This is a genomic window from Rhodococcus opacus, assembly GCF_012396235.1.
GTDB lineage: Bacteria > Actinomycetota > Actinomycetes > Mycobacteriales > Mycobacteriaceae > Rhodococcus_F > Rhodococcus_F opacus.
Window position 1 is genome coordinate 1 of sequence record NZ_JAAXPA010000022.1, and the last position, 57,671, is coordinate 57,671.

The 57,671-nt window shown below is 67.2% G+C and carries 50 protein-coding genes, 4 pseudogenes and 1 riboswitch (1 of these 55 running past the window's edge); of the genes and pseudogenes, 22 read left to right on the plus strand and 32 right to left on the minus strand.

The annotated features are described in order from the left end of the window. Positions 1-354: 354 nt before the first annotated feature. Entirely contained in the window at positions 355-1,296 is a 942-nt protein-coding gene (gene ligD, locus HGB39_RS25665; protein WP_043793681.1) for a non-homologous end-joining DNA ligase, read from the minus strand. 896 nt (positions 1,297-2,192) lie between these two features. Here ligD and HGB39_RS25675 point away from each other — a divergent pair. After that, positions 2,193-2,733, plus strand: a pseudogene (locus HGB39_RS25675) (ferritin-like domain-containing protein); the annotation flags it as partial. Between the two features lie 399 nt (positions 2,734-3,132). On the opposite strand, the gene HGB39_RS25680 reads toward HGB39_RS25675, so the two are convergent. Beyond that, positions 3,133-3,597: a SixA phosphatase family protein gene (locus tag HGB39_RS25680; protein ID WP_039950975.1), complete on the minus strand. Its 465-nt coding sequence runs from the start codon at positions 3,595-3,597 to the stop codon at positions 3,133-3,135. A 365-nt stretch (positions 3,598-3,962) separates the two neighbouring features. Here HGB39_RS25680 and HGB39_RS25685 point away from each other — a divergent pair, with 365 nt between their 5' ends. Together HGB39_RS25685 and HGB39_RS40285 are read left to right on the plus strand one after the other, a co-directional pair. Next, entirely contained in the window at positions 3,963-4,187 is a 225-nt protein-coding gene (locus HGB39_RS25685; RefSeq protein WP_242323009.1) for a hypothetical protein, read from the plus strand. A 92-nt stretch (positions 4,188-4,279) separates the two neighbouring features. After that, a complete protein-coding gene (locus tag HGB39_RS40285; RefSeq protein WP_005561429.1) occupies positions 4,280-5,167 on the plus strand; it encodes a zeta toxin family protein in 888 nt (295 codons plus the stop codon). Here HGB39_RS40285 and HGB39_RS40610 read toward each other — a convergent pair. The 3 genes and pseudogenes from HGB39_RS40610 to HGB39_RS25705 form a co-directional block, all read right to left on the minus strand. Then, positions 5,157-5,635, minus strand: a pseudogene (locus HGB39_RS40610) (Clp protease N-terminal domain-containing protein); the annotation flags it as partial. The gene HGB39_RS40285 and the pseudogene HGB39_RS40610 sit on opposite strands and share 11 nt — an antisense overlap. Before the next feature lie 41 nt (positions 5,636-5,676). Continuing rightward, the gene (locus HGB39_RS25700; RefSeq protein ID WP_168442955.1) at positions 5,677-6,555 is read right to left on the minus strand and encodes a universal stress protein; all 879 of its coding nucleotides are present in this window, start codon (positions 6,553-6,555) and stop codon (positions 5,677-5,679) included. A gap of 801 nt (positions 6,556-7,356) precedes the next feature. Next, a complete protein-coding gene (locus HGB39_RS25705) occupies positions 7,357-8,268 on the minus strand; it encodes a cytidylate kinase family protein (RefSeq protein ID WP_005564675.1) in 912 nt (303 codons plus the stop codon). Positions 8,269-8,423: 155 nt separating this feature from the next. Between HGB39_RS25705 and HGB39_RS25710 the strand changes: the two genes are divergently transcribed. Beyond that, the gene (locus HGB39_RS25710; protein WP_005564672.1) at positions 8,424-8,744 is read left to right on the plus strand and encodes an acyl carrier protein; all 321 of its coding nucleotides are present in this window, start codon (positions 8,424-8,426) and stop codon (positions 8,742-8,744) included. A 12-nt stretch (positions 8,745-8,756) separates the two neighbouring features. Here HGB39_RS25710 and HGB39_RS25715 read toward each other — a convergent pair whose 3' ends face one another. Both HGB39_RS25715 and HGB39_RS25720 read right to left on the minus strand, forming a co-directional pair. Beyond that, positions 8,757-9,104: a dsRBD fold-containing protein gene (locus HGB39_RS25715; RefSeq protein WP_242323010.1), complete on the minus strand. Its 348-nt coding sequence runs from the start codon at positions 9,102-9,104 to the stop codon at positions 8,757-8,759. 232 nt (positions 9,105-9,336) lie between these two features. Beyond that, positions 9,337-9,821, minus strand: a pseudogene (locus HGB39_RS25720) (response regulator); the annotation flags it as partial. A gap of 95 nt (positions 9,822-9,916) precedes the next feature. On the opposite strand from HGB39_RS25720, the gene HGB39_RS25725 reads away from it, so the two are divergent. Beyond that, a complete protein-coding gene (locus HGB39_RS25725; RefSeq protein ID WP_005564669.1) occupies positions 9,917-10,105 on the plus strand; it encodes a hypothetical protein in 189 nt (62 codons plus the stop codon). A gap of 643 nt (positions 10,106-10,748) precedes the next feature. Here HGB39_RS25725 and HGB39_RS25730 read toward each other — a convergent pair. Then, complete coding sequence (locus tag HGB39_RS25730) at positions 10,749-12,227, minus strand: APC family permease (RefSeq protein ID WP_043788770.1); 1,479 nt, start codon at positions 12,225-12,227, stop codon at positions 10,749-10,751. Positions 12,228-12,842: 615 nt separating this feature from the next. Then, a complete protein-coding gene (locus HGB39_RS25735) occupies positions 12,843-12,983 on the minus strand; it encodes a hypothetical protein (protein WP_168442956.1) in 141 nt (46 codons plus the stop codon). A 322-nt stretch (positions 12,984-13,305) separates the two neighbouring features. On the opposite strand from HGB39_RS25735, the pseudogene HGB39_RS25740 reads away from it, so the two are divergent. Beyond that, a pseudogene (locus HGB39_RS25740) lies at positions 13,306-14,599 on the plus strand (KUP/HAK/KT family potassium transporter). 184 nt (positions 14,600-14,783) lie between these two features. On the opposite strand, the gene HGB39_RS40290 reads toward HGB39_RS25740, so the two are convergent. From HGB39_RS40290 to HGB39_RS25755, 3 genes are all read right to left on the minus strand, one after another. Then, a complete protein-coding gene (locus HGB39_RS40290) occupies positions 14,784-14,936 on the minus strand; it encodes a hypothetical protein (RefSeq protein WP_376744848.1) in 153 nt (50 codons plus the stop codon). Positions 14,937-15,572: 636 nt separating this feature from the next. After that, positions 15,573-16,289 carry a LysR substrate-binding domain-containing protein gene (locus tag HGB39_RS25750; protein WP_005562000.1) on the minus strand — a complete coding sequence of 239 codons (717 nt, stop codon included), beginning with the start codon at positions 16,287-16,289 and terminating at the stop codon, positions 15,573-15,575. A gap of 8 nt (positions 16,290-16,297) precedes the next feature. Then, positions 16,298-16,507 (minus strand): LysR family transcriptional regulator, encoded by a 210-nt coding sequence (locus HGB39_RS25755; RefSeq protein ID WP_162276272.1) that lies wholly within the window; start codon positions 16,505-16,507, stop codon positions 16,298-16,300. A 251-nt stretch (positions 16,508-16,758) separates the two neighbouring features. Between HGB39_RS25755 and HGB39_RS25760 the strand changes: the two genes are divergently transcribed. Together HGB39_RS25760 and HGB39_RS25765 are read left to right on the plus strand one after the other, a co-directional pair. Continuing rightward, a complete protein-coding gene (locus HGB39_RS25760) occupies positions 16,759-17,802 on the plus strand; it encodes a maleylacetate reductase (protein WP_005562005.1) in 1,044 nt (347 codons plus the stop codon). A gap of 52 nt (positions 17,803-17,854) precedes the next feature. Beyond that, entirely contained in the window at positions 17,855-18,259 is a 405-nt protein-coding gene (locus tag HGB39_RS25765) for an ester cyclase (protein ID WP_005562007.1), read from the plus strand. Positions 18,260-18,274: 15 nt separating this feature from the next. Here the strand turns inward: HGB39_RS25765 and HGB39_RS39645 are convergent, their stop codons facing one another. Further along, positions 18,275-18,397, minus strand: a complete 123-nt coding sequence (locus HGB39_RS39645) for a hypothetical protein (protein ID WP_005260704.1) — start codon at positions 18,395-18,397, stop codon at positions 18,275-18,277. Between the two features lie 217 nt (positions 18,398-18,614). Between HGB39_RS39645 and HGB39_RS25770 the strand changes: the two genes are divergently transcribed. Beyond that, positions 18,615-18,935, plus strand: coding sequence for a hypothetical protein (locus HGB39_RS25770; RefSeq protein WP_054246461.1), 321 nt, complete (start codon positions 18,615-18,617; stop codon positions 18,933-18,935). A gap of 122 nt (positions 18,936-19,057) precedes the next feature. Here the strand turns inward: HGB39_RS25770 and bla are convergent, their stop codons facing one another. After that, a complete protein-coding gene (bla, locus tag HGB39_RS25775; protein WP_005562009.1) occupies positions 19,058-20,011 on the minus strand; it encodes a class A beta-lactamase in 954 nt (317 codons plus the stop codon). A 147-nt stretch (positions 20,012-20,158) separates the two neighbouring features. Here bla and HGB39_RS25780 point away from each other — a divergent pair, with 147 nt between their 5' ends. Together HGB39_RS25780 and HGB39_RS25785 are read left to right on the plus strand one after the other, a co-directional pair. Further along, positions 20,159-21,052: a LysR family transcriptional regulator gene (locus HGB39_RS25780; protein ID WP_005562010.1), complete on the plus strand. Its 894-nt coding sequence runs from the start codon at positions 20,159-20,161 to the stop codon at positions 21,050-21,052. Next, the gene (locus tag HGB39_RS25785) at positions 21,049-21,957 is read left to right on the plus strand and encodes a serine hydrolase (protein ID WP_005562012.1); all 909 of its coding nucleotides are present in this window, start codon (positions 21,049-21,051) and stop codon (positions 21,955-21,957) included. Before HGB39_RS25780 ends, HGB39_RS25785 begins: the two co-directional genes overlap by 4 nt. 5 nt (positions 21,958-21,962) lie before the next feature. Here the strand turns inward: HGB39_RS25785 and HGB39_RS25790 are convergent, their stop codons facing one another. From HGB39_RS25790 to cobG, 3 genes are read right to left on the minus strand one after another with little or no spacing between them, the layout of a single operon-like run. Beyond that, the gene (locus tag HGB39_RS25790) at positions 21,963-23,465 is read right to left on the minus strand and encodes a precorrin-2 C(20)-methyltransferase (protein WP_064080970.1); all 1,503 of its coding nucleotides are present in this window, start codon (positions 23,463-23,465) and stop codon (positions 21,963-21,965) included. Further along, the gene (locus HGB39_RS25795) at positions 23,462-24,088 is read right to left on the minus strand and encodes a precorrin-8X methylmutase (protein WP_064080971.1); all 627 of its coding nucleotides are present in this window, start codon (positions 24,086-24,088) and stop codon (positions 23,462-23,464) included. The genes HGB39_RS25790 and HGB39_RS25795 overlap by 4 nt, the downstream gene beginning before the upstream one ends. A gap of 24 nt (positions 24,089-24,112) precedes the next feature. Beyond that, a complete protein-coding gene (gene cobG / locus HGB39_RS25800) occupies positions 24,113-25,246 on the minus strand; it encodes a precorrin-3B synthase (protein WP_168442957.1) in 1,134 nt (377 codons plus the stop codon). 6 nt (positions 25,247-25,252) lie between these two features. After that, positions 25,253-25,395, plus strand: a riboswitch (cobalamin riboswitch). A 56-nt stretch (positions 25,396-25,451) separates the two neighbouring features. Here cobG and cobN point away from each other — a divergent pair. Together cobN and HGB39_RS25810 are read left to right on the plus strand one after the other, a co-directional pair. Then, on the plus strand, positions 25,452-29,054 hold the full coding sequence (gene cobN, locus HGB39_RS25805; protein ID WP_005573626.1) for a cobaltochelatase subunit CobN: 3,603 nt from the start codon (positions 25,452-25,454) through the stop codon (positions 29,052-29,054). Between the two features lie 31 nt (positions 29,055-29,085). Continuing rightward, positions 29,086-29,481 (plus strand): PPOX class F420-dependent oxidoreductase, encoded by a 396-nt coding sequence (locus HGB39_RS25810; RefSeq protein ID WP_005260695.1) that lies wholly within the window; start codon positions 29,086-29,088, stop codon positions 29,479-29,481. 83 nt (positions 29,482-29,564) lie between these two features. Here HGB39_RS25810 and HGB39_RS25815 read toward each other — a convergent pair whose 3' ends face one another. Further along, complete coding sequence (locus HGB39_RS25815) at positions 29,565-30,149, minus strand: TetR/AcrR family transcriptional regulator (protein WP_005573628.1); 585 nt, start codon at positions 30,147-30,149, stop codon at positions 29,565-29,567. Positions 30,150-30,230: 81 nt separating this feature from the next. Here HGB39_RS25815 and HGB39_RS25820 point away from each other — a divergent pair, with 81 nt between their 5' ends. Further along, positions 30,231-31,418, plus strand: coding sequence for a DUF418 domain-containing protein (locus tag HGB39_RS25820; RefSeq protein WP_005573630.1), 1,188 nt, complete (start codon positions 30,231-30,233; stop codon positions 31,416-31,418). On the opposite strand, the gene HGB39_RS25825 is transcribed toward HGB39_RS25820, so the two are convergent. The 5 genes from HGB39_RS25825 to HGB39_RS25845 all read right to left on the minus strand — a co-directional run bounded on the left by HGB39_RS25825 (position 31,387) and on the right by HGB39_RS25845 (position 35,824). Then, on the minus strand, positions 31,387-31,734 hold the full coding sequence (locus HGB39_RS25825) for an ANTAR domain-containing protein (RefSeq protein ID WP_005573632.1): 348 nt from the start codon (positions 31,732-31,734) through the stop codon (positions 31,387-31,389). The genes HGB39_RS25820 and HGB39_RS25825 overlap by 32 nt on opposite strands. Then, complete coding sequence (locus HGB39_RS25830) at positions 31,731-31,937, minus strand: hypothetical protein (protein ID WP_005246380.1); 207 nt, start codon at positions 31,935-31,937, stop codon at positions 31,731-31,733. The genes HGB39_RS25825 and HGB39_RS25830 overlap by 4 nt, the downstream gene beginning before the upstream one ends. A 218-nt stretch (positions 31,938-32,155) precedes the next feature. Then, positions 32,156-33,517 carry a metallopeptidase TldD-related protein gene (locus HGB39_RS25835; RefSeq protein ID WP_005573634.1) on the minus strand — a complete coding sequence of 454 codons (1,362 nt, stop codon included), beginning with the start codon at positions 33,515-33,517 and terminating at the stop codon, positions 32,156-32,158. Next, positions 33,514-35,034, minus strand: coding sequence for a TldD/PmbA family protein (locus HGB39_RS25840; protein WP_005573636.1), 1,521 nt, complete (start codon positions 35,032-35,034; stop codon positions 33,514-33,516). Before HGB39_RS25840 ends, HGB39_RS25835 begins: the two co-directional genes overlap by 4 nt. Positions 35,035-35,056: 22 nt before the next feature. Beyond that, entirely contained in the window at positions 35,057-35,824 is a 768-nt protein-coding gene (locus HGB39_RS25845; RefSeq protein ID WP_005573638.1) for a TSUP family transporter, read from the minus strand. Between the two features lie 46 nt (positions 35,825-35,870). Between HGB39_RS25845 and HGB39_RS25850 the strand changes: the two genes are divergently transcribed. Continuing rightward, entirely contained in the window at positions 35,871-37,034 is a 1,164-nt protein-coding gene (locus HGB39_RS25850) for a sensor histidine kinase (protein ID WP_037205116.1), read from the plus strand. Positions 37,035-37,044: 10 nt separating this feature from the next. Here the strand turns inward: HGB39_RS25850 and HGB39_RS25855 are convergent, their stop codons facing one another. From HGB39_RS25855 to HGB39_RS25865, 3 genes are all read right to left on the minus strand, one after another. Beyond that, complete coding sequence (locus HGB39_RS25855) at positions 37,045-37,449, minus strand: Rv0313 family protein (protein WP_037205128.1); 405 nt, start codon at positions 37,447-37,449, stop codon at positions 37,045-37,047. Positions 37,450-37,565: 116 nt separating this feature from the next. Then, positions 37,566-39,221 (minus strand): amidohydrolase, encoded by a 1,656-nt coding sequence (locus HGB39_RS25860; protein WP_005575314.1) that lies wholly within the window; start codon positions 39,219-39,221, stop codon positions 37,566-37,568. A gap of 64 nt (positions 39,222-39,285) precedes the next feature. Continuing rightward, positions 39,286-40,812, minus strand: a complete 1,527-nt coding sequence (locus HGB39_RS25865) for an APC family permease (protein ID WP_005575313.1) — start codon at positions 40,810-40,812, stop codon at positions 39,286-39,288. A gap of 166 nt (positions 40,813-40,978) precedes the next feature. Between HGB39_RS25865 and HGB39_RS25870 the strand changes: the two genes are divergently transcribed. Next, positions 40,979-41,707 (plus strand): TetR/AcrR family transcriptional regulator, encoded by a 729-nt coding sequence (locus tag HGB39_RS25870; protein ID WP_005575312.1) that lies wholly within the window; start codon positions 40,979-40,981, stop codon positions 41,705-41,707. 49 nt (positions 41,708-41,756) lie between these two features. Here HGB39_RS25870 and HGB39_RS25875 read toward each other — a convergent pair whose 3' ends face one another. The 5 genes from HGB39_RS25875 to HGB39_RS25895 form a co-directional block, all read right to left on the minus strand. Then, on the minus strand, positions 41,757-42,050 hold the full coding sequence (locus tag HGB39_RS25875; RefSeq protein ID WP_005575311.1) for a nitroreductase/quinone reductase family protein: 294 nt from the start codon (positions 42,048-42,050) through the stop codon (positions 41,757-41,759). 73 nt (positions 42,051-42,123) lie between these two features. Continuing rightward, a complete protein-coding gene (locus HGB39_RS25880; protein ID WP_005575309.1) occupies positions 42,124-43,677 on the minus strand; it encodes a glycosyltransferase family protein in 1,554 nt (517 codons plus the stop codon). 237 nt (positions 43,678-43,914) lie between these two features. Further along, positions 43,915-44,586 (minus strand): PAS and ANTAR domain-containing protein, encoded by a 672-nt coding sequence (locus HGB39_RS25885; RefSeq protein WP_005575307.1) that lies wholly within the window; start codon positions 44,584-44,586, stop codon positions 43,915-43,917. Positions 44,587-44,709: 123 nt separating this feature from the next. Further along, on the minus strand, positions 44,710-44,994 hold the full coding sequence (locus HGB39_RS25890; protein ID WP_005575305.1) for a YciI family protein: 285 nt from the start codon (positions 44,992-44,994) through the stop codon (positions 44,710-44,712). An 11-nt stretch (positions 44,995-45,005) separates the two neighbouring features. After that, positions 45,006-45,434 (minus strand): CBS domain-containing protein, encoded by a 429-nt coding sequence (locus HGB39_RS25895; RefSeq protein WP_005246355.1) that lies wholly within the window; start codon positions 45,432-45,434, stop codon positions 45,006-45,008. A gap of 177 nt (positions 45,435-45,611) precedes the next feature. Here HGB39_RS25895 and HGB39_RS25900 point away from each other — a divergent pair, with 177 nt between their 5' ends. Then, a complete protein-coding gene (locus HGB39_RS25900; RefSeq protein ID WP_005260679.1) occupies positions 45,612-46,271 on the plus strand; it encodes a response regulator in 660 nt (219 codons plus the stop codon). Positions 46,272-46,298: 27 nt separating this feature from the next. Here the strand turns inward: HGB39_RS25900 and HGB39_RS25905 are convergent, their stop codons facing one another. After that, entirely contained in the window at positions 46,299-46,916 is a 618-nt protein-coding gene (locus tag HGB39_RS25905; protein ID WP_005260678.1) for a hypothetical protein, read from the minus strand. A 202-nt stretch (positions 46,917-47,118) separates the two neighbouring features. Here HGB39_RS25905 and HGB39_RS25910 point away from each other — a divergent pair, with 202 nt between their 5' ends. The 5 genes from HGB39_RS25910 to HGB39_RS25930 all read left to right on the plus strand — a co-directional run. Then, positions 47,119-47,625: an FxsA family protein gene (locus HGB39_RS25910; protein WP_005575303.1), complete on the plus strand. Its 507-nt coding sequence runs from the start codon at positions 47,119-47,121 to the stop codon at positions 47,623-47,625. Positions 47,626-47,637: 12 nt separating this feature from the next. Beyond that, positions 47,638-49,242, plus strand: a complete 1,605-nt coding sequence (locus HGB39_RS25915) for an amidohydrolase (protein ID WP_064080336.1) — start codon at positions 47,638-47,640, stop codon at positions 49,240-49,242. After that, complete coding sequence (lnt, locus tag HGB39_RS25920) at positions 49,232-50,935, plus strand: apolipoprotein N-acyltransferase (protein ID WP_064080337.1); 1,704 nt, start codon at positions 49,232-49,234, stop codon at positions 50,933-50,935. Before HGB39_RS25915 ends, lnt begins: the two co-directional genes overlap by 11 nt. Further along, positions 50,862-51,644, plus strand: coding sequence for a polyprenol monophosphomannose synthase (locus HGB39_RS25925; protein WP_005575297.1), 783 nt, complete (start codon positions 50,862-50,864; stop codon positions 51,642-51,644). The genes lnt and HGB39_RS25925 overlap by 74 nt, the downstream gene beginning before the upstream one ends. A gap of 272 nt (positions 51,645-51,916) precedes the next feature. Next, positions 51,917-57,671, plus strand: partial view of a non-ribosomal peptide synthetase gene (locus tag HGB39_RS25930; protein ID WP_168442958.1) — the 5' portion only. It continues 25,295 nt past the right edge of the window; 5,755 of the gene's 31,050 nt are visible here — the first part of the coding sequence; its start codon is at positions 51,917-51,919; its stop codon lies off the right edge, out of view.

A 57,671-nucleotide genomic window follows, 5' to 3' on the forward strand; every position in this document is an offset into this window, starting at 1 on the left:
GCTCACGCTGGTGAACACCGATCGGCTCGGCTCGCCGCCACCGCTCCCGGCGTCCGCGCGGGGGTGGACTCCGCTCCCGGCCCCGCCGCCGGCGACCCGCGCCAAGCAGCGCTCCCCTCCGTAACAATGAGGGGAGCGGGGTCGAGGCAAGTTCCTGAAACAGGACGTTCAGGTCGATGCTGTTCGGTCAAAATGCCCCGTGTGCCACATCGGAGTCGCTTCGAGCGACCATTAGCCGAGGGGCGCACTGGCGGCACCGGACCCTGCCAGGGTGTAGATGCATGTTCCAAGCGCGCCTGGAGGGTGGGAGCCGCTGACACCGGGCGGTGCCGGCGGCTTTCCCGTTCCCCCTGATCAATGGCGGCCGGGGAGACCCACCTCGTCGGCTGATTTGTCGTTGCGCAGTCCTTTCCAGCTGGGATGCCGGAGCCCTTCACCGGTGTATTCGCGGTATTCGACGTCGCCGACGAGGAGCGGTTCGACCCAGTGCGCGCCGCGTGCGATGGATCGCGGTGGGGGAACGTCGAAGGAACTGGTGGGGCGTTCGAGTTCTGCGAGTTGGTCTCGGAGCTTGCGGCGCATGGATGCCGTGAAGCCGGTTCCAACATGCCCGATGTAGACGAGGGCGCCGGTGTCGTCGTGTGCGCCGAGGATCAGTGAGCCGACGGCGTTGTGGTGCATGCCGGTGCCGGGCACCCAGCCTGCGATGATGGCCTCGGTGTTCTTGCGCAGAGGCGTTTTCACCCAGGACGGTGAACGGATCCCCGGGCGGTACGTCGACTCCACCCGTTTGGCCACGACACCCTCGAGGGATTGTTCTCTCGCGACATCGAGCATGGTCTGTCCGTCGACGTCGACCCAGTGCGGCGGGACCTGAATACGAGGTCCATCCAGTTCGAGATCTGTGAGAGCTGTGCGGCGGTCGAGGTAGGGAAGGGACATGATTTCCGCGCCGTCGAGGACCAGGAGGTCGAAGACGTAGTAGGTGGCAGGCGTTGTCCTGCGAAGTTCCGCAGTCGGTTTCACCACATGCATTCGATGCTGCAGACGGCGGAAGGACGGTTTGCCGGTGGCGTCGAGGGCCACTATCTCGCCGTCCACGACTGCCGGTCTACCGGCGAGCGCCGTGCTCAGTGCCTCGACCAGCTCCGGATAGGATTCGCTGACATCGTGGCCGTTCCGGCTCCACAAGATCGGAGCATTCCCTCTGGTAGAGGCCACCATTCGTTGGCCATCCCATTTCATTTCGAACGCCCAACCATCGCCGACCGGCGGGGAACCGAGGGTCGCCAACATCGGTGCTATCGGTCGTTCGTGCGCGGGGCCCACTCACTCATTGTGCGCAAACAGGCCGCGTGGGGGGCCAATCCGTGTCCCCGAAAACCTTCGATTGCCGGTCACCCTACACACGCGTACAGGAAGTAGGGAGTCCACCTTCAATCAGTTGCAGGACTCGAGGCGCCACGTGTCCACCTACTCCCTGATCTCGCCGAAGTCTGGACTGATCGCACTCGAGGCACGAGGACGACATGAGCCGGATCGGTCCTCCGCCAACGATCAGCAACGAGAACTGGGGTCCGAGTTCGGTGTTCTATTTGGCGCCCGCCTCGGTGACCTCGATCTTCCTGGTTTGTGCGCGTTCCGCTTTGCACCCGCACGGTCAGAACTCCACTGGACAACGAAGCCCGGCAGCGTGACGCGATACTCGAACTCTCCGACCCGACCCGACGGGTACGGCGACGAAGCAGGCCTTTGCGCTCGCGCTCCTTCAGCTCCCGGTCACCACCAGTTCGGTTCCATGAGCTCGACGTCGATGTCCTCGCGTTTCACCCCGGACCGAGGCCCAGTTCGAGTCCTGGGGATGGCGTATTGCCTTCCTTCTGTCCGCCCTCCTGGTCGGCTTCGGACTCTGGATTCGCCTGAAGCTCGAAGACACCCCCGTCTTCAAGGCCCTGCAGGAATCCGGCGACCGCGCCGAGGCCCCGATCCGCGAGGTGTTCACGACGCAGACCCGGCCGCTGGTCGCCGCCATCCTGTCGCGCATCGCGCCGGACGTGATCTACGCCCTGTTTGCATCTTCCGTCGACCCGATGCCGTCAACGCCTAAGGGGCGAATCCGCATGAGCACACCCGATACCACCAGGCTGCTGGCGCAGTTGCGTGCAGTCCTCGATCTGACCCACACTGAAATCTGGCTCACCACCGTCCTCGCCGAGGAGGCTCTGGGCGGTCCGGGCGCGCTGCGCCGCACCCCGCTGCAGGCGGCCGCCGGGACCACGGTGCGGCTGTTCAACGTGCCGGTGTCCTGGTCGGCCCGCGGACTGGACCGGGCCGTCGATACTGTCCGCGCCACCCCGCTGGCGTTCAGCGGACTTGTCAGCCGCGGCGCCCATGCCGGGGACGTCGCCGTCAAAACCCTGGCCGCGACCCGGGATGCGGCTCTCGAGACCGCGGAGAAGGTCGCCGGCCGCGAAGACGCCGCCGGGCCGGCCCCGCCGAGTTGCTGCATTCGGCCCGCACCGCTACTGGAGTCCTCGAACCCGGCGAGTGGCCCATCGAAGATTTCGACGGCCTGGACGTCTCCGAGGCGGCGGCGGTGAAGGAACTTTCGGCCTTGCGGATGTGTGGGCGATCGTCGCGTAGGAGGAGGCGCACAAGAATCGGCACGGGGTGGTCTCGGCCGCCCAAACCCGGCTCGCCGCCATCGACAAGGAAGCCGCAGGCCTGAACTGACTCGGGCCTGTCCGTCAGCGCATTCACCCATAACGGGAAGACCCCCGCCGCCGTCAAAGGGTCTGCGGGAAATACGCCGGTGTAAGTAGCAAGCCGGCCCTTGTCTGCAGGCGATGGGCGGGCCAGCTTGGCGAGGGCCTACGCCCACAGGAAGAGGTTTGTCGGTACCTGAGTCGGCCACCATTGTGATGTTGAAGACGGCCTTGAGGTGTTCGAGCGTCGGTCTCGCTGGGCGAAGCCCGAGGCCGTGCCTGCTGTCCGATCTGCGTCGAGTTCGAGCCGATCCCGTTGCCCGGATACATCATGGTTGAGCAGCTGATGCTGCGTTCCCGTACCGGCGGGTGCTTCCGCGGGGGCGCGATGGCCCGCGACTATTCGATGAGGCCGTGCTGCCGCGACCTAGCCATCGGCGGGCGCGATATAGCGCAGCGTTTCGGCCGGATCGGCGGTGCGGTCGACGACCCAGGCTCCGCCTTTCGCGGTAGTCGCCGCCCGCGGCACGCATGTCGATCCTTGCGCCCGCGCGAACTCTGCCAGGGCGTCGAGCACCTCCCGATGGGTGCAGAAAACGGCCCCGTCGACATCCGGCGCACTGAGCAGGGCGAAGAGTTCGTTGGTCGGTGCGCCTATTGCCAGTAGCGGGTGATTGTCGATACGCAGCCCGCGCGCCGCGGCGAGAGGCATCAGGGTCTGACGGCACCGTAGCGCTGGACTGGACCTCAGTGCCCGTACCTCGATGCCGCTCAGCGCAGCGACAAGGCCGCGTGCCTGCCGATGACCGAGCGTGCTCAGTGGGCGGTCGGCATCGGGGCCGCGCCACCTCTGCTTCTTACCTGCGTGCGCATGACGTACCAGGACGAACATCGACACCCTCTCCGGCCGCCCGGCCGGCGAACGCTCCCGGGGTGCAGGTCACATCCTCGTCGAAGTTCGCTCGTTATGGGACCTTCCTGAGCGCTGATCGCTGATGCCGAAGCTATACCCCTGATCGACCGTGTGTGGGCGTGAACACGTTACGGATCCCCTGCGGTGGGTGAATCAGAGGAGGTGTTGATGATGGACACGATCGATCGAGACCGAGCGGTTGCCGCGCGCTCGACGTTGCTGTTGCACGTCGCAGGATCGCGGGACTCGATCTCCTCCGAGCAATAGTCGAGGCGGACACTGCCCACATTGCGCAGCGCGTGATCCGTGAGCACATCGGGATCTCGCAGCCCACGATCCATCGCATGCTGCGCACTGTTTTGCAGAACCCGGCGCTCCTCGATCGGACACCGACTGAAGTCATCGATCGCCGTACTGCTGGAGACATCACCGACGACGAGATGATGGACACTCTCCTCAACTGGGATTACACGTTCGATCGTGTTCCCGTGAGCGGTGGAATATCGACTGATGCATATGGGCCGGGTAGCTGGGATGAGGTTGAACGCGCTACTGCCGCGGACATCTGACCGAGGATGAGCTCGGCCGGCTCATGGAGCGGAACAAGGACGCACTCGAGCGAGCGGCGTTGTCTGCGTGATCAAATCAGATTCACTGCGCGGTGAGGTCGCCGCGCAGCTCGCCGGCATGTCGGCAAGCGGGGGCCCGCTGGACACGAAGTCTCGACGAACACCAATATCCGCTATGCGGATCGCATTCGCGTCGGTCGTTCCGCAAGAACGTCGTTGAGCAGTATCGGTCTCGTGAGACACCGCCGCGTGAAGCGCGTTCTGCGGTTCTCACGGCAGGTGCACCTGGCGCCGGCAAGAGCGCTTTGCTACGCGAACATGTCGCCGAACTATACGACTACCGTCCTCTGGACGCGGACGTCGTGAAAGACTTTCTGATCGAACAGGCACTAACCGACGGCATCTACGACGACCTCCTCGACACCGTGCTGGCGGACGGCGCCCGGTTGGCTCCCCGAGAGTTGGCGGCGCTGGTACATGACGAATCCACCGCCCTCATCGACCAGATTCGTAGGGAGTGCCTGGACCGGGGCGAGAACGTACTGATCGAAGGGACCTTGAGATGGCCCGATCATGGTCCCAGGGTGTTCGCCGAGCTCGTCGACAAGAACTACACTTCGCTACGCATAATTGGGGTCGAAGTTCCCCGCGCCACCGCGCATGAGCAGGCGCTGTCTCGGTGGTGGGAGGGCAGACGCGCATGGTGCGCCGACACAGCGCCGCTCGGGGGACGATTCACTCCACCTGCGGCGATTGACGATTGCTACGACGGAGGGGCGCGAAGTGCGCCCGCAACGCCGAGTCGCTCTTGCTGGGGGTGCGTCGCCGGTTCTATTCGGTATCGGTTTGCCGGGTGGGGCGTCGGGTGCGTGCGGCGTCGAGGATGCGGTCGCGCATCCATCTGTCGAGGCGTTGGCCCGCCTCGGCGGCCGCGTCTGCGCACAGGGTGTGCTCGGCGTCGGTCAACCGCACGGTGGTGATGTGGGTCGGGCCCGGCCCAGCGGGTTCGCGGCGGTCTTCGGCGACCTGACGAAGAACGTGTTCCCGCAGCCTGTCCAAACTCGCGGGCCCGGCTTCGTCGAGGATCTGTGCACCGGCCGATGACCTGTTGTCGATGAGAGCGAGCAGGAGGTGTTCGGTGCCGATGCCATCGTGGCCGAGCAACGATGTTTCGTGCAGACTCTGTTCGAGCACCTTCTTGGCGTGTGGGGTGAAGGGGATGTGCCCGGCCGGGTCGGGCACGCGTGGGCCGATGTCGGCGAGCTTGCTGCTGATGACGTCGGTGGACACGAGGTCAGTGATGTCGCCGCGACACCGTCGGCTTCGAGGACCCCGAGCAGCAGGTGCTCGGTGCCGAGATAATCGTGGTGGTGTGTCCGGGCTGCGTCGGAGGCCAAGACCACTGCTCTGCGTGCCTGCTCGGTGAACTTTTCGAACACCACCACCACTCCCTCGAAACTCGTCCGGCAATCGGCCGCGGCCGGGGCGGCTACCGGACGATGAGGAGTGGGCGGTTGACCGAGTTCATCAACGTCCTGGTGGTCGATCCCAACAGCATGCTCGCGAACCCGCCCCGCCCGCGGCTGCCGACGACGAGAAGCTGCGCATTTTCGGCTTGCTCGCGCAGACTGTGTGCGGGTTGGTCCATGACGACGACTGGGCGGATCGTCACGCCAGGGCATTTCTCGGCGTGGCCGACGAGGGACTCCGACAACTGGGCTGTTTCGTCCTTGACGATCTGCATCCACACGGGGTCGCCGTCCTCGAAGGCGAAGGGAATGTTGACGTCGGACCAGGCGTGGACGGCCACGAGTTCGGTGTGCCGCAGTTCGGCTTCCTCGAATGCCATGGCGATGGCGGGTTCGGTGTGCGCGGATCCGTCGACGCCGACGACGACGGGTCCTGCGAGGGCGGTGATGTCGGTGTCGGGCAGGCCGTGGATGACGGCGACGGGGCAGTGTGCGTGGGTGGCGACGGCGGAGCTGACCGAGCCCAGGAACATCCTTTCGATGATTCCTTGCCGGTTCGCACCGACGACGACCATGCGCGCAGTTTTCGACCGCTCGACGAGTTCACCGGCGGGTGTCTCGGTGCCGAGGACGGTGTGGATCTCGAGCGAGTGACCGGGTACCGCGTCGGCTGCGACCTCGGCGGCCCTGGCCAACCTCTTCTTGGCTTCGAGTTCCTCTTCTTCGAAGAAGTTGGCGGGCAGGCCGACGGGGGCGCCGTAGACGCCCGGACGGAGCATCGTGGTGAGCACCGTCAACGGAGCGTTCCGCAGTGCCGCTTCCTTCGCGGCCCACGATACTGCCTGCAGCGCCGACGGTGATCCGTCTGTTCCGACGACGATGGGACGGTCGGCAGCCATGTTGTTCCCTACCTTCTTGGCGGATGGTGGCACGGTGGGGGCTTGTCCTGAGATCCATGGTCGTCGCCTTTGGGGCGGAGGTCCACCCGCGGCCTTGCCGGTCCCTACACTTCCGCCGATGTCAACGGTGACCGTTGTGCGCATTCACCGTCGTGCGGGTCGCCGTTTGATGGAGCTGGTCGTGGACCCGCGGGGCCGCGTTCGTGAGGTTCTCGCGTGCCTTCGTTCGGGGCTGAGGCCGAGGTAGTCCAGGTCCCGTTGCTGGGACGTTGCGCTGCTCGCCGCCCTACGGGTCGTACGGCGGCGCGGGGAGGGGGTATGTTCCTGCTCCGGGTGTCTCCGGGTGTCTCCGGGTGTCTCCGGGTGTCTCCGGGTCGCCAGGCCTGGCTGAGGGGAGGGGCGGACCACCGGAGAGCGGTTCCGCGCCCGGAATATGGCCAATGATCTTCTGCCCTTTTGATTCTCGTGTGTGTTCCGCCGGGTTGTGGAGTTCACTGGTAGTGCAGCCAAGGATATGGATAACCTGCCAACCCAGCAGGAATGCCTCTCGAGATTTCGAGTATGGTCTGTCCGTCGACGTCGACCCTGTGCGGCGGGACCTGAATTCGAGGCCCGTCCAGCCCGAGATCTGCGCGTCGTTCTGTTTGTCGCACGCGGTGGGCTCCGCGGGGTGGAAGCAAGGCCAGGGCCTGCGCCCGCAGATGTATGGCTGAAAAAAATAGCTGACAGATGAAGTGGCGGGTGCCGGGGCGGGGTGGGTGGATCATTCGCTGCCCGATGTTTTCCAATGACACAACCTGCTTATTTACGCCCTACCTGGTCAGCCGTGTCTGGATATAAGGGAAAACGAAATCCGTGAATATGCTCCCAATCGTACATCCACTTTCGCTGTGCTTCCGTGAATAAAAACTCATCCGCAGTAATCCCGGCGGTGACCTCTTCTCCGCCTTCGCTCTCAAGCAAAGCTGGCACCAACACCTGCTTTGCGATCAGCGCTCTGCTAAGAGCATCGTGCCCCCGCAGCGCAAATACTTCCGGCGAGCTGTATCCGACAACAGGTTGCTCCCACGCCGGTGCGGCGCCTGACTCAATCGCAGCCAATTCCCGGACTGGTTCGATTGTTGGGATAACACGACGTGGGCTCGCCCGCAGCTGGAGGCCATCCGTCGGCGGGCCGTTCACTACCTGAAGAACTTCGGATACGACCATGTCCAACGGTGCGTCAGAAGTGTCAATCACCAGGTCGTAGTTCCTCAGCCTGAAGATATCGACGCCGTACTTATCCCTAAAACGCGAACGTTCACTCGAACTTCTAGTACGCGCATCCTGCGCAGCATGTTCCACGGACGTGTAACTTTCGACATTTGATTCACGAGTCCGGTGCAATCTCTCAGCGGCCACAGTCGGGTCTATGATGAGATGTAGTTTGAATGCATTTGGAACAAAATGCCAAGCCAGTCGAGAATCGAATATCAATGCAGTAGTCTGCGCGCCCTTCCTCTGCAGAATGCTATCTATACGCAAATCAATCGACTGATCAAGTTCAGCTCTCTTGTTGACATCCACAATTGATACGCCCAGCGAAGCTGCCAATTCTCGCTGTAGTGCGCCAGTGCTGACAATATCCATGCCGCAAATCCGCGCAAGCTCTCGCCCGACGGAACTCTTCCCGCTTCCCGGTTCACCACTGATAGTGATGTTCCGGAAGTGCATAATATGTCCGATCTGGCCGACACGGATCAACAACGAGGCTGACAATTTTACGGTCTGGGCATGCGGTTCGTGGCCAGTGTCGGCCAAAATGCTTACAGACCATGCGGCGAGCCCGGCCTGTCACCTTCAGGCAGGGGGCGCCCGAGCAACGATCGTTGCGTCTCGAGCTGACTCGCCATCACCTGCTCGCACTCGACGGGATCCAAACCCTGCGCACCACCGTAAGCGCCCTCGACCTCGACCCGCCGCCGCGGTCGACGCGTGCACCGCAGGACGTCGCACCCGAAGTCGAGGGCGGCGACGTGGTCGCGGACCATCCGGTTCGGGATCAGGTGGATCTCGATTCGCTGGATTGGCTGGACTTCCTCGTCAGCCGGCATTCGGCCGTCGGGATCGACATACCGGAGGCCGACTACGGAAAACTCGTCACCCTCACCGACGTGACAGACTACGTCGCCGCCCGGGTGACGCCGTGAGTCGGCCGAGGATCACATGCGAGGGGGAGCCGGGGACGTTCGATGTCGAAGCCGCAGAGCACTGCGGGTGATCGCCTCGCACTCGGAGGCCGATTCGAACAACTGGTGTGACAGGTCGGCCAGTGCGCGGGCGACGGCGAGCTGCTTGCCGATCGTCACCACGTCGAAATGGGAGGAATGGAGGCGCGCAGATCCCGTGCCCTCGAGTGCGGTGTCGTCCGGTCTCGGTAGGCGGGCCCGCGCCGACACCGACATGTCCGCGTCGTCCGGTTTGTGCTCATCGATGACGATGCTCACCGACCACTGCTCCCCGTTCACATCCACTCCCGTCCTCGCCGGACTCTGCGATCTCTTCTTCACGCGCGTCTCGTACGTCTCCATCGAACCTCGGCCGGGAGTGCCGGAGAAGGGCCGCAAGTCCTCGGCCGCAGTGACATCCGACGCTCATCGTGGAGGCCGCGGACCTCGGGTCCCCGCTGCGGGTTATCACCCGCCATCGCTGGCGCTGTCACGGATGTACTGCGCGAACTCGCGCACTACAGCAACAACCGGGTGCGGCGCCGAGCCTATTAGCGGACGATGAGCAGCGGGCAAGAGTAAGGAGTGCCCGTTGCTGGTCGGCGAGCCCCGCGAAAGGGCCGGCCTCCGCGTGGTGCGCCCCAGCGGAGCTTCGCCATCAACGCGGCGGCGGCACGACTGTCGAGCAGCGACTTGCCGCACCCACCTCGTGGACTGCCTCGGTCAGTTCCATCCCGCGGATGTCCTTGCCGACATATCCGCTGGCCCCGGCGAGGATGGCGTCGAGCATCGCCTGGTCGTCGGTGTAGGACGTCAGCACCAGACAATGCAAGCCGGGCATCCGGGATAGCAGCTCACGACACAACTCGATGCCGCTACCGTCGGGCAGCCGGACATCGAGCACGGCAACGTCGGGTTTGAGTGCCGGGATCCGAGCCAGCGCGCCCGCGAATACGTTGCCGGCTCCCCGTTCACGGTCAGTTCGGGGTCCGCGGTGAGAAGATCCGCTATCCCACGGCGGACCACCTCAGGATAATCGACCAGAAAAACGGTGAGCACAGCCAACTGTCGGGAATGGCAGTGGAGGGCTACGCCGCCCCCGGGGGAGGGTTAGTTAGAGCGTGCCGGCCGCGTCGATCGGTTCGAGGAACTCGATGGCAGGCGGGCCCTGGGCCCCTGCGCGCTCGGTGACCTCGGCGATCTTCGTATTGCCTTCGAAGAATTTCCTGGAAGGGCTCGATGCTGTTCCACTCGTCGGTGACGACGAGCTTACCAATGACCTCGGTGAACCGATGATGGTGTATATCAGCCTGTTTCGTACCGTCGGTGATCTCGTCGAGTAACGCAGCGTCCATCTCTGATGGACTGTTTGGCCGCTTCCAGATCTGAAACGGTGAACCGGCCAACTTCGATCAACTCATCGTCGGCCGCCTTCGAGTCGACAGTGGTTGCACCGTCTGCGAGTCTATCGCGAAGATCGCCTTGATCGAGGATCGCAGGCGTCTACCGGTCGCCACCGCCATTGTGACTGCGACCAGCACAGCAATGGGCCCCCGGTGGCCGGAGCCTGGCAGGCGATGTGACTGAGTGTCGCCGGGAGACCAGGCGTGGTCGACAGTTGTTCCCGGGCGGGAATCTCGAGACCGACAAGATCGACGCCACGTACGACGCCGGGTACCGCGGTTGACCCGTCCCGTCGCGGAGAAGGCCCCACCGTACACGAAATCAGCAGCAGTAGAGGGAGGAAGGCGATCCATGCCTGACCCCGACACACGCGGGGACGGGAGTGAGTGGGACAGCACGGTGGCCCTTGGTGAACATCAGCCCCCGGGTTTCGGAGCCGACGAATTGCGAGGTGCGGCGGTCGCAGGAGTAAGAGTACGACCTGCTCGCACGATTCGGACGGCACGGTCGCGACCGGCGACGAAACGACGGAGGGGACGAATGGATCGGACTTCGTTCTACCGGTCGTAGCGATGGGCGGGATCAGGCGCCCTCGTCCGCGGCCAGGTGGTCGATGTCGGAGAATTTCGTGTCAAGCCCGCTGCGCTTGTTGATCACGAACGTGATCGCCCACAGCACGATGCCGACGACCAGCATCACTCCGGCGATCCGGTATTGGATCATCTGCTCCTCGGTACGTGCCCACGGTCCGGCGAGGAAAAGACACAGCACCGCCGCGATAACCGGCACCCAGACGGGAGCGCGGAAGAACGTTTTGTCCGCCCGCCGTTTGAGCACAAGGCACGCTATGTTCACGACCGCGAATACGAACAATAACAACAGCCCGGTCGTCCCTGACAGGGCGCCGACCACCGAATTCCCGGACATCTGGTTGACCACGACGATGAGCACAAGAGTCATGCTTGTCGTGAACACGATGGCCGCCCAGGGCGAGCGGCGCGCCGGCAGGACGAACCCGAGTACACCCGGGAGCACCTGCTGCTTCGCCAGCCCGTAGATCAGTCGACTCGCCATCAGCATGTTGATGAGTGCGGTGTTCGCGACCGCGAACACCGTCAGATAGGGAAAGAACTCATCGATCGGCAGCCCGGGTGCCCCGAGCCGGACCACGTGCAACAGGATCCCCTCACTTCCGGAGTCGTAGTCCAATGGGAGCACAGCGATGACCGCAACAACGACCAGGATGTAGATCAAACAGGTGACTCCGAGACCGGTGAGCATCATCTTGGGAAAGATGCGTTCGGGGTTCTTTGTCTCCTCGACCATGTTCACCGAGTCCTCGAATCCGACCATGGCGAAGAAGGCGATGGCGGTCGCAACCGTGACCGCGAGGAACCATCCCTTCTCGTTCGGGTCCTCGAATACCACCAGATTCCCGATGTCGCCTTCGGCGCTGCCGCTGCCGGCCGCGACGAGGCCGATGACGATGACGACTGCGAGCGCGGTCATCTCGATGAGGGTCAATACCACGTTCAACTTCACAGATTCGCCGACGCCACGGAGGTTGATCACAGCGAGCAGGCTCATGAAGAGCAGCGCGACGACGAGTTGTGCGGTATCCCCGGTCGGAATGTCGAACCAGCCCACTCCCTCTGCATCACTGAATGTTTCGTGCAGCCCGGCTAGTAGGTTACCTGCGACCACGTTCGATGACGTCGACGCACTCGTAATGCCCGAGCAGATGACGGCGAACGCAACAATGAACGTGACGATATGGATGCCGAAAGCCTTGTGCGCGTACAGGGCGGCGCCGGCGGCCTGGGGGTATTTCGTGACAAGTTCGAGGTAGGAGAAGGCCGTCAGCGTTGCAATGATGAACGCGAGAATAAACGGAAGCCAGGCCATCCCGCCAACGTTCTCGATCATGCTTCCGGTGACCGCGTAGACCCCCGCACCGAGAATGTCGCCGACAATGAAGAAGAGTAGCAACCCGGGCCCCAGAACCCGTTTGAGTTCACCGCGCTTACCGGCGGCGCCCGGGTCGCCAGTAGCATGTGCCATGCAAGAAATCCTAGACCCGCAGGTGATCACGCAGGTAGTGCTCGGCAGCACCTACCCGCCTGGCTGTGACCGGCCCGGATGTTTGGGCGGGATCTCCACCCTGACCGCGTTCTGGCCGGCCGTGGAGATCGGGGATTGGCAGCGGCTGACCGGGTGCGCCATCGGTACTTTACTGGGATTGCCCAACACTCTTTCGGTACTATGCGTGTCCCGGAGTCGATCACCAAGACCGTTAGCCTCCGGCTGCTGATCGAGGCTGCATGGCGTCACCGCCCGTCCTACCACCGAATTGCGGAGCTGCGCAGACGGTGGGCAAGGCTACCCCGCCGCCAGCGGTCAGCAGGACAACCGGCGACTGCACTTTCCTTGGCTTCGCTTTGAGCGCGCACGGAACGTCCCTCCCTCGCGAACACCGCGGTAGCCCGTGAAACTTGCCGGCTGGTGCTGGTCATTGGCAGTCCTGGACGAGCCGCGAGCCGCAAATGCCCGGACGTGGCTCACGGTGGTGGCGGTGGCACCTGGAGTGACTCGCGACCGATCTCTGAGCACGCATCAATCTCGCGTTGAAAAAACGTTCGCAGTCATCAGCTTGGATGCAGTGCCCCGGTAGCGGGCTCACGACCGGCTCCCGGGGAGCGTCCCCTCGCGGCGCTGTTCGACCGCACCCGAGATCGGGCCGCCGGCGATCCGCGCGTCGAGGACGTGCTTGCCGCGTATACGCGCGGCAAGGGATCGGTTTGCCGGCGTCATGGTCATGTTCGAGGCCGCCCCCGGCGGTGACCGCGTGGTGGTCGATGTCAGCGACCGTGAAGACGAGGCGCTGTCCTAAATGCCCCGCGTTCGGGCAAACCGGTGTCGAAGGCGGTGATCGCCTGGGCGGCCGAGGTGAGCTGAGTGGGACTGTGTGCCGGACAACTCCACCAGCTCGCGCTGTGCGCGTGCCTGGCTTCCGCGACACGCAGGGAGAGGTGCTCGATATTCCGCGGTTAGCGCCTCCAGGACGACAATGGGAGCCGGACCTGCAGACGAGGAGCGCACCGTGGCCACTGAGTCCGGAGGTAGTCCGCCGGTTCGTGCGGTGGACGGTCGGGAAACGTTTCGGGCCGCCGCGGTGGTTGGGGCACTCGGTGTCGTGTTCGGTGACATCGGGACCAGCCCGATCTACACCATCCAGACGGTCTTCAACCCGAAGGACCCGCACCCGGTGCCGATCAGCACGAACAACGTCTACGGCGTCGTGTCGCTGATCTTCTGGTCGGTGATGATCATCGTCACCGTGACCTACGTTCTGTTGGTGATGCGCGTCGACAACGACGGCGAGGGCGGGATCATGCCCCCGATCACGCTGCTGCGGCGCCGCGGTGGCGCGGGGGGGCCGTCGCGTGACCGCGGTGCTGGCCGGGCTCGGTGTCTTCGGCGCCGCGCTGGTCTTCGGCGACAGCGTGATCGCACCCGCGATTTCCGTGCTGTCCGCGGTGGAAGGCCTGAAGGTCGTCCAGCCGGGGTTGGAGGAGCTGATCGTGCCGATCACGGCGGTGATCATCGTGGGATTGTTCTCCGTGCAGCGGCGCGGCACGGCGGCGGTCGGTCGGTTGTTCGGGCCGGTGATGTTCGTCTGGTTCGTGTCGATCGGTGCGTGCGGTGTGGCCGGCATTGCCCGACATCCGGAAATCCTGCGGGCGCTCTCGACGACGTATGCGCTGAACTTCATGTTCGGGCACTTCGGCATCGCGTTCTTCGCGTTAACCGCGGTCGTGCTCGCGGTCACCGGTGCCGAGGCGCTGTATGCCGATATGGGCCATTTCGGACGGCCGGCGATCACCCGGGGCTGGCTGCTGCTGGTTTTGCCGGCGTGCGTGCTGAGCTACCTCGGCCAGGGTGCGCTGCTTCTCGGTGACCAGGGCGCTGTGGGTAGCCCGTTCTTCCTGCTCGCCCCGGGCTGGGCGCGGTTGCCGATGGTGCTACTGGCCACCGCTGCGACGGTGATCGACTCTCAGGCGGTGATCACCGGCGCCTACTCGGCGCTGCCGGTGCCGCGCGTACCGGACACGGAACGGACGGAGGTCGATCGCCGCGGCTACGCCGAAGACGGGATCGTCCTCGTGACAGTGTATTTCGGGTACATGGAAACGCCTAACATCCCGGACGCGTTGCGCCTGCTCGACCCCGCCGACACCGAGGGTCCGATCGCGATCGAGGACGCCTCCTACTTCCTGTCGAAGATCGAACTGGCGATGGGGACGGCACCGACGATGGCAACATGGCGCAAGCGCCTGTTCATCGCCGCCTCCTACATCACGGGCGACGCTGCCGAGTACTTCCGCCTGCCGGGCGAGCGGACGGTGATCATGGGTTCCCGAATCGACGTGTAGGGACGTGGATCCGCCCAATCCGGTTCGTCCGACGCCGCGACAACCGACCGGCTCGGGCGAACGTACATCGCCGAACATGGCTGGTGCCGAGCCCGGTTCGGACTGCGACGTGTTTCTGCGTTGGCGACCGAGGCTGAACCGATCGACGGACACAACACCTTCGCAGGGAGCGGGGCGGTACTCATCAAACGAAATACCCCCGCAGTCTGGTGGTGCCCTTGATTCCGCCAGTTCGGCGACGGCCTGCGCCCAGAGGAAGGACTTTGTTGGTGCCCAAATCCGCCAACGTCTTGATGTTGAAGGCGGCCTCGAGGTGTTCGGCGTCGGATTCGCTCACACCCTGAAGCGCGGCGATCGGGGCCTGCGCGAGCTCGTCTGCCGAAAGGGTCTCTTAGGCCTTGTCGAACCTTCGACGCGATACCTGCCATGTGCTCGTCCTCCAGTCCGCGTCGGATCGACATACCCGGCCCGGCCTGATCGAGCGGACTGAAAAATCAATTAATGCTTCGGAAATATGGCCCCGTTCTTCTTCACCGGGAGCGTCAAGGTCACGTAGCCCATGCCTCTGCCGAATCCACAGTTCATGTACGAGCAAACGGGTTTCCATGGCGCCCAAGACTTTCGAGTCGCCCGCCGTGTCGGACACGCCGCGCAACAAATGAGCCCGGACGCCGCGAGCGCGCGTACGGTGACCTTTCGACCCGACTGCACTCGGTCAGGACCGGATCCCATCAGCCCAACAGGGTTAGTGGTGGTTAGACCCGGCCGTTCACGCGCCCCGGCCACGGTCGGCGGAGTGGAGCGGCCTGCGCCGTGTGAGCGGAAGGCTGTGATCTACCTGACACGAAGAACGCTAGAACCCCATCCGGATTCAGTCCAACAGATGTGGCAGATGGGTAATATCGGCCGCGCCGATATGTCGGGGTGCAGGACCGTGCCGCAATTGTCTAGACGGGCTCAACGCTCGCGCCCGTTACGACACGTCTCCGGTCGGGGTGAGGCGGGCTGCGGTGTCGGCGAGGCGCTGTCGAAGCCACCGATGACCCGGATCTTCGCTGTGGCGCGGATTCCAGTACATCGCGTCGGTAATGCCCGGCACCGGAATTGGCGGATCGACGAGGCGTAGGCCGTCGAGCGGCAGCATGGAAGCGGCCCGTTCGAGGACCAAGCTGACGAGTGATGTGCCGCGGATGAGGAGGGGCGCCATGAGAAAGCTTTCGACCGTGAGCTCTATTCGCCTTCGCACCCCGAGTGAGGCCAGATGGCGATCGGCGTAGTTCAACTGCCTGTCCTGGCCGATGGAATACACGAGATGGGGCAGCTGCAGATAATGGTCGCGCTCGAGTCGAGCCAACACTGCCGGTTCGTGCATGCTGCCGTCGAGCATGCATACCCAGCGGTCGGAAAACAGTGAGACGCCGGGCAGTGGCGAGTCGCCCATCATCTCTCGGGGTTCGATGACAAGGTCGGCGGAATCGAGGCGAAGAACAGCAGGAACGTCGGGGGAGCGGGGCAGCACGTTCACCGTGACATTCGGGGCGTCGTCGGCGAGTCCGCGGAGCAGGGGCGCCAGAACGACCGCCGTCGCATAGTCCGATGCGCTGATCGAGAACGATCTGGTCGTTGTGCGTGGATCGAAGTCGTCGCTCTCTGCGAAGACGCCGTCGATCTGGTGCAGGATCTCCTTCACCGGCGGGATCAGGGCCTCCGCGCGGGGGTGAGGACGAGGACTCGGCCGTTGCGGACCATGAGCGGATCGTCGAACAATCGCCGCAGCCGCGACAACGAGCCACTCATCGCAGATTGGCTCAAATTCAACCGTCGTGCAGCCTCGGTGACACTTCGCGTGCTCAGCAGGGCATCGAGATCAACCAGCAGGTTGAGGTCGACACTGCGGAGATCCTTCATCTGGTCCACACTATCGGCACCAGCGATGTATTGCATCTGTGACATCCGTTGGACCGGACGACCTGGAATGAGTGAATATTGTCGAACCCGCAACGGGCGGGCGTCGGCGTCAGTTCACGACGCCGACCGGACAGCAGTGGTGGGTGCCACGCCACGAGTGGAGTTCATCGATGAATAGGGCGGAACCTTCAGTGTCCTAGGATATTTCGGAGCGCGACATGCCAAGCCCCATAGCTTTCACTCGAACAACATTGCCCGGTCGAATAGTCTTCGGCGACGGGGCACTGGCCCAGCTGGCACCGGAACTGGACGGCGGAAGCCTGCGCAGAGCGATGCTCATCGTCTCGGCCCGCCAGCCGAAACTTGCGGTCCCCGGACGGTCCGCGTTAGGCCATCGAATGGCACTGGAGTGGAACGAAGTTCGACAGCATGTACCCCGCGATCTGGCCGAACGCGCCACAGTCGCCGCCAGCACCGCCGACACAGACGTGATCGTCGCCATCGGCGGCGGCAGCACCGTCGGACTCGGCAAAGCGGTCGCAGTGAGTACCGGCCTCCCCCTGGTCGCGGTCCCCACCACGTACGCCGGCAGCGAGATGACGCCCATCTACGGGCTCACCAGCGGAACGGTCAAGAAGACCGCCCGCGATCCTGCGGCCCTGCCGAAGATCGTCGTCTACGACCCGCGGCTCTTGACCGCGCTGCCCGCCTCGATCGTCGGCCCCAGCGGGATGAACGCCTTGGCCCACTGCGCCGAAGCCCTGTGGGCGACGAACCATGACCCGATCACTGACGCACTGGCTCTCGATGGTGCCGGCCGACTCCAGAGCTTCCTGCGCCGGGCGTACACCACAACCGACCTTGCAGCCCGTGGAGAGGTTCTCCTCGCCGCCTGCCTGGCCGGCATCGCGCTGGGCACGGTAGGTACCAGTGTGCATCACGCGCTGTGTCATCTCTTCGGAGGAATGTGCGACGCCCCCCACGCCGAAACCCACGCGATCGTCCTGCCCTACGTCATCCGGTACCTGGAACCTGCGATCCCTGACACCATCGCCCGTGTGGCCGAGGCGATGAAATGTGACCCGACGACACTCGCCGACAACGTCTTGTCGCTGGCCCGGTCGGTCGGCACACCGACAGGGCTCCGAGCCATCGGCATCACGCGGGACCAGATCGATGCAGTCGCGGAAGCGGCCGTGGCCGGGAATCTTGTCAGTCCTCGGCCGCTGGATCTGCGACCGATTCGCTCTCTCCTCCGCGATGCGTGGAACGGAGAGCTTCCCCAATCACTGTGACGGCAAAGACTTCCCCCACGTCGAAGGCTGCCAAGTAAAGGAGACACTGATCATGAACTCACTCACCCAGATCGTGACCGATCTGTACACGGCATACAACAACCACCGCCCCGCGGACGTCGCGAAGCTCTACGCTCCGCTATGTCGGCACCGCGATATCGCAGCCGGCGCGGACCATCGCACACCGGAGAAGATCGCCGCCGGTCTCGCCGGGCTCTTCGCAGCATTTCCCGACGCGCAATGGAGCCTCGATGACACGCTCATCGATGGCAACCGTGCGGCGGTGACCTACGCACTGTCCGGTCACTTGAATGGCCGCCTGGGCCCGTACGAGCCGAAAGGGCAGAGTGTGCACCTGGCCGGAGTGCAGATGCTGGAAGTGAAAGGCAACCGCATCATTACCAGCACCGACTATTGGGACGGTGGTGCTCTTCATCGCCAGCTGAGCACGTCGTGAATCTTCAATGCGGCTTCAGCCCTTCCTCTTTCGGATGATCTTCGTCGACTCCTGGGCCTTCGCCCGCTTCTCTGCCCGGCGCTCCCTGAGTGCGCGTGCGGACTGTTTCGAGCTCTTGACGGCGGATTTGTCAGCCATTGTCGCTCCATCTTCGAGTGGCCACCACGAACTGATCCTGACCATACCCAGGAAAGTGGATAAGTCCACTTCGGCATCCGTCTCGAACGGGGTGCCGTGTCGGAAGCGATCATCCGTGAGATCCCAAGAACCGCAGGAACGCTCACGAACTTGCTTATTCCTGTGCGGTGGCTATGGTGCATGCAAGCATCAACGGCATCTACCGGAGGACTGAAATGTGAATGCAGCTACCGATCGTCAATGGGCGGTTCGTGACGCTGTTCTGCGTTGGCTTCTCGCGAAGGCTACGGAAGGGTACCGAAGTCCGATTCTGGACGCGGATGCCATCGGTGAGACGGTCGGCTGGGCGCCCTCGCCCCTGACTCGGGACGAGGTGGCCGATGCGTCGAATTATCTTTACCGGGAAGGGTATGTGACGGGCGTGCCGGTGATGGGCATCGGAATTCCGCGCCCGATGTTGACGGTGGCCGGGCGGCGCGTCGCCACGACGGGAAGGCCTCTGCGCCGGGTGGTGCGCAGTCACGACGTCGTGAGCTAGCGACAGCTCGCTCCGTCCGTCGACGCACCATCGATTGCCCCATCTGTGCAGTCGAGAGCGACGTTCGGTACCGGTACACGAGACTGCCGTCGCCCGTTCGTTCCTGCCCTTGCTCAGATGGCTCACGGTGCAGTCAAGCCCTTGATGACGGCCGCGGTGGTGTCGGCGATCGCCTGGTTGTTTCCCTGCGCGTCTTCCTGATTCGTGAGGCTGTCGGTGAGGATGGCGAGGACGATGGGCGCGCCGTCCGGACTCCACGCGACACCGGCATCGTTGGCGGTGCCGAAGCCGCCGCCACCGGTCTTGTCGGTGGCAGTCCATCCGGTCGGCAGACCGGCGCGCATTCTCTTGTCCGACGTCTTGCTCGCCCGCATCCACTCGAGGAGCTGGTCACGGCTGGCCGTGTCGAGGGCGTCTCCCAGGAGCAGTGCACGGAAACCCTGCGCGAGGCCGTTCGGTGTCGTCGTGTCCCGGGGGTCGTCGCGGAATGCGGTGTTGAGTTCGGTCTCCCACCGGTCCAGCCGTGTGCTCCCGTCTCCGACGTCTCGGGCGAGGTCGGTGACCGCCTGCGGACCGCCGATCTCCCGGAGCAGGTAGTTCCCGGCAGTGTTGTCGCTCTGCGTCAGCGCTGCTTCGGCGATCTGCGCCAAGGTCATCGGGGTGCCGGCCGCAGCGGCGGTGACCGGCGAGTTCTCGACGAGGTCGCTGGGTTCGATCACGACGGTCTTGTCGAGTGACGTGGACCCGTCCTCGGTCTTGCGCAGGACCGCGGCGGACGCGTAGGCCTTGAACGTCGAGCACATCGCGAACCGTTCGTCGCCCCGGTGGCTGTAGACCTCGCCGGTCGCGGGATTGACTGCCGTCACTCCGATCCGCGTGGAGTGCTGCGCCTCCAGGGCGTCGATCGTCGCGTCGAGGGGCCGCCGATCCGGCGCCGCAACCACCGACGTGGTGGGCTGGGCTTGTTCCGCGGTGGCCGTGCACGCCCCGAGCAGCAGGGGCAGCGCCAGCGCGAGAGTGACGGCACCGCGACGACCGGTGCGCCGGGGCTTCGGATGATTTCGGTATGTGGGCATGGATCCAATGTCGGATGCGGACACTCATAGCGCAAAGACGACAGCGGCGTGGTCGCGAGTCGGGTGCGCTATCGCCGCAGTTCAGGGCAATGTTTTGTGCCCGGGAATCGGTGGGGTCGCCCGACGGGGGCGGTCGGAACTGGTTCAATGGTCGCCATGGATCTGCTCCGCCACCTGAGTTTCTTTGTCGCCGTTGCGGAAGAGGGACATTTCGGCAACGCCGCATCCCGGCTCGGTATGACGCAACCGCCGCTGTCACAGGGAGTGCGGCGGCTCGAACAGCGACTCGGCGCGGAGCTGGTCCAGCGCAGTGCCCGAGGAGTCGGGCTCACCGATGCCGGACGCCAATTGCTCCCGCGTGCGCGGCTTCTCGTTGCCGACGCGGCCCGATTCGAGGACGAGGCGCACCGCATCGCCGGCGGTCGCGATGCGGTGGTGCGGTGGGGTGTCCCGCACTCGGTGGCCGACGGTGTGGTGGTGCGGTGTGTCCGTGCTCTTCGCGACGCGGACGAGGCCCGGCCCACCCGGGTGGTGACGACCACGGCGTCCACCACCGAACTGGTGGACGCCGTCCGCACGGGCAGTCTCGACGTCGCCGTGGTCGAACATCCCGCTCTGCTCACCGGCGTCGACAGCGGGCCGGTGCTGAAGCTTCGACGGTGGGTGGTGGTGCCGGACGACCACCCGGCGGCGGTCGCGAGGAAGGCGCAGGTCCGGATGCTGCGCGGACTGGCCCTCGCCACCGGTCCACGGTCGGACAATCCGCCTGCCCATGACCTGTTCGTCGACCTGTGGCGGGCCCGGGGTGCGGACCCGGACATCGTGGTCGCACCGGGTCCGCGAGAGATTCTCACGCACGTGGCCGCGGGCGGTCATTTCGGGGTGACGGCGACGGCACCGACGGTCATGCCGGGTGTGACCTGGGTCGATCTGCTGCGTGAAGATCTCGCGCTGCGCCTGCGCATCGTCTGGCGCTCCGGGGCCGACGTCGCACCGTCCGCTGCCGCCCTCGACCGGGTGCTGCTGAGGGCCGATCGATGACCGCGTCGGCGGAGAAGCGGATCCGTGACGTCTTCGCCGACGCCGGGTGCACCGGATGGCTGCACGCCCGCCGCGTCGGGACCCCGATCGACGACGGGGGTGACATCGCGGTCGGCGCGGACGACCTCGTGGTTCTGGCGTCGGTCTACAAACTTCCGCTACTCGTAGCCCTGTGCCGTGCTTTCGCATCCGGGGAGTTGTCGCCGACCGCGACCGTCCGGATCAATCCGGCCGACTGCACTCCGGGGCCGACGGGGGTGTCGACGTTCCGGGATCCCGTGGTGCTGAGCTGGCGGGATCTGGCGCTGTCGATGATGACCGTGTCCGATAACGCCGCCGCCGACCTCGTTCTCGGGCAGGTGGGACTGGAGAGCGTCGAGCGGGCGCTGTCCGAGTTGGACATGACGAGCACGCGCATCATCGGCGGCACAGCGGATGCGCACCGCAGCCTGGTGATCGACGCCCACGCGCACACCACCGCCGAAGCATTCGCGGCAATGGCCGACAACGACGAGGCGTGGACCGTGTCCGCCTACGACCCGTCGTATGCGAGCGCGACGACTCCGCGGGAGATGACCTCGCTTCTCGACGCGATCTGGACCGGTAGCGCGGTGCCCGGTCCGCAGGGCGAGTTCGTCCGGCACGTGATGTCCGCGCAGATCTGGCAGCACCGCATCCGGTCCGGGTTCCCGTATTCCGAGGTGGACGTCGCCGGGAAGACCGGGACCATCGGCGCCATCCGCAACGAGGTGGCCGTCGTGACGTTTCCCGGCGAGACTCCCGTCGCGGTCGCCGTCTTCACTCGCGCCGCCCGAACCGATCCCGTGCTTCCTGTGGTCGATGCCGCGATCGGGCACGCCGCCCGGATCGCGGTGACCGAACTCCGCTCCGGCCGTGTCGACTGAGGTACTCAGCCCGGATAACGCCGGGGCGTGAACACCCTCGTTCCGCGTTCGTTCTCGACGACGGTCGTCATGGAGGAGCCCACGATGAGCAGGCACCGCATGTCGATCTCGGCCGGGTCGAGGTCCGCGAGCCGCACGACCCGCACCGACTCCTGCGCGCCGGCCACGTCGCGGCCGATGATCACCGGGGTGTCGGGGGAGCGGTGCTCGAGAACCAGATCGCGCATCGCGGCGACCTGCCAGGTGCGTGACTTCGACGCGGGGTTGTAGACGGCGAAGGCCATGTCGGCGCTCGCGACCGCGGAGATGCGCTGCGCCACCACGTCCCACGGCTTGAGCCGGTCCGACAGCGACAGGACGGCGTAGTCGTGCCCGAGGGGTGCGCCGACCCGGCTCGCGACGGCGTTCGCGGCGGTCATGCCGGGCAGGACGCGCACGGGGACGCCGCGCCACTGCTCCTCGGCCGCGACTTCCAGCACCGCGGCGGCCATCGCGAACACACCCGGGTCACCGGACGACACGACGGCGACGCGGGCCCCGTTCTTGGCCAGGTCGAGTGCCATCGCGGCACGTTCGGCCTCGACGCGGTTGTCGCTGGAGTGACGGCGCTGGCCGGGACGTTCGGGGACCCGGTCGATGTAGGGGCCGTAGCCGACGAGGTCGGTGGCGAGCGACAGTTCGTGCTGCACTTCCGGTGTCGTCCAGGCTTGATCGCCGGGACCGAGCCCGACGACGACGAGTTCGCCCTGCGGTGCCGCGTCGTCGCGGTGCGCGTTCGACGGGCTGGGCACGATGGCGATCGAGAAGTAGGGGACGTCGCTGTCCGAGACGTCGTCCGCGGCGTCGATCTTCTGCCGGGTCGTGCTGGCCCGCTCGACGTACCACGTCTCGTCGATGCGGCCGGAGTCCTTCAACGCCTGCCGGACGGCCGGGTAGGTGCGTCCGAGCTTCAGGATCGCGGCGGCGTCGGTCTCCCGCAGGCGCCGCGTCAGCTCGCCGCGGGGCAGCGTTCCGGGCAGGACGGTGAGGATCTCCTCGCCCTCGACGAGCGGCATCGCCAGCGCGGCGGAGGCGGCGCTGATCGACGTGACCCCGGGAATGACCTCCGCCTCGAAGCGCTGCGCCAGCCTTTTGTGCATGTGCATGTAGGAGCTGTAGAACAGCGGGTCGCCCGCGGCGAGGAGCGCGACCGACCGGCCGGCTTCGAGGTGGGCGGCGAGTCGCTGCGACGCCTCCTCGTAGAACTCGTCCATCGCCCCCTGGTACCCGCCGGGGTGGTCGACGGTCTCGGTGGTGACGGGGTAGACGAGGTGCTCCTCGATCTGGCCGTCCCGCAGGTACGGCGCCGCGACCGCGCGGGAGATGCTCTTGCCGTGCCGGGCGCTGTGGAACGCCACCACATCGGCCTCGGCGATGACCCGCGCGGCCTTGACCGTCACCAGTTCCGGGTCGCCCGGTCCGATGCCGACGCCCCACAGTTTGCCGGTCACCCGCTCGTCGGAGCTCATTCGATCTCGCTCGCAATCGCATTCAGCGCCGCAGCCGTGATGGCGCTGCCACCCCGGCGGCCGCGGACCACCAGATAGTCCAGTCCGCTCGGGTGCTCGATCAACGCTTCCTTCGACTCCGCCGCACCGATGAACCCGACTGGACCGCCCACGATCGCGGCAGGCCGGGGTGCACCGGATTCGATCATGTCCAGCAGGTAGAACAATGCGGTCGGGGCGTTGCCGATCGCGACGACGGCACCGTCGAGTTTGCTGCCCCACAATTCGAGCGCGGCCGCCGAGCGGGTGTTCCCGATCTGCTCCGCCAGCACGGGGACCCGGGGGTCGCGCAGCGTGCAGAGCACCTCGTTGTCCGCGGGGAGACGCTTCCGGGTCACGCCTGCCGCCACCATCTGCGCGTCGCACAGGATCGGGGCGCCGTCCGCCAGCGCCGCGCGGGCGGCCTTCACGACACCGGGGGTGAACGCGACGTCGTCCACGAGGTCGACCTGACCGCTCGCGTGGATCATGCGGACCACGGCCTGCGAGACGTCCTGGGGAAAGGCACTGAGATCCGCCTCGGCGCGGATCGTGGCGAAGGACTGGCGGTAGATCTCCGCGCCGTCTCGGATGTACTCGATCATCCGCTCACGATAGAGGCACCGCGGTCACGGCTCCTCCACCCGGTAACCCGTCTCCGTGGCGACGACGTCGGCGACCTCACCCTTGGGCCGCCCGCAGCACCGCTCGCAGCCCGACCAGTGCTGCCGGCCCTCCACCGGGAGTTCGCCGCTCGCGACGGCGTCCCGCGCGTCGGATCGCACGTCGGCGAGCGCCTTCTCGCAGCCGGGTTGCCCGGTGCAGGCGCTGACGTTCAGCCACGGCGAGTTCTCGTCGAAGATCAGGCCCATCGGGGCGAGGACCCGGACCACCTGCTCGGCGGACCACTCGTCGAGATCGCACAGCAACACCGATTTCCACGGCGTGACGATCACCGGCTTCTCGACCGCGGCGAGAAACTCGGCCAGCCGGGCATCGAGGATCCCGAACGCGAGGCCGCCGCCGAGGGTCACGTTGCCGTCCGGGTGGTCGAGCCACCCGATCGGCGGCCGATGGTCGGCGAACCCGCTCACCGGGTCGGCGGTCGGTGCGAGCGTCAACGCCGACAGGACCCGTTCGACCCCGTCGGCGATCTCGGACAGCCGCCAGTGCCGATCGCGCAGCTCCAGGAAGACGCGGGCGGCGTCCAGGAGCACCGCCACCGATTCCGTCGCCGCGATCCGGGCACCGCTGTCGCGACCGGCGAGGACCAGGGCGACCTCCGTCTCGCTCACCGCATGGACGCCGAAATCGCCGCCGAGCGCCGACACGTCGCCGCGTCCGTCGTCGAGGGTGAACAGCGTGCGGCCGGGCAGGTCCGCCAGCGCGGCGTCCGCGCACAACGTCCGGTCGAGTTCGTCGACCAGATCCCGCAGGTCCGCGACACCACCGATCCGGCCGGTCAGCGGCGAGACGAGGATGTTGCGGACCCGCTCGTGGGTCTCCGACGGCAGGAGGCCCGCGTCGGCGAGGCGGCGGGCGAACTCCTGCGGATCGCGGACCGCCCGCAGTTGCGCGTTGCCGCGGGAGGTCAGTTCGATCTCGCCGTTTCCGAGGTCGCGGGCCGATTCCGCGAGGGTCTGCAGCTGGGTGGAGGTCAGCACACCTCCGGGGAGGCGCACCCGGGCGAGGGCACCGTCGGCGGCCCGGTGGACCTGCAGCGCGCCGGGGCATGCGTCGGGGCGGGAACGGGAGTCGACCATGGTCCCAGGTTACGTCCGGCCCCGGGTAGCATCACCAGCACTTGCGACAGCAGGAGAGGAAGCCGGTGAAAATCCGGTGCGGTCGCGCCACTGTGAGCCCGCCGAAACCGGTGGGCGAGCCAGACCCTCACCTGCCGTCCTCCGACCTACGGTTCCGCACAGAACCACCGCCACGGGGCGCGACACCCCCAGGAAGGCTCCACACGTGATCCTGCTGCTCTCCACCTCCGACACCGACCTGCTCAGCGCACGCGCCAGCGGGGCGGACTACCGCTGGGCCAACCCGGCACGGCTGCTGGTCGAGGAGGATCTGCCGGGACTGCTCGACGGCGCCGACCTGGTGGTGGTACGCATCCTCGGTGGCCGGCGGGCGTGGGAGGAGGGCCTCGACGCGGTCCTCGCCAGCGGACTGCCGGTGGTGGTCCTCGGCGGCGAGCACGCCCCGGACGCCGAGCTGATGGAGTGCTCGACGGTCACTGCCGGTGTGTCGGCGGAGGCACACAACTATCTCGCCGAGGGCGGCGCCGACAACCTCGCCCAACTGCACCACTTCCTGTCGGACACCGTGCTGCTGACCGGTCACGGTTTCGAGGCGCCGGTCCACCTGCCGAGCTGGGGTGTCGCGCCGTTCGCTCCCGACGGGAACCCGGACCGCCCCACGATCGCCGTTCTCTACTACCGCGCGCAGCACCTGGCCGGGAACACCCGCTACATCGAGGCGCTGTGCGACGCCGTCGTCGCGGCGGGCGGCACCCCGCTGCCGATCTTCTGCGCGTCGCTGCGCACCGCCGAACCGGAGTTGCTGAACACGCTGCGCCGGGCGGACGCGATGGTGGTCACCGTGCTCGCCGCCGGCGGCACCAAGCCGGCCGGCGTCTCGGCCGGTGGCGACGACGAGGCGTGGGACGTCGCCGCGCTGGCCGCGCTGGACGTGCCGATCCTGCAGGGACTGTGCCTGACCAGCAGCCGTGAATCGTGGGAGTCCAACGACGACGGATTGTCGCCGCTCGACGTCGCCACCCAGGTCGCGGTCCCCGAGTTCGACGGCCGGCTGATCACGGTGCCGTTCTCGTTCAAGGAGATCGACGCGGACGGTCTCTCCACCTACGTACCCGACGCCGAGCGCGCCTCCCGGGTGGCGGGCATCGCCGTCCGGCACGCCCGGCTCCGGCACATCCCCGCGTCCGACCGCCGGATCGCTCTGATGCTGTCGGCGTACCCGACGAAGCACGCCCGCATCGGCAACGCCGTCGGTCTCGACACGCCGGCCAGCGCGATCCGGTTGCTCACCGAGATGCGGGCCGCCGGATACGACCTCGGCCCCGCGGACGGACCGGATTCCGTGCCGGGTCTCGCCGCCCAGGACGGCGACGCGCTGATCCACGCCCTCATCGCCGCCGGCGGCCAGGACCCGGACTGGCTGACCGCGGAGCAGCTCGAGGGCAACCCGATCCGGATCTCCGCGGCCCGCTACCGCGAGTGGTTCTCGGCGCTGCCCGCCGAACTGCGCGAGGGCGTCGAGGAGCACTGGGGGCCGGCGCCGGGCGAACTGTACGTCGACCGCTCGCAGGATCCCGCCGGTGAAATCGTCATCGCCGCAATGCAGTTCGGGAATCTCGTGCTGATGGTGCAGCCGCCGCGCGGATTCGGGGAGAAGCCGGTCGCGATCTACCACGACCCGGATCTACCGCCGAGCCACCACTACCTCGCCGCCTACCGGTGGATCGCCGCGGACGCCGCCGCCGGCGGTTTCGGCGCCGACGCCGTCGTCCATCTCGGCAAGCACGGCAACCTCGAATGGCTGCCCGGCAAGACACTCGGCATGTCCGCGTCGTGCGGCACCGACGCCGCACTCGGCGACCTGCCGCTGATCTACCCGTTCCTGGTCAACGATCCGGGGGAGGGCACGCAGGCCAAGCGCCGTGCCCACGCGACCCTCGTCGATCACCTGATCCCGCCGATGGCCCGCGCCGAGAGCTACGGCGACGTCTCGCGGCTCGAGCAGCTACTCGACGAGCACTCGAACATCTCCGCGCTCGACCCGTCCAAGCTGCCGGCCATTCGTCAGCAGATCTGGACGCTGATGCGCGCCGCCAAGATGGACCACGACCTCGGACTCGAGGAACGTCCCGACGAGGACGTGTTCGACGACATGCTGCTGCACGTCGACGGCTGGCTGTGCGAGATCAAGGACGTCCAGATCCGTGACGGCCTCCACATCCTCGGTGCCGCACCCCGCGACGACGCGGAGGTCGAACTGGTGCTCGCGATGCTCCGCGCCCGGCAGATGTGGGGCGGCGAGCAGAACGTCCCCGGACTCCGCGAGGCGCTCGGCCTCAGCGAGGACGGCGACGAATCCCGTACCCGCGTCGACGACATCGAGCAGCAGGCGCACGCACTGGTGCAGGGCATGCACGACGCCGACTGGAAACCGGACGCCGCCGACACCCTCACCGACGACGCCACCGTCGCGAAGATCCTGCGCTTCGCCGCCACCGAGGTGGTGCCCCGCCTTCGCGAGACCGACAACGAGATCGCCCAGGTGCTGCACGCGCTCGACGGCGGATTCATCGCCGCCGGGCCGAGCGGTTCGCCGCTGCGCGGGCTGATCAACGTGCTCCCGACGGGCCGCAACTTCTACTCCGTCGACCCGAAGGCCGTGCCGTCCCGGCTCGCCTGGGAGACCGGCCAGGCGATGGCCGAATCGTTGCTGGACCGCTACAAGTCCGATCACGGAGAGTGGCCGCGCTCGGTGGGTCTGTCCGTGTGGGGCACATCCGCGATGCGCACCTCCGGAGACGACATCGCCGAGGTCTTCGCGCTCCTCGGTGTGCGCCCGGTGTGGGACGAGGCGAGTCGCCGCGTGGTGAACCTCGAGGTGATCGACCTCGAGGAACTTGGCCGGCCGCGTATCGATGTCACGGTCCGGATCAGTGGTTTCTTCCGTGACGCGTTCCCGCACGTCCTGGCACTGCTCGACGACGCCGTCCGGCTCGTCGCCGCGTTGGACGAACCGGCGGAGAGCAACTTCGTGCGCGCACATGCGCAGGCGGATCTCGCCGAGCACGGCGACGAACGCCGCGCGACCACCCGCATCTTCGGGTCGAAGCCGGGCACCTACGGGGCCGGGCTGCTGCAGCTGATCGACTCCAAGAGCTGGCGCGGCGACGCCGACCTCGCCGACGTGTACACCACGTGGGGTGGTTTCGCGTACGGCCGCGGACTCGACGGCGCCCCCGCCGCCGACGACATGCGGACCGCATACCGTCGAATCACCGTGGCGGCCAAGAACACCGACACCCGCGAACACGACATCGCCGACGCCGACGACTACTTCCAGTACCACGGCGGCATGGTCGCCACCGTGCGGGCGCTCACCGGAAAGTCGCCCGAGGCATACATCGGCGACAGCACCCGGCCCGAGTCGGTGCGCACCCGAACCCTGTCGGAGGAGACGTCCCGGGTGTTCCGCGCCCGCGTCGTGAACCCGCGGTGGCTCGAGGCGATGCGACGCCACGGATACAAGGGTGCGTTCGAGATGGCGGCCACCGTCGACTACCTGTTCGGCTACGACGCCACCACCAACGTCGTCGCCGACTGGATGTACGAGAAGCTCGCCGAGTCGTACGTGCTGGACGAGCAGAACCGCAAGTTCATGGAACAGTCCAACCCCTGGGCCCTGCACGGCATCGCCGAACGCCTGCTCGAGGCGGCCGAGCGGAACATGTGGGAGCACCCCGAGCAGCAGACCCTCGACGGCCTGCGGCAGGTGTACCTCGAGACCGAAGGCGAACTCGAAGGAGACTGAGCAACCGTCCGGCTCCGCGGTTCGGTCTAGCATGGGGCCGGTGACCACAGAATTCGACCGGGTGTCGTCCGCGAAGTACGTCCTGCTCACCACGTTTCGGAAAGACGGCACCGCGGTGGCGACACCGCTGTGGGCCGCCGCCGACGGTGACCGCCTGCTGATGTGGACGGTCACCGACTCCTACAAGGTCAAACGCATCCGCCGCAACCCGGAGGTGACGGTGGCCGCGTGCGATGCGCGCGGCAAGCCGAAAGGCCCCGAGGTTCCCGCCCGCGCGGTCATCCTCGACGCCGCCGGCACCGATCACACGAGGGACGTGATCGCCCGCAAGTACGGCATCCTCGGCTGGCTCACGATGAAAGGCAGCCTCCTGCGCCGAGGAAAGACCGGAACCATCGGACTCGCCGTCACGGCCGAGGACCGGTAATCAGGTCTCCGCTCGGCGTGGGCGGCCGTGATGTGGAACCTGTCCAGTGCTGGCGCGTGGTCGGTTGATCGGCAGCGCGCCGGTCAGGCGAGTGCGCGAAGGTGCTCGGCGATCATCCGCTGAGCGGTTTCCGGGGTGTCGGTGTCCCCGAGCAGGACGTGCATCGCCGCGCCGTCGACGAGTGCGTGCAGGCGCATCGCCTCGGTGTCGACGTCGATGTCGGGCGCGATCAGGCCCCGCTGAGCGAGGCCGGTCAGGATCGCGGCGCAGGCACCACGGAGTTGCCGTTGGGCATCGAGGGCGATGTCTTTCAGTAGTGGATGGGCGGGGCTTTCCGCGACGAGGGCGAGGTTCACCTCCATTTCGCAGCGTCGGCGGTCGTCGAGCGGGAGGACTTCGTCCAGCACCGCGAGGGCGCGCTGCCACGGGTCGGTGATCGACGCGTGGGCCTGTGCTCGTTCGCGGACACGCGTTGCGACGAGCCGCATCGAATAGGCGAGGAGTTCGGCCTTGCTGGCGAACACGTGTCGGAGCGATCCGCTCGAGATTCCGGCCTCGGCGGCCACATCGCGTACGGACACGGCGCCGATGCCCTCGCGTTGGATCACCCGCCACACGGCCTCGGCGATTTCCTGCTGCCTTCGGTCGTGGTCGATGAGCTTCGGCACCCCGCCATGTTAACACGACCGTGCTAGCATGAACGCTTGTTGGCACGATCGTACTAACAAGTACTTGGAGGGGCTGAAGGTATGACGTCGCAACTGTCGAGTTCCCACCGCTATGCCGCGCTCGACGTCATGCGCGGTGCGGCCATCCTGGGCACTCTCGCCACCAACATCTGGATCTTCACCAACGTCGAGGGTCTGGTGGGGTACATCGATGGCACCGGACGAGCCACCGGCGGCTGGGCCCCGGTGCAGGCTGTGCTGCAGCAGTTCGCGCAGGGCAAGTTCCTCGGCCTGCTCACCATCATGTTCGGCGTCGGACTGCTCATCCAGCAGCGTTCTGCGCAGCGACAGGGCCGGCGGTGGCCGGGCGGATACCCGTGGCGCGCGGGGCTGCTGATGCTCGACGGAGCACTGCATTTTCTGCTGTTCACCGAGTTCGACGTCCTGACCGGATACGCCTTCACCGGATTGATCGTCGCGTTCATCCTGACCACAGGCATTCGCGCGCAACGCGTCTGGATGGCGTGTGCGGTAACCGTCCACGCGGCGATGCTGGGCCTCGTCGTCGCAGCGTTGTCCTCGGCGCCCGCGCGGGAGCCCCAGCCGCTGTCACCGAACCCCTATGCGGACGGCAGCTTCTGGGATCTCGTCGTCTTCCGCGCCGACCACGTGTTGCTGTTCCGGCTCGAGGTGCTCTTCATCCTGCCGCTGTCGATCGCCCTGTTTCTCGTCGGCGCACACCTCTACGGTGCGCGCGTCCTCGACCCGGACCGCGGCGACTTGCGTCGGCGCCTGATGGTCGCGGGCCTGGCAATCGCACTTCCGCTGGACTTCGCGCTCGGATTGTTCGGCGGAGACGCAGGCCTGATCCTCGGCAGGTACGGGACCGCTCCGGTGGTGGCGTTGGGGCTACTCGCCGCGATCGCGCACCGCTACGCGGGCGGACGCGAACCCGGCCCGGCCGGTCGGGCGCTCTCGGGAGTCGGCCGCACTGCCCTCAGTTGCTATGTGCTGCAGAACATCCTGTGCTCGATCGTCTGCTACGGCTGGGGATTCGGCCTCGCGGCCCGGTTGAACGGCGCCACCGTCGTTCCGGCGACCATCGTGTTGTTCGGTGCCGTCTCGGCGACGCTGATCGTCGTGTCACGCCTGTGGTTGCGGCGGTTCGATCGGGGGCCACTCGAATGGCTCACGCACCGGGGCTACCAGCGTCTCACCCGGGCGGACAGGAACGGTGTCACCGCGCCAGCAGTGTCGTCCATTCCTTGAACTCGAGGGCGTACGACGGTGCGGGCGTCGTCACGGAGGGGCACGGCTGTCGCCGAGTCGCCAACTCCACCAACGACTTCGCTGCCCGCATCACGCTGACGTGGTGATGCCGGGAGACGTCGAGTAACTCCTCGAACGCCTCGGCGTCGCCGTAACCGCGGGTGGCGATGAGGATGCCTTTCGCGGTGGCGAGAACCTCGCGTCCGTCGGGGTGACGGTGCGGAATCGGATGTGCGGGCGGTGCAGCCTCGAGTACGTCGTTCGACACTGTGATCTCCTGGATTGTGGTGCTTCGCTGATGTCTCGGCGCGGTCATACCGCTGCCACCATCAGGGCCGTGGCGAGGACGACGATCAGTCCTCCTGTCGCGGCGGCGAGAACTGAACCGGTGATGATGCCGATTCCGGTGGCGCAGACGAGGCAGACGAACGTCGTCAGTGCCACGTCGGCGAGAGCGAACCGTCTCGTGACCTTGGTGTGGTCGTGGAGCAGTTCGCGGGTGGTGGTATCGGAGTGCATGAAACCTCCTGGTCAGACGGGCAAGGGACGTACTCGGCGCATGCGCCGGCCACGCGGCGCTACGGTGAGTTTCGGCCCCGTTCTCTGGAGACCTGAATATGACATGCGCGGCGAAACGGCTCTGGAGTGAGCAATCTCATATGCGCGATGTCTGCAGCATTTATAACGGAAACAGTACGAGCTGTCACCTAGACGAGCGTCCGCATAGGATCCGCGACTCAGAGCGCCTTGCTGACCGACGACATGTGGAAGTCGGGGACACGCAACGGCGGCATCGCGGTTCGGGTGAACCAGTCCTTCCATTCCCGGGGCAGCGTCCGCTCGGTGGCTCCGCCCTGGGTGACCCTCCGCAGCAGGTCGAGGGGGCTCTCGTTGAACCGGAAGTTGTTCACGGCGCCCGTGACCTTCCCGTTCTCGACGAGGTAGACACCGTCCCGCGTCAGTCCCGTGAGCAGCAGGGTGGCGGGGTCGACCTCCCGGATGTACCAGAGGGTGGTCAGCAGCAGCCCCCGTTCGGTCTCGGCCACCATCTGGTCGAGCGATACCGAGCCGCCGGCGTCGAGGATCAGGTTGTCGCCGGGCACGGTCACGTCGGCGCCGAATTCCTTCGCCGCCGCCCGCGGGTACGCGAGCGCGTTGACGGTGCCGTCACGGATCCAGTCGACCCGGCCCGCGTCCATCCCGTTGTCGAAGACGGACACGGATTCGGACGACGACCCGGTGACGACGAACGGTGTGTATTCCACGCCGAGTGCGGCCGGATCGGAATAGAGGGTGAGGGGAAGTGCACTCAGCTTCTCCCCGATGCGGGTGCCGCCGGGCGCAGACAGGGCGGAGTGCCCTTCCTCCGCGGCTCGGCCTTCCATGGTCCACATGAGATAGATCATGAGGTCCGCGACTGCGGACGGCGGCAGGATTGTCTCGTAACGGCCCGCGGGCAACTCCACCCCGTTGCGGGCCCAGTCGAGGCGTGTCGACAGGTCCTGGAGCAACTTCACGCTGGCCACATCCGTGAAGTCCTTGGTGCTGGTGCCCACCCAGGCGCTGGCGTCGCCGCGTTTGCCGTTGATCTCGACCGACCCGGTCGGCTGGGCGAACCGGCGCCGGATCCCGGTCGACGTGCCCAGCCAGGTCGTGTGCAGCTGGTGATGGGCGAAACCGTAGAGCTGGTCGCTGCCGTCGAAGCCCATGCTCAGATCCTGGGCGAGTTGTTCGAACGCGCCGATCTCGGTGCGCTCCGCCGAGTCGTCCCACCGCTCGTCGGTGTCGGTGCCGGTGAGCAACGGCATCGCGTCGGACGCGGGTGTGGCTGTGCGGGCGGCGATTTCGGCCGAGCGGACCACGCCGTCGATGTCGGCGGCGTCGACGGACGCGGACGTGACGATGCCGACCTTCGCGTCCTCGCCGACCCGGACGATCGAGATGACGGTCCAGCTGCGCGACGTCGACACTCCGTTGGTGGTCATCGAGTTGCCCGCCCACCGCAGGGACGCCTCGCTGGCATCGGTGACGATCACGATGGTTTCGTCCACGGTGGCCCGGGCGAGGACCTGCTCGACGAGTTGCTGCGGTGCGATCATCGGCCGCCTTCCGTCCGAGTGTTCAGTACGTTGACGCCGCGGAAGAGTGCCGACGGGCAGCCGTGGCTGACGGCCGCGACCTGACCGGGCTGCGCCTTGCCGCAGTTGAAGGCGCCGCCGAGCTGCCAGGTGGAGCGGCCGCCGACGGCGTCCATCGAACCCCAGAAGTCCGTGGTCGTCGCCTGGTACGCGACGTCGCGGAGTTGTCCGTCGAGTTTCCCGCCGCGGATGCGGTAGAACCGCTGACCGGTGAACTGGAAGTTGTAGCGTTGCATGTCGATCGACCAGGATTTGTCGCCGACCACGTAGATGCCGTCCTCCACACCGGAGATCAGGTCGTCGGTGCTGCGATCGGCGCCGAGATCGGGTTGCAACGACACATTGGCCATCCGCTGGATGGGGACGTGGTGGGGCGAGTCGGCGTACGAGCAGCCGTTGGAACGCTCCAGCCCGAGACGGGGCGCGAACGCCCGGTCGAGTTGGTAGCCGACGAGAATCCCGTCGGCGACCAGGTCCCAGGACTGGGTTTTGACGCCTTCGTCGTCGTAACCGACCGTGGCGAGACCGTGCCGCTCGGTGCGGTCGGCGGTGACGTGCATGATCGGCGTCCCGTAGCGCAGGGTGCCGAGCTTGTCGGGGGTGGCGAACGACGTGCCGGCATACGCGGCCTCGTAACCGATGGCGCGGTCGTACTCGGTGGCGTGCCCGATGGATTCGTGGATGGTCAGCCACAGGTTGGTCGGGTCGATCACCAGGTCGGTGAGACCGGGCACCACGGTGGGGGCCTTCACCTTCTCGGCCAGCAGGTCCGGGATCCGGGCGAGTTCGTCGGTCCAGTTCCACACCCCGTCGCCGGCGACGTACTCCCATCCGCGGCCGACGGGGGGAGCGAGGGTACGCATCGTCTCGAACACACCGGCCGACTGGTCGACGGTGGTGGCTTCGAGTTGCGGATGCAGCCGCACCCGCTGCTGCACGATGGACGAGCCGGCGAGATCGGCGTAAAACGTCTGCTCCTTCACCTGCAGGCATCCGGCGGTGACGTGGTCGACGCCGTCGGAGGCGAGGAGCCTGCGGGAGTATTCACCGAGCAGCGAGATCTTGTCCGAGGCGGGAACTTCGAACGGATCGACGTCGTAATCGGACACCCAGCGGACGTCCGCGTGCACCGGTTCGGCGGCGAGTTCGACGTGCTCCCGGTTCAGTCCACGCAACGCCCGGGCGACGGCGACGGCCTGTTCCGCGGTCGCGGCGGCGGTCGCCGGGGTCAGCTCGGCATGCGAGGCGAAACCCCAGGTGCCGTCGACGACGACCCGCACCGCGAAGCCGAGTTCGGTGGTGTCCACCGCCGACTGCACTTCGCCGTCGCGCAACCGCAGCGACTGACTGGTGAGCCGATGCACCCGCAGGTCGGCGTGCGACGCGCCCGCCGCACGGGCGGCGGCGAGTGCCGCGTCCGCCAGCGAACGCAGGGGGAGGGCAAGGAATTCCGGATCAACCTGTCGTGGAGCCGTCACCTCGACCACCGTAGTCGGTCGCTCAGCCGAATTGCTGCCAACCCAACCGGATCACCATCGCGATCACCACGATCAGCAGGGTGATCCGGACGAATCCGGCGCCCTTGCTCAGCGCCATCCGCGAACCGGTGATCGCGCCGATCACGTTGCAGACCGCCATGCCCAGGCCGAGCGCCCACAGCACGTGGCCGGCGGCGGCGAAGAACACCAGCGCACCGAGATTCGATCCGAGATTGATCACCTTCGCCATCGCGGCACTGCGTACGAATTCCGTGCCCAGGAACGTGGCGAAACTGATGATGAGGAATGTGCCGGTGCCCGGCCCGAACAGTCCGTCGTAGAACCCGAGGAGACCGGCGGACAGCAGGACGACCGCGATTACCTTCCGCCGTGTCGGCGGATCCTTCGCCAGCGTGGTGCCGAGCTGCGGACGGATCGTCACGAACACGGCGACGCCGACGAGCACCGCCATGATGAGCGGGATGAAGACGTCCTTGTCGATGCGTGACACCGTTGCCGCGCCGAGCGCGGACGCCACCGCCGCGAGCAGGCCGGCGGGAACCAGCAGCCGCCAGTTCATGGGGATGCGGCGCGCGAACGTGACGACGGCGGCGGATGTGCCGGTGAACGCGGTGAGCTTGTTGGTGGCCAGCGCCGCCTGCGGCGTCAGCTGCGGTGCGACGAGAAACAGTGCGGGAATGAGGATCAGTCCGCCGCCGCCGACGACGGCATCCACCCACCCGGCGGCCGTCGCAGCGGTGAGAAGAAGCGCCCAGTCGCCCACATTCATGGTGCAGACTCAACCACACCCACCCTGAGGTACTTACGCTGTGCACATGCGGAGGTTCAGTCTGTGGCTGCGAGGAAAGCCGACGGTTGCGGACTCGATGTTGGCGGCGATCCTGTTCGCCCTCGAGGTGTTCGTGTTCACTGCGTCGGGAGACCGCTCGCCGTGGGTGCAGCTGGTCATGGGTTTCCTGCTGTGCCTGCCTATCGCGTGGCGTCGCAAGTATCCGCGGGCGGCGGCCGGTGCCGTTCTGGTGGTGTCGATCACGATCACGTTCGTCAGTTACTCGATCGGTGACCTCGACGCCGAGCATCCCGGTCTGCTGGCGCTCGCCGTCGCCCTGTACACGCTCGTCGCCTACGTCGACCGCCGGACCGCCGCCATGTACGCGGTGGGCCTCGCCGTGGATTCGGCCCTGTCGATCTGGTTACTGGAACAGGAACTGCTGGCGGCCGGACTGTTCTCGGTCCTCGTCTTCGCGCTCTCCTGGATCACGGCGGAGTTCCTCGGCGCCCGCCGGGCCTACGACGAAGAGGTCGCCGCGCGCCTCGTCGTCGCCGACTACGACCGGGATCGTCGCGCCGAGGACGCGGTGGCGGCCGAGCGGACCCGGATCGCCCGGGAATTGCACGACGTCGTCGCGCACGCGGTGAGCGTGATGATCGTTCAGGCCGACGGCGCGTCCTACGCCTTGAAGAGCAACCCCGACATCGCGAAGCAGGCACTCACCAACATCGCCGGCACCGGGCGGGAGGCTCTGGCGGAACTGCGGCGCACCGTCTCGCTGCTGCGCACCGAACCGGCGACCGACGACATGCCCCAGCACGGCACGGCCGGCCTCGCCCGGGTGGTCGACATGATGCGCAGCGCCGGACTGCCCGTGGAACTCGAGCTGACGGGGGAGTTGGACGACATCAGCCCGGCGGTCAGTCTCGGCGTCCACCGGCTGGTCCAGGAATCGCTGACGAACGTGCTGCGGCATGCCGGAGAACGTCCGCGCGCGAAGGTGCGGGTGCGGCGCCGCGAGACGGACGTGCTCGTCGAAATCACCGACAACGGCAACTCGTCCGGGCAGTTCTCGCTCGGATCGGGCAACGGGCTGCTGGGGATGCGGGAGCGGGTCGCCGTGCTGCACGGCACCCTCGAGGCGGGACGGCAGACCGACGGCAGTTGGCGGGTCACCGCGGAGTTGCCGCTCGAGCTCGAGGACTGAGCGGCCCCGGCTACTCCGTCTCTGGTGGTGTCGCTTCCTCCGGCTGGTCGAGGACGCTGACGGTGACGCCATAGGGAAGGAACCGCACCGACCGGTGAGGATCCGTGTTGTGCTTGTGCGCGCGGAGCGCATCGAGTTCGGTGGCATACACCTGCTCGACCCGTGCGACGCCCTCGCCGTCGAGCGTGTAGATCGCCCACACACCGTCACCGGTCTCACCCGTCGTTTCCGGCTTCGACGCGCCGCGCGGCGACCGGGCGAAGTCCGCGAACACGCCCGTCCACGGAATCTGAGAATCTGCCTGGTCCAGGAACCTGACGATCCGGTCCTTGACGCCCTGCAATTCCTCGCCGGCCTCACGGATCACGCGGTCGAGATCGTCGGGGTCGAACCCGAACGGCCTGTTGTCGCCCATCACTGTCTCCTGACTTCGGCGGGACACCTCCAGTGTGGCCGCGGATGCCGATCGGCGCCACGACGGTCCGCCGACCGGCATCCGCGCCGCCGACCAGGGCTGCCTCCCGCTGGTCCTCAGGCGTCCGGTGCCGTGTAGACGCGATCACCGCCCACATAGGTCAGGACGGCCCGGGTCTCGCCGATCGCGTCGGCGGTTCCGGTGAACGGATCCCGGTCGAGGACCACCAGGTCGGCGAGCTTGCCCACCTCGATGCTGCCCGTGTCGTCGAGGTGGTTCACGTACGCGGACCCGGCGGTGTACGCGGTGAGTGCGGCCGTGAGGTCGATTCGCTGCTCCGGGAGGAACACCGGGCGTCCCTGCCCGTCCCGGCCCGGCAGTACGCGATTGACCGCGACATGGATGCCGTGGATCGGGTCGGCGCTGCTGACCGGCCAGTCGCTGCCGGCCGCCAGCGTTGCGCCCGAGCGCAGCAGGGAACCGAAGGGGTACTGCCGGCGGGAGCGTTCGTCCCCGAGGAACGGAATGGTGAGTTCGTCCATCTGCGGCTCGTGGGCTGCCCACAGCGGTTGCATGTTGGCCGTGACGCCGAGCGCGCGGAAACGGGGGATGTCGCCCGGGTCCACGACCTGCAGGTGGGCGAGGTGCGGCCGGGTGTCGCGGAATCCGTTCGTCGTCCGAGCGGCGTCGACCGCGTCGAGCGCATCCCGCACGGCCCGGTCGCCGAGCGCGTGGAAGTGCACCTGAAATCCGAGGGCGTCGAGCTCGGTGACGTAGCCGCGCAGCTCGTCCGGGTCGACGAAGCTGGTCCCGGAATGGGCTGTCGCGCAGCCGCATCCATCCAGATACGGGGAGATCATGGCCGCGGTGCGGGATTCGGCGACACCATCGAGCATGATCTTCACGGTGTCGGCCCGCATCCTCCCGACGCGGAGAAGGGACCGTCGCCGGAGCAGGTCGGGGACCTGCTCGGCGCCCCGATCGCGATCCCACCACAGGGCGCCCGCAACCCGCGCGGTGAGGGAGCCGTCGCCGGCCGCGGTCAGGTAGGCATCGGAGACATCGGAGATCCCGGAGGTGTCGCCGAGTAGCGCGTCCTGCCACGCGGTGATGCCGAGCGAATGCAGGTGCTGCTGGGCGTGGAGCAGCGCCTTCAGCCGGTCGTCGGGGGTGTGCTGCGGGGTGTGGCAGCCGACCAGCTCCATCGCAGACTCCTGGAGCATGCCGGTCGGCGCGCCGTCGGCGTCGCGTTCGATACGTCCGCCGACGGGATCGGGAGTGTCTCGAGTGATGCCCGCGAGGTCCAGAGCTCTCGTGTTGGCCCATGCTCCGTGATGGTCGCGGTTGGGCAGAAACACCGGCCGATCCCGCACGACGGTGTCGAGGAGTTGCGCGGTGGGTGTGCCCCCGTCGAACGCCTCCATCGACCACCCGCCGCCGACGATCCACGGCAACTCCGGGTGTGCGCCGGCGTAGCTGCGGATGGCGGCGAGGGTGGCGGCGGCGTCGCTGGTGCCGGTCAGGTTGCAGCGGGCGTACTCGAGGCCGGCCACCACGGGATGGATGTGCGCGTCCTGGAAGCCTGGCAGCAGCAGCCTGCCGGTGAGGTCGACGACCTCGGTGCGGGTGCCGATCAGCTCCCGGACCTCGTCGTGGCCGACGGCTGATATCCGGCCACCGGTGACGGCGACCGTCGTGGCGCGGCTGCGGGCCGGGTCCAGGGTGGCAATCGATCCGCCGGTGAAGACCAGATCTGCGGGTCCTGCTGACATCGGAAATCTCCTATCGGGAAGTGCTGTCGTCGGTATTCGGATCAGGTTGTGTCGCGCTGATCGGTCAGGGGGTGGTCACGGGAACTTCGGTGGGCGCGCCGAGCAGGTCGGCGTCGCCGGCATCCGTTCCGCGGCCGGTGACGAAATAGGGCGACCGGCGGACCCACTTCGCGTGCGCGGCCACCACCAGCCCCGAGATCAGGATGAGGACCGGGAACAGCAGCTGAAACCAGCCGTTGGTCGCACTGAATTCGAGATGATCTGCCGAGGTGTAGAAGATCCAGCCCAGGTAGCCGCCCAGCGCCAGCAACACCAGGGCGCTGAGGGCGGGAAACACCACCGCGCGCAGCCCCTCCCACGGATGCTCGCGCAGGAGGCCGCGGAACCGGACAGCGGCGGCGAGTGCCGTCAGGCCGTACCAGACGGCGACCACCAGGCCGATCGAACTGATGCCCGCACCGAGAAGGTCGCTGAGTTTGGGGATGACCGTGGCCAGCAGCGCGACCACGGCGGAGATGGCGCCGAGCAGCACGGTGCCGGCCGCCGGGGTTCCGTAACGGGAATGGATGCGGGTCCACACCGGGCCGAGAGTGCGGTCCCGGCCCATTGCGAACAGTCCACGCGCGCTGGGTATCACGGTGGCCTGGAGCGACGCGACGACGGAGAACATCAACGCGACCACGGGGAGAGCCGCCAATGGCTGCCGGGCGAGTGCCTCGCCGAGGAACGCGAGCCCGACGGTCCCGTTGTCCGCCAGTTCCGTGGGGGTGAGGACGCGCTGGAACGCCACCGCACCGAGCAGGAACAATCCGAGGACCAGGAAGACGGTGATCACCCCGGCGCGGGACGCGTCGCGCGGGTCGCGCACCTCCTCGCTCACGCTGAACGCCGCTTCGAAACCCCAGTAGAAGAAGACCGCGATCACCATGCCCTGAGCCAGCACGGCGAACGAGGGAATCGCAAAGGGATCGAACCAGGAGAGGGAGAACGGCTGGCTCCCGGCGAACAACCCGTACGTGCAGAAGCCGATCAACACGACGTACTCGAAGACGAGGAGATACTTCTGCAGCCGGGCCGCGACCGCGACGCCGCGGACGGCGGTGAAGGTCACCGCCCCCAGGATCGTCAGCCCCAGCATCGTGGACTGGAGCGTGGAGTCGGGATCGAGGGTGAGCCCGCCGATGCTGTGCAGGCCGGCCATGCCGGCGAGTTGCAGGATCGCGGACCCGGCGATCGCGGTGGTGTAGGCCATGAACACGACAACGGCGACGATGGCCATCCAACCGGTGAGGATGCCCAGCCACGGACTGAGGCTGCGGCCTACCCAGACATAGCTGTTGCCGCAATTGGGTTCGACCCTGTTGAGCCGGGCGTATCCGCTGGCAATTCCCAGAATCGGGACGAAGGCCAGTACCAACACCACCGGCATCTGGAGACCGACCACGGCGGCGATGACTCCCAAGCCGACACCGATGCTCGTCGTCGCCGCGGTACTCGAGGCGGCGATCGCAATTCCGTCGATGACGCCGAGGGATTTGCGGAGGGCGGTCGCCCTCGGCGCGTCGACCGCGCCGTTGTTCACTGCTGCCATGTGTGCGTCGCTTTCGATGGAGGGATGGGAGGGATGAGAGGCCACGCACCGATCCGCATTCTCGTGTCCGCGGCCTGGGGCTTCGCTCCCTGTGACATGCAACACTGTCGCCGATTGCAGCGTCAACGGTGTTGGCATAAGCTTCCGTGGACGGAAGGGAGCCGGGATGGCGAAGCAGGTGGTCTCGGACTCGGCCAGGAAGAGGCGCAGGCCGACGAAGCAGGGTGCAGTTCTCTCGGAGCAGCTGATCATGGAGACGGCGCTGCGGTTGCTCCGCCACCACGGCAGTGCCGGTCTGTCCGTCCGGCGCCTCGGGGCTGCGCTCGGGGCCGACCCCAGCACCCTGTACCGGTACTTCCGCGGCATCGACGACCTGACGTTAGCGATCGCCGACGAGCTGATCGGTCGGTCGTTCCACGGGTGGGAACCCACCGGGGACTGGTGGCGGGACCTCCACTCTCTCGGAATACGTTCGCATGCAGCGTATCTGGACCATCCCCAGGCGGCAGTCCTGTCGGCCAGCCGCGTCAGCGGTCGTACCTCGGAGAAAGCAGCCGTCGACACGATCCTCGGAATACTGCGCGAGGCGGGATTCCCCGACGGCGCAGCAGTGCGCCTCTACCGCGCGTTCGTGGACCAGATGCTGGCCTTCGCAGCCCTCGACGGAGCCGAACTCGCTCTACCCGAGGACGTCCGCGAGTCCGATCGGCAACTGTGGCGATCCGCCTACGCGCAGCTGCCTGCCGAGACGCATCCGCACATCGCTGCGACCGCGGGTCTTCTCGTCGACCTCTCCGACCGCAGCGCCTATCCCGACGCACTCGAACTGCTCCTCGACGGCGCTCGCACCCTGCTTCACCGACTCGACGCGAAGCGAGAATCCGCGACGTCGTGACAAGCGCTCGGCTCGAATCGTGGCCGAACGGGCCGGGGGAGTCGCCGGATTACCTGGGAGCATCCCGGAGCTCGATGACGAGTGGCCGACCTGTGTCGAACCAGTACCGGTGCAGATCCTTGATCTTCGCGCGCGTAGGCAACCCGCGTAGATGCACGGCGCATTCGCCATAGTCGAACACATTGACCGTCTCGCAGATAGCGTCCCGGGCATCGTCGAGCTCCGCACGATCGGTGATCTCTCGCGCGAGTCCATCGCACCAACCCGCCGGCATCCGCAGCCGGACCCGTGGGTTCCCACGGATGTTCCACACCCAGCCTGCGACGAAATCCGGGCGCGTCATCGCCAACGCGGGTGGCAGAAGCGAGACCAGGTAGGCACGGTCCCCGTCTTCGAGGGCAGACTGGGCGACGACGTCAGCCGCCGGCGAGCGGCACCAGGATGAAGTGGCCGGCTCCGCGGGCGGCGGAGAACACGTCCCAGGACATCGGGCCGCCGGGACCACGGCCTTCCTGGTAGCGGAGATCGAATGCGGGGTTCACGGGTGCGAGCCGGTAGTCGAAGAAGGCGTAGTTCGCGCGCAGCAATGTGCGCGTCGGTTCGGTGGCCTCCGCGAGACGGGGCACCAACCGGTCCTCGACCACCAATCCGCGGTCGGAGAATTCGTCGACGATGACGCATTCACAGAAGTACGCGAGGGTCCCGATCTCACCGGGGGATCGCACCGGTGCCTCCCCGACGAGGGTCCCGACCGCCCGGCCGACCCGCTCGTAGTCCTGCGCACTCGCCCAGTTACCGAAGATGGGGGGTGCGTCCCACGGGAGACCGCTCTCGACGTCGTAGTACACGGCGCCGGCGCCCAGCACGGCGAGCAGGCCGGCCAGTGTGCCGGCGACAGCGCGGTCCGTGGCGTTGCGCGCGGCGCTCCAGTGGATGCCGGCGGCGAGGACGGCGAACATCGCCAGCGTGGTCGCGGGCGCCACGTAATACCAGTGGTACGGCACGGTGTCGAGCAGGACGTAGGCGGCGTAGTAGAGAGCACCGGACAGTCCGAGCGCGAGCAGCGGCACAGGCACCGGTCGCTTCCCCGGCCTGGCGTACGAGGCGAGCGCGACGAGAATCAGAACGAGTGCGAGGGCCGCGGGACCGAATGCCGCCACAGTCCGCCACGGGTTGGACTCGAAGTACATGATCGGGCCGGTGAGGTAGTTGTAGCCGCCCACATCGGAGGCCTGGCCCTGCTTGATCAGGAAGGTGTCGGGCAGAGCCGAACCGAGGACGATCCAGCTGAACAGGTACCACGGCCCGGCGATCGCGGCGAAGCCGGCGAGAGCGCGGCGCAGTTGCGTGCGAATCGCCGGTGACAGGGCGGCGATGACCACGACGAAGACGAGCAGGTCCAGACGTACCAGCGACGCCATGCCCGCGGCCGCGCCGAACCAGGCGGCCCTGCCTTCGAGCGCGAACCACACCATCACCGCGACGGCCGCCGGGATCAGCAGCACCTCGAGTCCGACCGCGGACAACACGAACGGGTTGAACACCACCAGCGCACCGGCGAGCACCGCCCAGACGGTCCCGAGGCCGAGGCTCCGGCACGTGCGCGCCAGCACCCAGCCCAACAGGGCGGTGACCGCGACGTTGAGCATTCCGAGCGCGAACAGGGGATCGCCCGGGCCCCACAATCGGGTCAGGAACGTCAATGCCCCGAGCACGAGCACGTTGAGCGGGGACGTCGACGTGTTCGCGGTCAGTCCGTTTACGATCGCCCACTCCCCGTGGACGGCGAGGTTCCTGGCGGCCGACAGACTGATGTAGGCGTCGTCCGTCAGGCTGCCGGAGACGATCCAGAACAACACGGCCGCCACCACCGCGCCGGACGCGGCGAGGATCGCCGGCGCCCGAAACGGGCTCGGTACCGGTGGCGGGGCAGACCGCTCGAGCGGTTCGTTCAGCAATCCTGTGGACACCGCGACATCCTAGAGAGTGGAGCCGGGACCGCTGCTCGCAGCCACCGAACTCGGCGGCGACACGGTCACCGGTTCCCGGAAATGTCCTCCCGCGCGAACTCGCAGGTGCCTGTCGACTGTTTAGTCATTCGAGAAGACGGGAAATCGACGCCCCAGGGCCGGAAGCGTCACCGGTGGCACCGCCGGCCCAGGTTCCGCGGGTTGAGCCCCCAGGTCGCGGGACCGCCCCGGGCTTTCCTATCGGCGGTGCCGCTCGTGAGCGGTGAGCAGCAGAGCGTCGAAACGGTCGCGAAACGAAGTGGGCGTGTGGATTTCGTCGCCGAATGCGAGAACGAGTTGCTCCGCGATGACGCGGATCTTCGTGTTCGTCTGCTGTGACCGCCACGTCAGGAGGTCGAAGGCGGCGTCGGCGGAGATGGAGTAGACGAGCATCAGCGCACCCTTGGCCTGTTCGATGACTGCCCGCGAACGGACGATGTCGAGCGAAGCGACTTCCGCCGTGTCGAGCAAGCGGGGGTTGTCCCAGATCTCGTCGGTCCTGTCCTGCCACACGAGCACGACGAAGCGGGCGTCCGCGGAGGTGAACATGGAGGCGACCCCGTGCGCCCACAGCCAGTTCCCGTTCCTGTGCCGGACGCGGGCATAGCCCGCTTGGGCGGCGCCGGTATCGAGGACACCCCCGACGAGGCCGAACCACCGCGGCGCGTCCGACGGGTGCATCAAACCGGCGAGGTCCACACGATCGAACTCGTCCAATCGGTAGCCGACGAGGTCGGCCACGGCCGGGTTCGTCAACACCAGTCGCCGTCGGTCGTCGTACACGCAGACGGGGCGCGGCAGAGAGACCACCAGCGAGGTGAACGCGTCGTGGCCGAGACTGTCGGTCGGTGCGAGGGGGAACCCGGACATGCGTACTTCCTTCAGTTCTTCGCCCCGACGACGACTCGTACAGCCGATCGTCGCGGCGTGCGCAGAACGATCCGCTAGAGGGATTCGGAGCCGAGCCCTGTTCGGCTGGGTGTGACGTGCGTCCTACTCGCTGAATTCGCCCATCGCGGGCGTCCATTCGCGGATCTGCACCTTCTCGACCAGATTTTCCTGTACGAACGGATCCTGCGCGAACAGGCGCGCGACGGCGTCCTCGTCCTCGGCCTCGACGATGAACAGCGCACCGTGGCCGTCGGCGAGGGGGCCGGTCGAACGCATGACCTTGCGGCGGACGAGTTCGGTGAGCCACCCACGATGCTGCGTCCGGTGATCGTCGCGCAGGGACGACGTCTCGGGGCTGTACGTGTATTCCACGACGAACAGGGCCATCAGGTTCTCGCTCAGCCGTGGTCGATGTACGACTCGAGCTGGTCGCGTTCGGTCTGCAGCTCGCCGATCCGGCTCTTCACCACGTCGCCGATGCTGACGATGCCGACCAGCTGCCCGTCCACGATCACCGGCAGGTGCCGGATCCGGCGTTCGGTCATGGTTTCGGCGAGACTGTCCACGGTGTCGGTCGGGAGACAGGTGAACACCGATGTCGTCATGATGTCCACGACCCGGGCATTCAGGATGTCGGGGCCGCGCTCGTGGATGCGGCGCACGACGTCGCGTTCGGTGACGATCCCGACGACGGCGTCGTTCTCCGTTACCACCAGGGCGCCCACATTGTGCCTGGCGAGTTCGCCGATCAGTGTGCTGACCGGCATCTCCGGATCGACCGTCACCACGGCCGGACCCTTGTTCCGCAACACATCCGCGATTCGCATCTGGACACCCCGATCTGTGGGCACTCCGACTGGCCGCCGATTCGATCATAGGCAGACTTCGAGCGTATGCCAGCGCTTCTGCCGGTCTTGGTTTGGTTATCTACTCGTGACCGCCGTGTCCCGCGGGCCGGTGTGCGGGTCGGGCGCCCACCGGGACTGCGGTGTTAGGTTGGCGCTGTGCCGATCACCGTGCTACTCGTCGACGACCAGGAACTGATGCGGATGGGCCTCAACATGGTGCTCGACGCTCAGGACGACATCACTGTCGTCGGTGAGGCGAGCGACGGAGCGGCGGCCGTCGCCGCGGTCCGCAAACTCGAACCCGATGTGGTGTTGATGGACGTCCGTATGCCGGTGGTGGACGGGGTCAGCGCGACCGCCCAGATCCTGGAGTCGGGGGTCGCGAGTCGCGTGCTGGTGATGACCACCTTCGACCTCGACGAGCACGCCATGGGTGCGTTGCGGGCCGGGGCCAGCGGCTTCCTGCTCAAGGACACCCCGTCGGAAGACCTGGTGTCGGCGATCCGCAGTGTGGCCGCGGGGGACGCAGTGGTGTCGCCGAAGGTGACCCGCCGGTTGCTGGCGAGGTTCCTCGACGACGGTCCCGGTCCGCTTCGTGACCCGGAGGTCCTCGACGTGCTGACCGAGCGTGAACGGGAAGTGCTGCAGCTGGTCGCCACCGGCTTGTCGAACACGGAGATCGCCGGTCAGCTCTTCCTCTCGGAGTCGACCATCAAATCGCACGTGGGCCGGATTCTGACCAAGTTGAACGTCCGCGACCGGGTCCAGGCAGTGGTGCTGGCCTACGAGACGGGCCTGGTGCGACCCGGCTCGTAGGCCGGCGGGTGGGGAAGCGTACTGCCGCTAGACGGTGAAGGTGCCGACGGTCGGGACCACGGTGCACGTGACGGAGTCGGCGTAGCCGACCGTCCCGAACATCGTCGCGAGGACGGTTCCCTTGCCGGTGTCGACGATCTTCGACAGCAGCGGGGTATTGATGATCGGAAGCTTGTCGTCGAGCTTGACGATCCCGCCCTGGAACGTCGTGAGGTTGATCCAGGCGACGCTGAGGTCGGACGACTGCGGGATCGCCACGTAGGCGGGGATGGCCTGGAATCGGAGTTGGTTCGCGGTGATCTGGGGGAACAGGTTCGGTCCGCCCTGAGCGCTCGCCAGCGTGACCGTCGCGGGCTTGTCGGCGACGCCGCACCCGAGCGTGGGGGACGGGTACATGAAGTCCTGCGGTGTGGTGAGTCCGACCTCGAGCACATCCTTCGGGATGAACACGCTGGCGCCGAGAAGAGCGTCCACGGCGGCCGTCGCGGCGGGGGAGACCTCGGTGGCCAGCGCCTGCAGTTCGGCGGCACCCTTCGCGAAGTCGGCGACCGGTGCTGCCGATGCCGGTCCCGAAGACAGCATGCCGAAGGCGGCTGCGGACGCGAGAACGATTGCGGCTCGGCGGAAGACGGTGGAACGAGTCATATCGGCTCCTCGTTGTGCGCGGGGTCGGAAGACCCCTATCGCAGTGAACTGCATCATGCGCAGACTCTCAATGTCAACTTGAGGTTTAGCATTGTGAGCGCTTCGATATCAACGGCCGGGAGAAAATCGGCGCCGTCGAACGTTGAACGATCAGACGGTTGACCCAGACCCTCGATGACCCGGCCGTCCGAAAGGGGGCGTCATGTACGCCGCACTGTTCCTGTTGTACGTAGTGGTGGAGATCGCCGCTCTCGTCCTGGTCGGTAACGCGATCGGCGTGCTGTGGACGGTTCTCCTCCTGCTCGGTGGAACGCTGATCGGACTGTTGCTGATGCGGTCGCAGTGGCGTCGTGTGATGGACGGCCTGCGCCGGGCGGCGAGCGGCGACGGCTCTCCTGGTGCGGCGGTCGCGGACGGCGCACTCGTCGCGTTGGGCTCCGCGCTGATGTTCGTCCCCGGCCTGGTCACCTCGGTGCTCGGGCTGCTCTTCCTCGTTCCCCCCACCCGGTGGGCACTTCGGCCCGTCGTGGTCCTGCTGGCAGGCAGACGTGCCGCCACCGTCGCGGCCGGGGCGGAAGCGTTCGCGCGGGCACCCCGGCGGGGTGGCGGCGAAGTGATCGAAGGGGAGGTGGTCGACGAGGTCTTCGAGGGCGTAGTGATCGACGAGGAGCCCCGAACCCCGACCCGTGATCCCCGCGTTCTGCCCTAACAGGCAGACTGGTTGCCTGTGACTACACAACTGCTGGTCGACGGCCGAATCTACAGTTCCTTTGCTCCAGACGCCACGTCGATGGCAGTGACCGACGGCGTCGTGTCGTGGGTCGGCGACGACCGCGCGGCCCGTGCGCTGCACCCCGGTGCCGACGTGGTCGACCTCGGCGGCGCGTTCGTCACCCCGGCTTTCGTCGATACCCACGTGCACGTCACAGCGCTCGGCCTGAACATGGTCGGACTCGACCTGGTCGGTGTCGGATCGCTTCGCGAATGCCTGGACCGGCTCGCCTCCTTCGCCCGCACCCACGGCGACGCAGTCATCTGGGGACACGGCTGGGACGAATCGGCGTGGCCGGACGGCGCCGGTCCCACCACGGCGCAACTCGACGAGGCCGCGCCCGGACGCACGGTGTATCTGTCCCGGATCGACGTCCATTCGGCAGTCTGCTCGACGGCCCTGCGCCGGTCGGTCCCGGATCTGAGCGACACCGCCGGCTTCTCGCCGGAGGGGCCGCTGACATTCGAGGCGCACCACGCCGCCCGCACCGTCGCGCGCTCGCTGCTGACGGCCGAGCAGCGTTCCGCCGCCCGCATCGCCGCCCTCGACGCCATCGCCTCCCGCGGCATCGTCGCAGTGCACGAGTGCGGGGGCCCCGACATCGCCGGACTCGACGATTTCCGTGAACTCCTCGCCACCCCGCACGGTGTCGAGGTCCGCGGCTACTGGGGTGAGGCGGTCGCCGACGCCGACGAGGCCAGAAAGCTGTTGAACACCACCGGCGCCCACGCGCTGGGCGGCGACCTGTTCATCGACGGATCCCTCGGCTCCCACACGGCGTGGCTCAGCGAACCCTATGCCGATCTGGCCGGCGGGACCGGCAAGAGCTACCTGGGAGTCGACGAGATCGCCGCACACGTGCGCGCCTGCACCATCGCCGGAATTCAGGCCGGATTCCACGTCATCGGCGACGCCGCCGTCCGGGCCGCGGTCGACGCGTTCGCCGTCGTCGCCGACGAACTGGGCGGTCCCGCGGTCGCGAAGGCCGGGCACCGACTCGAACACGCCGAGATGTTGACCGGTGACGACGCGGCGCGGCTCGCGCAGTGGGGTGTGATCGCCAGCGTCCAGCCCGCGTTCGACGCCCTGTGGGGTGGGACCGACGGCCTGTACGCGCAGCGCCTCGGAACCGAGCGTGCCCTCACCCTCAACCCGTTCGCCGCCGCCGCCTCCGCCGGGGTGTCGCTGGCACTGAGCTCCGACGCACCCGTCACCCCGGTCGACCCGTGGGCGATGCTGCGCGCGGCCGTCCACCACCGCACGCCCGGCAGCGGGATCTCCCCCCGCGCGGCGTTCTCGGCTGCCACGCGCGGCGCGTGGCGGGCCGGCGGGGTCCGGGACGGTCTTGCCGGGACGCTCGACCCCGGAGCGCCCGCGTCGTACGCCGTGTGGGATGCCGGTGAACTCGTGGTCAGCGCCCCCAAGGACTCCGTGCAGCGGTGGTCGACCGATCCCCGGTCCCGGGTCCCGGCCCTGCCGCGGCTCGAGGACGACGCGCCCACACCCGTGCTGCTGCGTTCGGTGCACCGGGGGAGCGTCGTCCATGAGCGGTAGCACCACGTCTCGCTGGACCACCGGAAAGCGCGGCGTGCTGGTACGTTCCGTCCTGTCGGTGGCCGCGGGATTCCTCGTGTTCTCCGGCTTTCCGCCCCGCCCCCTCTGGTTCCTCGCACCCATCGGCATCGCCTTGCTGACGCTGATCCTCACCGGTGCGGGGGGTGCGGCACCGAGATTGCGCGCGGGCTTCGGCTACGGCTACCTCGCGGGACTCGGCTTCCTCGTGCCGCTGCTCCCGTGGATCGGGGTGTTCGTCGGCGCCCTCCCATGGCTTGCCCTCGCCGCGGTCGAGTCGCTGTACATCGGATTGTTCGGGGTGCTCGCCGTGCTCGTCTCCCGGCTGCGCTGGGCCCCGCTGTGGATCGCGGCGTGCTGGTCGCTCACGGAGTGGCTGCGCGCCAGCGTGCCGTTCGGTGGCTTCCCCTGGGGGCGGTTGGCGTTCGGCCAGTCGGAGGGCTGGTTCCTACCGCTCGCGAGCATTGGCGGTGCCCCGTTGCTCAGCTTCGCCGTCGCGCTGACCGGCGCCGGACTGGCATCCGTCGCCGTGACGGTGCGGGCCCGGGTGAGCGGCGCCACGAACTGGACGCGGCCGCTCGCAGGCGGTCTGGTCGCCGCACTCGCCGCGACGGTCGTGTCGCTCGCGCTGGGGCCGACGCTGCCGGGCATGGACTCGGGAGACCGGACGATCACCGTCGCCGCGATCCAGGGCAGCGTCCCCAAACTAGGACTCGACTTCAACGACCAACGCAAGCGGGTCCTCGACAATCACGTGAACCGCACCCTCGAACTCGCAGACGACGTCGCGTCGGGCGCGGCGCCGCAACCCGACCTCGTCGTCTGGCCGGAGAACGCGTCCGACATCGATCCCCTGCGCAACGCCGACGCCGCCGCCGACATCTCCCGGGCGTCCGAGGCGATCGGTGCGCCGATTCTGGTGGGTGCGGTGCTCGTGAATTCCGACCGCACCACCACCAACTCGGTGATCATGTGGGACGGCGATGCGGGACCGCAGGAGCAGCACGACAAGAAGATCATCCAGCCGTTCGGCGAGTACCTGCCGTACCGCGGGTTCTTCCGGCACTTCTCCTCGTATGCCGACCGGGCGGGCAACTTCGTTCCCGGGGACGGGGACGGGGTCGTCCACGCGGACGGAATCGCCGTCGGGGTCGCGACCTGCTACGAGGTGGCGTTCGACCGGGCGTTCGAGCAGTCGGTGCGCAGCGGCGCCGAACTGCTCGCCGTCCCCACCAACAACGCCACGTTCGGCGACACCGAGATGACCTACCAGCAGCTCGCCATGTCACAGGTGCGGGCCGTAGAGCACGGTCGCGCCGTCGTCGTCGCCGCGACCAGCGGTGTGAGCGCGATCATCGGCCCCGACGGGTCCACGGCGGCGGAAACCCCACTTTTCGTACCCGCGGCCCTGGTGTCGCAGGTGCCGCTCCGCACCGGTACTACGCTGGCAAGTCGGCTCGGCCCGATTCCGGAGGTTCTCCTCTGTGTCGGCGCCGTCGCTGCCGTCGCGTTCGCCGTGGTGCAACGACGACGCACAGTTCGCCCACTGATTCAACGCAGTACCGAGAAGGCGCCGGCAGTTGCCGGCAGGGAGGATCCTCATGGCATCGGAGACCGATTCCGGGCAGAGCGGGGCACCGAGCGCACGGACTCTGGTGATCATTCCGACGTATAACGAGCGGGAGAATCTCGGCCTGATCGTGGGCCGCCTGCATGCGGCGCTGCCGCGGACGCATGTTCTGGTTGTCGACGACGGCAGCCCCGACGGCACCGGAGACATCGCGGACGCCCTCGCGTCGAACGACGACGCCGGCCGCATCCACGTGATGCACCGCACCGAGAAGAACGGTCTCGGAGCCGCCTACATCGCCGGATTCCACTGGGGCCTGGACCGGGACTACACCGTCCTCGTCGAAATGGACGCGGACGGCAGCCACGCGCCCGAGCAGTTGCATCGCCTCCTCGACCAGGTGGACGCCGGCGCCGACCTCGTGCTCGGTTCGAGGTACGTGCCGGGCGGCACGGTGGTCAACTGGCCGAAGCACCGCGAGTGGCTCTCGCGCGGCGGGAACATCTACTCGCGGCTCGCCCTGGGCGTGAAGATCAAAGACATCACCGGCGGATACCGGGCGTACCGCCGTGAGGTGCTCGAGAAGCTCGACCTCGCTGCGGTGGAGTCGCATGGCTACTGCTTCCAGGTGGACCTGGCGTGGCGGGCCATTCAGGAGGGCTTCGACGTCCGCGAAGTTCCCATCACGTTCACGGAACGAGAGATCGGCGAATCCAAGATGAGCGGCGGGATCGTTCGCGAGGCGCTGCTCAAGGTCACGCAGTGGGGGCTGCGCAACCGTATTGCCAGGATCAAGGGTGTGGCGGCCAGATAACACCAGGTACCAACCGCTGCCCCATTCCTTCCGCGGAAGTGGTGGGGCAGCGCTGGGTTAGGTGCTTCGAAACGTGACACCCATGGGCAAAGACGTGGTCTGTCCACATTCTGGGACGCCCTGAAACGGTTTGAACCGTACGTCCGATAGGAACGTGAAGCGTACTCCCGGGTAAGGTTCGGTAAATTCCCAGGTTCGCAGGTCACTATGAATTTCTTGGGTGGCCGGTGGGTGCCCTGCCCACCGCCGGTGTGGGAAGAAGGACGAACAAGGTGGTCGAAGCTGTGCCGAGTGGTGACGTGACCGCCGCGAGTGGTATTCCGGACGGTGCATTCCCACTCTCCACCGCTCAGCAGGGGATGTGGTTCGCCCAGCAGCTCGACCCCGACGTGCCCGTCACCATCGCGCAGTGCGTGGAACTGGTGGGTGCCCTCGACGTGGCGTTGCTGTCGGAGTCGTTGATCACCGCAGGCCGCGAACTCGGCTCCGCCTTCCTCCGTCTCGTCGAGGTCGACGGAGTTCCCTATCAGCTCGTCGATCCGACCCTGGACGCGTCGGTCAGGTTCGTCGACCTGCAGCACGAGCCCGATCCGAGGGCGGCAGCCAAGGAGTGGATGCGGCAGGAGTACACCACTCCGCTCGACGTGTGCCGCGACCGGCTCGTCACCTCGGCGGTCCTGTGCACCGGGCCGGATCGTCATTACTGGTACAGCCGTGTCCACCACGTTGCGCTCGACGGCATGGGATCGATGACACTCATCGACCGGACTACGCAGCTGTACACCGCAGCCGTGCAGGGGCGCACCGCGGCACCGTCCAAGGCCGCCGCACTCACCGACGTCGCCCGGGTCGACGACGACTACCGGATCTCGCCGCGCTACCGCGCCGACCAGGAGTACTGGTCCGAGCGGGTATCCACCATCGGCGAACCGCACAGCCTCGTCGAGCGGTCCGCACCCGCACGGGCACGAAGCCGAACGGCGGGTGGGCAGATCCCCGGGACCCTCGTCGACCACCTCGAGGCCGCGACAAATCGTCACGACTCGTCGACCGCGTTCGAGGTCATTGCGGCGTTCGCCGCGTACCTGTCCCGGATGACCGGACGCGAAGAGGTCGCGGTCAGTCTGCCCGTCACCGCCCGCACCACCGCGCTGCTCCGCCGCTCCGGCGGCATGGTCTCCAATGTGGTCCCGTTGCACCTGCACGTCCGCCCGGACATGACGAACGCGGACCTGGTGGCGGCGGTCCGGCTGGAAGTCACCGCGGCACTCCGCCACCAGCGCTACCCGCACATCGACATCCGGCGGGACGCGGCCACCGAGCACCAGGGCTTCTACGGTCCCCTGATCAACGTCATGCTGTTCCACGACGAGATCACCCTCGGCAGCGTCGTCGGCAGGCTCGAACTGCTATCCACCGGTCCGATCACCGACCTCGCGGTCAACGTCTATCACGGAGTCGCCGGTACCAGCCTCAACCTGGACTTCGAGGCCAACCCGGACCTGTACTCCGAACGCACCCTCGGCGCCCATCACACCCGCTTCACCCGGTTCCTGGGCGCGTTCCTGACCTCCGGCACCGACGGACCACGACGGATCGGCGACCTCGACATCCTCGACGAGGACGAACGCCGCACCCTGGTACCCGCCACCGGGCGCGCCGGATTCGTACCCGTCACTCTGCCGGATTTGCTCGCCGGCGCCGTCCGCGGCAACCCGGACGGCGATGCCCTCGTCGCACCCGGGCACGGGACGTCCGCCGCCCTGAGCTACCGCGCCCTCGACGAGACGTCGAACCAGCTCGCGCGACTCCTGATCGACCTCCAGGTCGGCCCGGAGGTCATGGTGGCGTTGGCGTTGCCGCGGTCGCGGGAGTCGGTGTCGAGTGTGTGGGCGGTGGCGAAGGCGGGTGCGGCGTTCGTTCCGGTGGATCCGAGCTATCCGGCTGACCGCATCGCGTTCATGCTGGAGGATTGTAGTGCGCCGATCGGCATCACCACCGCCGCGTTTCGGGATGGTCTGCCGGAGTGCACGCACTGGATCGTCTTGGACGACGACGAGTTCTTGTCGGCCGTTGCCTCCTATCCGGCGGATGCGGTCACCGACGCCGACCGCACGGGTGTGTTGTCGGTGGATCATCCGGCGTATGTGATTTATACGTCGGGGTCGACGGGCCGACCGAAGGGTGTGGCGGTCACGCACCGGGGTGTGGTGAATCTGGCGGCGGATGAGCGGGACCGTCTCGTGGTGTCCTCGGGTTCGCGGGTGTTGCATTTCGCGTCGCCGAGTTTCGATGCGTCGGTGTTCGAGTTGGTAATGGCGGTGTGTGCGGGCGCGACGCTGGTGGTGGCGCCGACCACGATTTACGGTGGCACCGAATTGGCGGAACTGATCGCCGAGCAGCGGGTGACGCATGCGTTCTGCACGCCGGCGGCATTGGCGTCGCTCGATCACCGCGGTCTGGACCATCTGAAAACGGTGGTGGTGGCGGGTGATGTGTGTCCGCCGGAGTTGGTGGCGCGGTGGGCGCCGGGCCGGATCATGGTCAATGCGTACGGTCCGAGTGAGACCACGATCATGTCGTCCGCTACCGGACCGATGGGGCCCGGGCAGCCGGTCACCATCGGGTCACCGACCGTGGGTGTCGACCTCGTCGTCCTCGATCACCGGTTGCGTCCGGTCCCGGCCGGGGTGCGCGGCGAACTCTATGTCCTCGGCTCCAGCTTGGCTCGCGGGTATGTGCACCGGACCGGGTTGACGGCGGAGCGGTTCGTGGCGAGCCCGTTCGGCACCGGCGGGCGGATGTACCGCACGGGTGACGTGGTCCGCTGGGTGACCGCTCCGGACGGGCCTCCGGTTCTGGAGTTTTTGGGGCGTAGTGATTTTCAGGTGAAGGTTCGGGGGTTCCGGATCGAGCTGGGGGAGATCGATGCGGCGTTGGCGGCGCATCCGGTGGTGGAGTTCGCCCACACGGTCGGCTATGACGACGGGAGCGGGAGCAGTCGCCTGGTCTCGTACGTGCTGCCGGCGCCGGGCGTAGAGGTTGATACCCGGGTGTTGGCGGGGTTCGTGGGGCAGCGGTTGCCGGGGTACATGGTGCCGTCGGCGATCATGGTGTTGGACTCGCTGCCGCTGACTCGGGCCGGGAAACTGGACCGCAATGCCCTGCCCGCACCGATATTCGCCGCACCCTCGGCCGACACCGTGCGCCCGAGAACGGTCACCGAGGAGATCCTCCTCGGAATCTTCCGCGACGTCCTCGGCCTCCCCGAACTGAGCGTCGACACCAGTTTCTTCGAACTCGGCGGCAACTCCCTGATGGCCACCCAGGTCGTGTCCCGCGTGAACACCGCCCTCGGTGTGCGGATCGGGGTCCGGGACCTCTTCCAGTCGCCGTCGGTGTCGCAATTGGCGGTCGCGGTGGCGAACACGAGCCCGCCCACCGACCCGCGGCCGGTGCTGGAGGCGCGGGAACGACCCGACCGCGTGCCCCTCTCCGTTGCGCAACAACGCATGTGGTTCCTCAACCAGTTCGACACGGCCTCGGCCGCCTACAACCTGCCGATCGCCCTGCGGCTCACCGGCGATCTCGACCGGGAAGCCCTGCGAGCGGCGCTCGGCGACATCCAGGAACGGCACGAAGCGCTGCGCACCGTCTTCCCCGACACCCCTGACGGACCCCACCAGCTGATCCTGCCCGCCGTGAGCGTGCTGGCCGACACCGATCCGATCGACGTCGACGCCCAGTCGATCACCGTCGCGGTGGCGGCCCTCGGCGGTGCCGGATTCGACCTCAGCGCCGACATACCGCTGCGCGCCGGACTGTTCCGGGAGGCGCCCGACCGGCATGTTCTCGTCCTCGTGGTTCATCACATCGCCGCCGACGGGTGGTCGATGACGCCGCTGGCCGCGGACGTGATGGTCGCGTACGCGGCGCGCGCCGCCGGTCACGCACCCACCTGGGCGCCGCTCCCGGTGCAGTACGCCGACTACAGCCTCTGGCAGAGGGAACTACTGGGTTCGGAAGACGACCCGAACAGCCTGTCCGCCAGGCAGATCGCCCACTGGCAGGCGGCGCTCACCGGTGTGCCGCAGCTGATCGAGCTGCCCACCGACAGGCCGCGGCCCGCCGAGATGTCGTATCGGGGCGGTCGTGTCGACTTCACCATCCCGGCCGACGTCCACGGGCGTCTCGTCGATCTGGCACAGAGCACCGGCACCACGCTGTTCATGGTCACCCACACAGCCCTCGTGGTGCTGTTCCATCGCCTCGGCGCCGGAACGGACGTCGTCATCGGCACCCCGGTCGCCGGACGCGGTGAGGAGGCGCTCGACGACCTGGTGGGCATGTTCGTCAACACCCTGGTGCTTCGCGCGACCGCCGAGCCGGGCGACACGTTCGAGGAGGTTCTCGACCGGGTCCGCAACGCCGACCTTGCCGCGTTCTCCCACGCCGACGTGCCGTTCGAGCGACTCGTGGAGGTGCTCAGCCCCGACCGGTCCGCCGCACGTCATCCGCTGTTCCAGGTCATGCTCTCGTTCCAGAACACCGCGCCGACCACCGTCGAACTGCCAGGCCTCGAGGTCGCGGCGGCAGAAATCGATGTCCATGTGGCGAAATTCGACCTCCAGTTGACCGTCACCGAACGGTACGGTGACGCGGGCACGCCGGGTGGTCTCGCGGCCGGCTTCGACTACGCCACCGATCTGTTCGACGAGTCGACCGTCGCGTCGATGGCCGAGCGATTCGTGAACCTGTTGCGCTCGGTTGCGGCATCCTCCGCGACGGCGGTCGGTGATCTTCCCCTGCTCCACGCCGCCGAACGCGACCGTCTCCTCGGCACGTGGAACGACACCGAGCACCGCGTGCCTGCGATGTGTCTGCCCGAGCTGTTCGACGCGCAGGTTGCCCGCACCCCGGATGCGGTGGCTGCGGTGTTCGGGGACGTCACGCTGACATATTCCCAACTCGATTGCCGCGCAAACAGTCTGGCGCGCCATCTGATCGACAGAGGGGTGGGACCCGAATCGCGTGTCGGGCTGGCGATGCGGCGCTCACCGGACCTGCTGGTGGGCATGTACGCGATCGTCAAGGCCGGCGGTGCCTACGTGCCGGTCGATCCGGACCACCCGACGGACCGGATCGGGTATGTGCTCGACTCCGCACAGCCCGTCTGCGTGCTCACGACCTCGGCCGACCGCGGCGCACTTCCCGCGGGTTCGTCATTCGTCGAGATCGACCGGATCGCGCTGGATTCCTGTTCCGGCGAACCCGTCACCGACTCCGACCGACTGGCACCGCTTCGCCCGGACAACCCTGCATACGTCATCTACACCTCGGGCTCCACCGGTCGGCCCAAGGGAGTGTCGGTGCCGCACCGCGGGATCGTCAATCAGCTCCTGTGGATGCAGTCGGAATACGCGCTCACCGCACGGGACGTGCTGCTGCAGAAGACCGCAACCACTTTCGACGTATCGCTGTGGGGTTACTTCTGGCCGCTGCTCACGGGCGCCACGATGGTGCTGGCCACCCCGGACGGTCACCGCGACCCCGAGTACCTCGCTCGGGTCATCGACGAGCACGGTGTCACGGTCACCGACTTCGTGCCCTCGATGCTCGACGCCTTCGTCGCGTCCGTGCCCGCGACCTCGTGCGCCACGCTGCGGCACGTCTTCGTGATCGGGGAGGCGCTGCCCCCGGAAACCGTCACGCGATTCCGGGCGCTGTCCGATGCCGGACTGCACAACCTGTACGGGCCCACCGAGGCGGCAGTCTCGGTCACCTACTGGGACACCGCGACCACGGTCGCCGGCACGGTGCCGATCGGCGTGCCCGAGTGGAACACCCAGGTCTACGTTCTCGATTCGCGCCTGCACCCGGTTCCCCCCGGCGTTGCCGGTGAGCTTTACCTGGCGGGCGAACAGCTCGCCCGGGGATACCTCGGCCGCGTTGATCTCACCTCGGACCGGTTCGTGGCCAACCCGTTCACGGCCGGCCTGCGTATGTACCGCACCGGTGACCTCGTGC

Bases quoted from the DNA above. Each gene is read 5' to 3' on its own strand.
- ligD (WP_043793681.1), bottom strand. From the start codon at position 1,296: ATGTTGGCGACCCTCGGTTCCCCGCCGGTCGGCGATGGTTGGGCGTTC.
- HGB39_RS25680 (WP_039950975.1), bottom strand. From the start codon at position 3,597: ATGTTCGTCCTGGTACGTCATGCGCACGCAGGTAAGAAGCAGAGGTGG.
- HGB39_RS25685 (WP_242323009.1), top strand. From the start codon at position 3,963: ATGCTGCGCACTGTTTTGCAGAACCCGGCGCTCCTCGATCGGACACCG.
- HGB39_RS25700 (WP_168442955.1), bottom strand. From the start codon at position 6,555: ATGGCTGCCGACCGTCCCATCGTCGTCGGAACAGACGGATCACCGTCG.
- HGB39_RS25705 (WP_005564675.1), bottom strand. From the start codon at position 8,268: ATGCACTTCCGGAACATCACTATCAGTGGTGAACCGGGAAGCGGGAAG.
- HGB39_RS25725 (WP_005564669.1), top strand. From the start codon at position 9,917: ATGGCAGGCGGGCCCTGGGCCCCTGCGCGCTCGGTGACCTCGGCGATC.
- HGB39_RS25730 (WP_043788770.1), bottom strand. From the start codon at position 12,227: ATGGCACATGCTACTGGCGACCCGGGCGCCGCCGGTAAGCGCGGTGAA.
- HGB39_RS25735 (WP_168442956.1), bottom strand. From the start codon at position 12,983: ATGACCATGACGCCGGCAAACCGATCCCTTGCCGCGCGTATACGCGGC.
- HGB39_RS25755 (WP_162276272.1), bottom strand. From the start codon at position 16,507: ATGAAGGATCTCCGCAGTGTCGACCTCAACCTGCTGGTTGATCTCGAT.
- HGB39_RS25765 (WP_005562007.1), top strand. From the start codon at position 17,855: ATGAACTCACTCACCCAGATCGTGACCGATCTGTACACGGCATACAAC.
- HGB39_RS39645 (WP_005260704.1), bottom strand. From the start codon at position 18,397: ATGGCTGACAAATCCGCCGTCAAGAGCTCGAAACAGTCCGCACGCGCA.
- bla (WP_005562009.1), bottom strand. From the start codon at position 20,011: ATGCCCACATACCGAAATCATCCGAAGCCCCGGCGCACCGGTCGTCGC.
- HGB39_RS25780 (WP_005562010.1), top strand. From the start codon at position 20,159: ATGGTCGCCATGGATCTGCTCCGCCACCTGAGTTTCTTTGTCGCCGTT.
- HGB39_RS25785 (WP_005562012.1), top strand. From the start codon at position 21,049: ATGACCGCGTCGGCGGAGAAGCGGATCCGTGACGTCTTCGCCGACGCC.
- HGB39_RS25790 (WP_064080970.1), bottom strand. From the start codon at position 23,465: ATGAGCTCCGACGAGCGGGTGACCGGCAAACTGTGGGGCGTCGGCATC.
- HGB39_RS25795 (WP_064080971.1), bottom strand. From the start codon at position 24,088: ATGATCGAGTACATCCGAGACGGCGCGGAGATCTACCGCCAGTCCTTC.
- cobG (WP_168442957.1), bottom strand. From the start codon at position 25,246: ATGGTCGACTCCCGTTCCCGCCCCGACGCATGCCCCGGCGCGCTGCAG.
- HGB39_RS25810 (WP_005260695.1), top strand. From the start codon at position 29,086: ATGGGGCCGGTGACCACAGAATTCGACCGGGTGTCGTCCGCGAAGTAC.
- HGB39_RS25820 (WP_005573630.1), top strand. From the start codon at position 30,231: ATGACGTCGCAACTGTCGAGTTCCCACCGCTATGCCGCGCTCGACGTC.
- HGB39_RS25825 (WP_005573632.1), bottom strand. From the start codon at position 31,734: ATGACCGCGCCGAGACATCAGCGAAGCACCACAATCCAGGAGATCACA.
- HGB39_RS25830 (WP_005246380.1), bottom strand. From the start codon at position 31,937: ATGCACTCCGATACCACCACCCGCGAACTGCTCCACGACCACACCAAG.
- HGB39_RS25835 (WP_005573634.1), bottom strand. From the start codon at position 33,517: ATGATCGCACCGCAGCAACTCGTCGAGCAGGTCCTCGCCCGGGCCACC.
- HGB39_RS25845 (WP_005573638.1), bottom strand. From the start codon at position 35,824: ATGAATGTGGGCGACTGGGCGCTTCTTCTCACCGCTGCGACGGCCGCC.
- HGB39_RS25850 (WP_037205116.1), top strand. From the start codon at position 35,871: ATGCGGAGGTTCAGTCTGTGGCTGCGAGGAAAGCCGACGGTTGCGGAC.
- HGB39_RS25855 (WP_037205128.1), bottom strand. From the start codon at position 37,449: ATGGGCGACAACAGGCCGTTCGGGTTCGACCCCGACGATCTCGACCGC.
- HGB39_RS25860 (WP_005575314.1), bottom strand. From the start codon at position 39,221: ATGTCAGCAGGACCCGCAGATCTGGTCTTCACCGGCGGATCGATTGCC.
- HGB39_RS25865 (WP_005575313.1), bottom strand. From the start codon at position 40,812: ATGGCAGCAGTGAACAACGGCGCGGTCGACGCGCCGAGGGCGACCGCC.
- HGB39_RS25870 (WP_005575312.1), top strand. From the start codon at position 40,979: ATGGCGAAGCAGGTGGTCTCGGACTCGGCCAGGAAGAGGCGCAGGCCG.
- HGB39_RS25875 (WP_005575311.1), bottom strand. From the start codon at position 42,050: ATGACGCGCCCGGATTTCGTCGCAGGCTGGGTGTGGAACATCCGTGGG.
- HGB39_RS25885 (WP_005575307.1), bottom strand. From the start codon at position 44,586: ATGTCCGGGTTCCCCCTCGCACCGACCGACAGTCTCGGCCACGACGCG.
- HGB39_RS25890 (WP_005575305.1), bottom strand. From the start codon at position 44,994: ATGGCCCTGTTCGTCGTGGAATACACGTACAGCCCCGAGACGTCGTCC.
- HGB39_RS25895 (WP_005246355.1), bottom strand. From the start codon at position 45,434: ATGCGAATCGCGGATGTGTTGCGGAACAAGGGTCCGGCCGTGGTGACG.
- HGB39_RS25905 (WP_005260678.1), bottom strand. From the start codon at position 46,916: ATGACTCGTTCCACCGTCTTCCGCCGAGCCGCAATCGTTCTCGCGTCC.
- HGB39_RS25910 (WP_005575303.1), top strand. From the start codon at position 47,119: ATGTACGCCGCACTGTTCCTGTTGTACGTAGTGGTGGAGATCGCCGCT.
- lnt (WP_064080337.1), top strand. From the start codon at position 49,232: ATGAGCGGTAGCACCACGTCTCGCTGGACCACCGGAAAGCGCGGCGTG.
- HGB39_RS25925 (WP_005575297.1), top strand. From the start codon at position 50,862: ATGGCATCGGAGACCGATTCCGGGCAGAGCGGGGCACCGAGCGCACGG.